Origin of the sequence: Rhodococcus sp. IEGM 1306 (assembly GCF_036541985.1) — a bacterium.
Lineage (GTDB): Bacteria > Actinomycetota > Actinomycetes > Mycobacteriales > Mycobacteriaceae > Rhodococcus_F > Rhodococcus_F qingshengii.
On sequence record NZ_JAZHFF010000001.1, the window covers coordinates 503,218 to 557,935 of the forward strand.

A 54,718-nucleotide genomic window follows, 5' to 3' on the forward strand; every position below is an offset into this window, starting at 1 on the left:
CTGCACGGCGACGAGCGCATCGTGGAGTCGATCCTCGTCGCCGTCGACGCGATCAGATCCGACGCTGCCATGAGCCACGGCCTTGCGGCAGCGCGGGCCAACGGAATCGACGAGTATCTCGTGTCCTCGCCGTTGCTCCCGCGTACTGCACTGGAACTTGCAGGATTGGATCCTGAAGGTCAAGAGTCGCAGTGGGTGGTTCGGATCGTGTTGATGCTGTTGGCGTGGCCTCTTGCAGACAGGGCCGCCGAACGAGGGATGGTCGAGTCGTTCATCTACTCCTGAGCGGGATTCCGTGTTCGTTAACGGTGCATCGGATCGTCGCTGCTGTAGACGGTTCGGTTCATTGCTTCATTCCTCGGCTCGGTACTCTGAGCTTGTCCGCTGCCGCGAAGGAGAGAGTCACGATGGTCGTACGCAGGCCCCGCGACCGTAAGCAGCAGATTCTTGCGGCTGCAGGTGAGCTTTTCCGTGAGCACGGTTATCACAACGTGTCTGTCGCTCAGGTGGCTGCTGCAGTGGGAATCACGGCACCTGCGCTCTATCGGCACTTCAAGAACAAGCCGGATCTCCTCTACGCCGCGGTCAACGCAGGCATCGAATCGCTCTACGATCGGGTCGCAGGTGCCGAGGATCTGAAAACACTGATCACCGAACTTGCGGCATCGGTGTCCAAACGTCGGGGTCTGTCGCTCCTGTGGCAGCGAGAGGCACGCTATCTGCCTGACGAGCAACGTGAGGAAATGCGTTCGACCCTCAAGAGTGCAGCTTCGCGCGATGCAGTGCTGATCCGAATTGAGCGTCCCGACCTCGACGAAGAAGACAGCTATCTGCTCGCCTGGGCTGTCATCGCAGTCTTCAACAGTGTGTCTTCGCATCGAGTGTCCTTGCCGAGGCGTCAGATGGAACTGCTGCTTGTCGAGTTGGCAGACCGCGCTGCCTACACGGAACTGGGTCGTTCAGAAGTGAAAGTCGTGGCGGCAACAGGTCACCTGCCCGTTGTGATACCCAGACGTGAACTCTTGTTGACCGAAGCAATTCGGCTGTTCGACGAGCGTGGATATCAGGCAGTCAATACCGAGGACATCGGTGAGGCTGCAGGAACGACAGGCCCGAATGTGTACAACCACTTCGATGCCAAGATCGACCTGCTGATCTCCGCGGTCTCGAGGGGCGGCGAGCGTCGCCGGCTCGGCGTTGCGCAGGCTCTCGGCACCGCAACCGGCCCGGAGGACGCGCTGTCCGGATTGCTTGCCGCACATATCGATTTCGCGATCAACGAGCGTCATTTGATCGGGTTGTTGATCAGCGAACTCGACCAATTACCGGACAAGTTCCGCCGCACGTGTGAACAGAATCAACGTGAGTACGTCGCGCTATGGGTCAAGATGCTCGAAGAAGTCCGTCCGGGCCTCGAGTCCGCCACCGCCAGGATCACCGTCAATGCCACTTTGACAGTTGTGGAGAACGCCGTCCGAATCGGCCGGCTTCGCCGTCGCGACGACCTGTCGGACAGACTCTTCGAGATCGGCTGCGCCCTGCTGCTGGGCGCATGAAAAATTCGGGTAAGCGCCACGGGCGGCGGATCGACTCACGAAACTGATCGGAGGCGTCATGCGTTTCGACGCAACAGAACTGACGATCGAGGAGCTTGCTCTTCAGGCTGAAGTGCGGGAGTACCTCGACAAGCGACTCACCCCCGGTACCTACTCGCTCGGACTCGGGATGGCCGGGGCGGTGGATCCGGTGTTCTCGCGAGATCTGGGTCGACGTGGGTGGCTCGGCATGTCGCTGCCGAAGGAATACGGCGGGGGCGGACGGTCAGCAGTGGATCGATTGGTCGTCGTCGAAGAACTTCTCGCGCGGGGAGCGCCGGTCGGCTATCACTGGATCGGAGACAGACAATCGGGTCCGAGCATCGCCGCCAACGGCACGGAAGAACAGAAGCGGTACTTCCTTCCCGGTATCGCGAGCGGTGAGTTCTCGTTCTCGATCGGGATGAGTGAGCCCGACTCGGGTTCGGACCTGGCATCGGTGCGCACTCGCGCCGAACGTGTCGATGGTGGCTGGAAAGTCAACGGCACCAAGATCTGGACCACCGGCGCCTTCCATTCCACACACATACTCGCCCTGCTTCGAACCTCGGCAGACAAGCACAACGGACTCACTCAGCTGATCGTCGATCGCGACAGCGAGGGCCTGACCGTCTCACCCATTCCGTTCATCGACGGTAGTGAGGACTTCTGCGAGGTGTCGTTCCAGGATGTTTTCGTGCCGGATTCGCGTCGCCTCGGAGACGTCGGAGCGGGCTGGGGACAAAACACCGGTGAACTCGCACTCGAGCGAGGTGGCGTCGACCGTTGGATGTCGCTGATGCCGGTCCTCGAGAACTTCGCGGCCAACCAAGCAGCGCAAGGCGGTCCAGCTGCCCTCGCCGATCTGGGCTCGATTACCGCACGCTGCTGGGCTTTTCGCGGGATGTCGCTGTCCATCGCACGGATGGTCGACGCCGGTCGCTCGCCGGTCACGGAGGCCGCGCTGATCAAGGAGATGGCAACACGCTTCGAACAGGACTGTGTTGCGACCGTCGCGCGGCACCTCGGCCGGGCTCCGGACCTTGCATCCGACGATCCGTACGAGTCGCTGCTCGCCCGGGCCGTGCTGGTGGCGCCGTCGTGGTCGATTCGCGGCGGTACCAACGAAATTCTCCGCACCGTGATCATGAAAGGGTTGGACCGATGAATTCGGGGTCGAACACATTCGACGCTGACCTCGAATCGATGGTCGAGCAATTTTTCGCCGAGAAGTCCGGCACCGAGGTGGTAGCGCGGGCGGAGATCGGCGGTCTGCCCGCCGGATTATGGAGCGCGGCAGTCGAACTAGGGTTACCTCTGGTCGGTCTTCCCGAATCGGTTGGTGGTTCCGGTGGCTCGCTCCTCGACGCCGTGACTGTCCAGCGCGCGGCGGCGAGGCACGCTGCGCCGCTGCCGCTCGCCGAGACGTACCTCGCGGGCAGGCTGGCAACGGCGGGCGGGTTACCCGTGCCCTCCGGAATCGCAACGGTCGCCCCGGGTTCGCCGCGCGACGATGTGCGCCGGACCGACGACGGTTTCCTGTCGGGAACCTTTCACGACGTGCCGTGGGGTAGTGCCGCATCAGTGCTGGCAGCAGTTCTCGGTGATCGCGTCGTACTCCTTGACATCTCCGACGCCGAGATCGGTGGCGGGACGGATCTTGCGGGGCAACCGCGTGAGAGCCTGACGTTCTCCGAAGCGCGGACCATTGACGGCGACAACCCGGTCGATGCCCGGATTCTCAGCAAGCTCGGCGCGTTCTTGCGCTCGGTGCAGATGTCGGGAGCGATGGAGTCGGCGTCGACGTTGACCCGGCGCTATGTGTCCGACCGGGTGCAATTCGGTAGGCCCGTCGCGCAGTTTCAAGCAGTCCAGCAGCATATCGTGACGCTTGCTCAGATGGCTTCGATGTCCACGCTGGCCGTCGATCGCACTGCACATGCACTCATCAGAGGCGACGCCGACTTCGAAGTGAGCGCAACCAAATTGGTGGTTTCGCAGAATGCGCTCGTGAGCGTCCGCGCCGCCCACCAGGCACACGGTGCAATCGGAATGACCCGCGAATACCGATTGCAACAACTGACGCGTCGACTGCACGCCTGGCGATCGGAGTTCGGCGACGAAGTCGCGAGTGCGACGCAACTAGGAGAGGCCGTAGCGGCGTCGCCGTCACTGCACCGCTTGATCACCGACCCAGAACCGACATTGAAGCTGTAATCCTGACCGTCGTAAAGGATTACGTTGCGTTGCAACGAAGATCGCGCTTCAGCACCTTGCCTGCTGCCGACAGCGGCAATGCATCGACGAATTGGAAGGTGCGCGGAGATTTGTATCCGGCTATCAGCGTTTTCACGTGAGCGCGCAGTTCGTCGGCGTCGGCGTCGAAACCATGCCGAAGGACGACCACGGCATGGACACGCTCGCCCCACTGGGCATCGGGCAGACCGATCACGGAACAGGCCGCGACGGATTCGTGTTGTGCCAGAGCGTTTTCGACCTCGGTGGAGTAGACGTTCTCGCCACCGGTGACGATCATGTCCTTGATGCGATCGACGATGAACAGGTAACCGCGGGCGTCGAGGTATCCGGCGTCGCCGGTATGCATCCACCCGCTGCGGAGCACTTCTGCGGTCTCCTTCGGTTTGTTCCAGTATCCGAGCATGACGTGGCTGCCGAACGTGACGATTTCGCCCACCTTGCCGGGTGGGAGTTCCGAGCCGGCCGGGTCGACGATTTTCAGTTCGCAATGAGGGAGCGCGCGACCAGCGCTGCGGAGGAGATCACCACCTTCGAGGTGATCGGCTGGACTCAGCATGCTGATGTGCGCGGTTTCAGTCATCCCGTAGCCCTGAGCGAAGGAACTGTTGGGGAACATTTGCATGACCTGCGCGAGAAGCGTCGGAGATATGGGCGAGGCGCCGTATCTCAGGATCCTGACGCTGGACAGATCGTAGGTGGTTGCGTCTTCGCCCGTTTCGTTTTTGTGGGCGACCAACATCTGGAGCATTGTCGGCACCAGACCCACGGTTGTCGGGCGATAGCGGTCCACGGCCTCGAGGAACGTCCGTGGGCTGAAGTTCGGTACGAAGACCTGAGTTCCACCCATCAGCGACTGAGCCAACCATCCGACTATCCCGGCAATGTGAAACAGAGGGTTCACCGCGAGGTTCGTTCCGTTGCTGATTGCCACGCCGCCTGCCGCGAGAGTGCCCAGCGCCGAGGTCATCAGCGCTTGATGGCTGATCATCACGCCCTTCGGCACTCCGGTGGTCCCGCCGGTGTAGAGGAGTAGTGCAAGCGTGTCGCCGCCGACGCGCAGATCGTCGACCGGAATCGCCTCCGCGATCACCTGTTCGTAGTCGAGCATTCCGTCCGGAACTCGGTCGTTGCCGCAGTAGACGACAGTGGTCAGGCCTGGACACGCCTCGCGAAGGGTAGATCCGACGGAAGCAAAATTCTCGTCCACGAGTAATACCGTCGACCCTGAATCTTCCAGGGCGTACCTGATTTCCGCCGTGCTCCAGCGAGAATTGACCGGACTGGCCACTGCTCCGAACCACCAGCAGGCCAGGAGCGCCTCGTGGTAGTAGTCGGAGTTCGATGCCAAGATCGCGACTCTGTCACCGGTGTGCAGGCCTAACGTCTGCAGCCCGCCCGCGAGCCTCTTGATCCGGTCGACCGATTCGCGAGACGTGCGCACTCGGCCATCGGAGATCGTCATCACCGCTTCGGGCGACGCTCGTAGGGATCGGTGAACGAATTGAGTCAGCTGCATGCGATTCCTCCTGCGAGTGTGCGGCGAGTGCTCTGACTCGGATCAGTTCCGGCACTGATGCTATTGGCCTGACAATTGCCCTCACCCACCGCCTGAAATCATGCCCCACTCCGGTGCAATCTAGACGATTGTCCAGTTAACTCTGACGATTCCATCCTGCCGTGGGGTGATTTCTGCGAGAGTGTCGAACATGCGAGCAATCCTGGTAGCCGGTATGAGTGCGTTCGTGGCGGTCGTCTCGGCGCCCTCTGCCGGCGCCGAAACGACTACGAACCAAGTGCGCTCGTTTTCCGAGACCACGTCAGTCGGGGTCCACAATTCCTACGAGAAGGCGACGTTTCCGTACTTCGCCGACGCTTTGGATTCCGGGGCGTCGTTGCTCGAGCTGGACCTGTGGACCAACGGGGGCGGTCCGGACTGGCGTGTGTCGCACATGAATCCGGTGGCGAGCGAGAGCAACTGCGTCGGCGCTCAGGACGCATCCGGGTTGCGAAGCGGTCTACGAGATCAGGGATTCCGTGGATGCCTGGCAGATATGCGGGCGTGGCACGAGGCCAATCCCGAGCACCCGCCGGTGATGATCAAGTTGGAAATCAAGGACGGGTTCACTGCCGGGTACGGACGTGGGCCCGCGGATCTCGACGCCCTGATTCTCGGGACACTCGGAGACGCGGTTTTCACGCCGGCCGATTTGATGGGGGAGTCCTACTCCACCCCGGATGCCGCCGTCACCGAGCGTGGATGGCCGAGCAATTCCGAAATGACCGGGAAATTTCTGTTCGAGTTGATACCGGGAACGATCGAGGAGGGAAACCCTCTCGATACGGAGTGGACGGACCGGCAGTATGCGACGCACCTGCGAGATCTGTCCTCCGCCGGGCTCGTCGAACTCGGCGCCGCCTTTCCCGCTGTTCACCGTGCATCACCGGGAGACCCACGTCTCGACCGCTATACCGACCCGGGGATCCGTCCGTGGTTCGTGATTTTCGACGGCGACGCTCTCGACTACACCGCCGGAGTCGTGGATCCGAGTTGGTACCACGATCGCGGCTACCTGCTCGTCATGACCGACGCGCACAAGGTCGCTCCGCAGATCGACGGAACCCATGCCACCGAAACCGAGGCGAGCGAGCGTCTCGACCTGTTGGCCGGGCAGCACGCAAGTTACATCACCGCGGACTGGTCGAGGTTGCCGAACGTACTGTCCACCGTGGTGCCGCGTCGGTGATTTTCGAATGGCCGGATCGTGAAGAGCGAGATCTGACGGGCGGCAATTCTCAGGAACAGGGTGCAGGATGGGTTCATGCGCACTGTCACGTGGAATCCCGAAGTCTACGGCCGCTATTCGGGTGAGCGGTCACGCCCGTTCGTGGACCTGGTGTCTCGGGTGGCCACCGAAGACCCGACGCGGGTAGCCGACCTCGGCTGCGGATCAGGCACCCTGACCGCGATGCTCGGGGAAAGATGGCCGGACGCCTCGGTATCCGGATTCGACTCGTCTCCCGAAATGGTCGCGCAGGCCCCTACAGACCTACCGGGAAACGTCACCGTCGAGTTGGGGGACATCATGTCCTTCGACGCCACCGGTTACGACGTGGTCGTCAGTAACGCTGCATTGCAGTGGGTTCCGAGCCATCGCGAGCTGATCGACCAGTGGGCGGACACCCTGGAATCCGGATCGTGGCTCGCGTGGCAGGTGCCGGGTAACTTCGATGCTCCGTCCCATGCGCTCATGCGAGATCTCGCGGAATCAGCGGAATGGAGTGAGCGACTGGGTGGCGTCCTACGCGGCCCGGAAGGCGTCGACAGTCCAGTTCAGTACGCGCAGCGTCTCCAGGAACACGGATTCGACGTCGACGCCTGGGAGACGACGTACGTACACGTGCTGGCAGGTGCCGACCCGGTGCTCGGATGGGTACGGGGGACGGGGTTACGGCCCGTGCTCGACGTTCTCGGCGAAGCTGACGCTCCGGAGTTCGAGCGTCAGTATTCCGATCTGCTGAGGGAGGCCTACCCCGCAACAGCCGCCGGAACGCTCTTTCCGTTCCGGCGGGTGTTCTGCGTCGGACGCAAACGGTAACTACTCGGCTGGGTTGCGGTCAGCCGATCACTGCGCCGAGACAAAGCCTTCCGAGACCAGCCAGTCGCGGGCCACGTCCGCCGGCTCCTTGCCGTCGACGTCGACCTGCCGGTTGAGCTCGGTCATCACCTCGTTGGTCAGTCGCTCCGAGATCGGTGCCATGACTTCTGCTACCTGCGGATGTGCTTCCGCGAAGTCCTTTTTCATCACCAGTGCCGGATTGTAGTTCGGGAAGAACTGGAGATCGTCGTCGAGCAGAACGAGATCGAGTGCGATGATGCGACCGTCGGTGGTGAACACCTCGCCGAACTTGCACTGATCGCCATCGGCTGTCGCCTGGTAGATGATGCCGGTCTGCAGGATCTGGCGTTGGGCACGAGAGGCGTCGAAACCGTATTTCGCTGCCAGGCCGGGATATCCGTCCTGGCGGACGTTGAACTCGGTCTCGACGCACGTCACCGCAGCTCCGGGATCGGATTCGACCAACTTCGCGTAGTCGGAAACGGTCTTGACACCGGTCTTCTCAGCGGTCTCCTTGCTCATCGCCAATGCATACGTATTGTTCATCGGCGCCGGATCGGTCCACACCATGTCGTTCGCAGCAAGGTCCGCATCGCGGACGGCCTCGAACTGCGCCTGCGAATCGGGAAGCGGTGTCTCGTTGCCGAGGTAGTTGATCCAGCCGGTTCCGGTGTATTCGTACGCAAGATCGATCTGGCCGTTCAACTGTGCGTCACGGGTGCTGTTCGAGCCCTGGATGTTCGTGAGGTCTCGAACATCCGCGCCCGCAGCGGCCATCGCGAATTCGATGACGTACCCGAGCACGATCTGCTCGGTGAAGTCCTTGGAGCCGACGGTCATCTTCACACCCTCGAGCTCCGGAACCGGCTCGATGCTGCCGGGGCCGACGGCCAGGGGCAGTGCGCCACCGGACTCGAGACCACACGAAGCGACAAGTGTGAGGCCGATCGTGGCAACCGCGAGTTTCCAGCCCCACGTTCTGGTGATCGAAGTCTTGGTCATCGCAATCCCTTGGGCCCGAGATAGGTTTCGGCGAGCGCGCCGAGCCAGTCGATCAGCAAGGCCAACGACACCGCCAGTACGGCACCGACAACGAGGGTGACGTTGTCGCGGAGCTTGTATCCGGTGTCGATCAGAATGCCGAGTCCGCCGGCACTGACCAGGAAGCACAGCGTCGCGGTACCGACGGCCAGAACGAGCGAAGTACGCAGTCCTGCAAGGATGTACGGGACGGCCATCGGGAACTCGAGTTGACGTAGGACCGTGAGCGAAGACATTCCCTGCCCGCGCCCCGCATCGATCAAGGTCTTGTCCACTTGCTGGTAGCCGAGGATGGTGTTGCGCAGCACCGGAAGCAACGAATAGAACGCAATGGGAAACACGCCGATCCAGAAGCCGGTCGTTCTTGTCGCGAGATAGAACAGCACGAGCAGGCCGATGGCAGGCGCTGCGGCTCCGATGTTGGCTATTCCCACGAAGAACGGTGCCAGGCGGGTGAATTTCGGCCTGGTCAGCAGGGTTCCGAGTGGAACCGCGATGGCGACGACGATGATGACCACGGCGGCGGTGATCAGTACGTGCTGCCAGGTCAGAGTGACGATGTTGTCGAGGTTGATGCTCGCCTTCTGCGTCGCGTTGAGATCTCGGCTGAATGCCCAGATCAACACGCCCGCAACCAGGATCAGGACGATGACCGGCTGGACATACAGTCGCATCCGTTCCGCACGGCGCGTGGCGGCGTTCTCGGCCGCACCCAGATCGGGGGCGTCCGGTTCCATCTCAGGCGCGGAGACGCGCTCCTCTGTCGTGGCAGTCATGTTCAACCCTCGACGTTCTCGGTGTCTGGCTCTTCGTCGTGGTCGTGCGCATGCTCCTCGCGCATTTCGGAGAGATGGCTGACCAGTGTGTCGATGGTGATGAGACCGACGTACTCGCCACGCCGTCCGGTGACCACGGTGGACGCATTGCTCTCTGCGAGAAGAGCTTCCAACGCATCCTGCAGGGTGGACTGGATGGACACGGCTTCGCCGATCTCGTTACCGACACCTCGAAGAGTCGACGCATGGGCGAGGTGGCCGGGCGAGACCCAGCGAAGCGGCCGTCCGCGCTGATCGAGAATCAGGGCCCACTTCCACTTACGCGCTGCGAGTGCGGTTCTCAAATCATCGACCGAATCGGTTTCGCGGGCGGTGAGGCACTGCTTGAGTTTGATCTGGCGCACGCGTGTCAGGGTCAGCTGCTTGAGCGAGGCGTCCGCCCCGACAAATCCGGCGACCATGTCGTTTGCGGGATTGGCGAGAATCGCTTCCGGAGTGTCGTACTGCATGATGCTGGACTGATTGCCCAGCACGGCAATACGGTCACCGAGTTTGACTGCCTCGTTGAAATCGTGCGTGACGAAGACAATGGTCTTACCCAACTCCGACTGCAGACGCATCAGTTCGTCCTGGAGCAGGCCGCGGGTGATCGGATCGACGGCACCGAAAGGTTCGTCCATCAACAGCACCGGAGGATCGGCAGCCAGCGCCCGCGCCACGCCCACACGCTGTTGCTGCCCGCCGGACAATTGGCGAGGGTAGCGGTCGCGATAGGTATCGGGATCGAGGCCTACGAGGTCGAGCATCTCGTCGGTGCGCGCTGCGATACGTTTCTTGTCCCAACCGATCAGACCCGGGACAGTCGCGACGTTCTTCGCAATCGTGAAGTGCGGGAACAAGCCTGCCTGCTGGATCGAGTACCCGATGCCACGGCGGAGCTTGTCCGGGTCGATCGACAGCGCGTCCTTGCCGTCGATGGTGATCTTGCCGGAGGTAGGTTCGATCAGGCGGTTGATCATGCGCATCGTCGTCGTCTTGCCGCAACCCGAAGGTCCGACGAAGACCACGATTTCACCGGCCGGAACAGTCAGCGAAACATTGTCCACCGCTGCAGCTTTCTGGCCCGGGTACCGCTTGGTGACGGACTCCAGGACGATCTCGACCCCGGATACCTTCTGATCTGTGGATACGTCAGACGGAATGGTTTCAGTCATTGCAGCCCCTTCGAAGTAGTGAGACGACCGATGACGACGTAGATTCCGTCGAGAATCAGAGCGAGAATGACGATCAGTACGGTGCCGACCAGCGCTTGCGGAACAGCATTCGGGCTACCGACACGCGAGAGTCCGGAGAAGATCAGGTTTCCCAGACCAGGACCTTTGGCGTACGCCGCGATGGCGAGGATGCCCATGAGCATCTGTGTACTGACCCGCATGCCGGTGAGGATCGACGGCCACGCGATCGGTAGCTCGATTCGACTCAGTACGTGCATGCGATTCATTCCGACACCGTGGGCTGCGTCCGTGATCGCCGGGTTGACTGCATCCAGACCGATGATCGTGTTCCGAATGATCGGGAGCAGGGCATACAAGATCAACGCGGTGATCGTGGGAGCGACGCCGAGACCGAGAATCGGAATGAGCAGTCCGAGGAGGGCGAATGAAGGAACCGTCAGGATCGTGCTGGCCAACGCCGTAGCGATGGAGGATCCCGCCGGGCTCCGGTAGACGAGAATACCGATGATCACGGCGGCAATCGTCGCGATGATCACGGACTGGATAACTGCTGAAACATGTAGGTACGAGTCGGTCATCAATTGTTGTCGTCGTGCAACGACAAAATCCCATAGGGCGCCCATATTTCCGAACCCACTTTCTTCGGACTTCTGCTCGCTCGAACGTCTTCCCTCGACACCGACCGGCGCACAAGGGCTTTCCCCGCAGCCTCCGTAGGCCGAGGGGTTTCCCTCGACTGTCGTCCAAAAACTGAGATACTGCAACTAATTCCGATTGCAGCGTGTCGGATGTTGTTCTGGACGTGAGATTTTGCGAGACGCGGGTATGTACCCACTGCGAGCAGAGTTGAAACGCGCTGGAGATGGCAAAGCGGGAGAGTTCCGCAGAACTCTCCCGCATTGCTTGATTTGTCCGAATTGGCCTCAGGCCCAGCTGAGCGCATCCTCATCGGAGAGGCGCGGCAGACGATCGAACCAGGGGTTCTCACCGGGATGGCCGATGTTCACCACGAGGATCGTCTTGAAACGTCCGTCTGTGAAGAATTCGCCGTCGATGCCGTCGGCGTCGAACCCGGCCATCGGGCCGGCGACCAGACCCTGTGCGCGAATCGCGAGGATCACGTAGCCGGCCTGAAGTGCGGCATTGAACCGACTCGTCGAACTGGCGGCGGCCTCGTCGGATTCGAAGTAGTCCTTCATCTCCGGGCGAATGGGGAACAGGTTGGGGATGTGCTTGTAGAACTCGGTGTCCACCGCCAGAACGGCAACTGCAGGAGCAGCCTCGGTCTTGGCTTTGTTGCCGTCTGCCATGTGCTCGACGAGGCGTGCTTTGCCCTCCTCGGTACGGACGAACAGCACACGTAGCGGATTGGTGTTGGCCGCGGTCGGTGCCCACTTCGCGAGCTTCCAGATTGCAGTCAGTTCGTCGTCGGTCACAGGTTCGTTCGAGAAGGAGTTGGCGGTGCGAGCCGCAGTGAAGAGGAGTTCACGGCCGGCTTCGTCGAGTTGCTGGGCGGTGAATGGGGTGGCTGCGTCGAGAGACATCGGGGGTTTCCGTTCCGTGGTAGCTCGACCGAGCATCACCCGGTAAAGCTAGTTGCTAGTAAAAAAATAGTGCCTACGGATACGTTAGCACTGTGGCTAGGATGGTGGGGTGGCAAGCAAGAGCGAAGCGGGACACGAGCCCCGCGCATGTGACGGGGCTCTGGCCCGCGCGTTCGGCTTCCTGGGCAAACGGTGGAACGGCGTCATTCTCGGCACGCTGCTGAACGGGCCGGCGGGATTCTCCGAACTCAAGCGCGCGGTGGGCGGGATCAGTGATTCGGTGCTCTCGGAACGCCTGACGGAGTTGACAGGGGCAGGCCTGGTGACGAGGAGCGTCGATGCAGGTCCGCCCATCGCCGTGGAGTACGAACTCACAGCGTCGGGGCAGGCGCTGCTCCCCGCTCTCAGTGAACTGACAACGTGGGCCGCCGAAAATCTGCCACCCGAGAGTTGCTCGAACTGAGCGCTAGCTCGAACGGCAGTTCAGCGACTGCGCGGGTCCTGTTTCTGCCAGTTGTTATTTCCTTACCGTTTTTCCCGGGCGATACTGGCCGAACATTTGTCGGTTCGGGGCTGCCTGGGGACGCCGGGTATGGCTCTTTTTGTGCTGCTGTTCGCATGGCTGAAGGAGAACGGCCGCCCGGTGTTCTCGACGACTCGACCTATCAATCGCCTGACGGACTTCGAAAATTCGGCCGGACGAAGTCGGAAGTGTGGTTCCGGAACAAGAAGGCATACAACGCCTCTCGGATTGACGACGCCGCGGTCGAGGCCGCAAACGTATAGTTGGTGCGGGTGGCTGGGCAGATGTCGCCGCCACGGGTGGTGACGTGTCTGCGTTCGGAAGCGCAGACAGATTGGCCGGCATCTCAGGGTCTAGCGCCTGTGCCGCGAGATTCGGGCCGAGTCAGTGGAAATCTGCGCCGGCCGCGCAGGTACGACCGCAGGCTGTTGCGGGCCTTCTATCTGTCCGCGCAGCACAGTATCCGGCACAACGCTCAGTCGTAGGCTTTTTGTACCCGCAAACGGGCCGAGGGGCAGTGTCATACGCAGGCGGTTCTTGCGTTGGGAGGCGGAGACTGAACGTGTGGTGGGCGCTCCTCCGCGATAACGCGATCTATCAACTTGGACCGACTACCGTCGCGGCTGCGTGAGCGCCCTAGCGACTAACGCAGTGCGGTAGATGTATGTGCGCCGGGGGAGTGTGGCTCGTAGCGCTGAGAATCCACGGTGTTGAGACATGTCCGAGCCCGCTATGGTTTCCGGTGATAGACCGGCCGTCGATGCTGCCTGCACCCGAGGCCACCGCCGGCTGAAGGAGACAGAACTGTGCTGCATTTGCGTGTCATCTCGCCGAGTGAGCGGACCGGAGATGTGCTGAACATGTTGGCCGCCGAACCTGGGGCTACTCATGTGACACTCGCACTCAGAGCCGCTGTCGATCCGCCGGGAGATGTGATCGAGGCCGATGTAGCCCGCGCATGCGCGAACGACGTGCTTGCCGCGTTGACTGCTCTGGACCTGGTGAGGGCTGGCGGTATTTCGTTCGAGCCGGCGGGAACCATGCTGTCCTTCTCCGCAGAACGGGCGGACACTGCGGCCCCGAGAAGACCCGACGAGACAGTGGTGTGGGAGCAGTTGCTCGGTCAGGTGCGCGAAGGTGCCCGACTGACTCCGGCGTTCCTGGCCTTCCTGGTGATCGCGTTTTTGCTCTCGGCAGTCGGTGTTGCCACGGCGTCGCCGCTGACCCTGGTCGGTGCAATGGTGGTGGGGCCGGAGTTCCGGCCGCTGGCAGCGCTTTCAGTGGGTCTGGTACGTCGAGACAAAGATCTCGTGCGAAATTCGATTCGTACCCTCGCGATCTCGTTTCCGGCCGCGATGGCCCTCACCGGCCTGGCTACCATGCTGTGGATTCGTCTGGGCTGGGTCGGAATCGGCGATGTCGAGAACGCCCGCGCATTCGACTTCATCTACGAGGTGGGGCCGTTCTCACTGGTGGTAGCACTGCTGGCGGGAGCGGCTGGCATGCTGGCAACGGTCACCTCTACCTCTACGGTCCTGGTGGGGGTGTTCATCTCGGTGACGACGGTGCCAGCTGCGGGATTGGCGGTCGTTGCGGTCTTCGCAGGTAAGTGGAATGTCGTGCTGAGTTCGCTGGCTCAGCTCGGTGTCAATCTGATCGGTATCGTGCTCGCTGGAGTAGTTGTGCTGCTGCTGTTCTCGTTGCCCCGATCCGGTCGCCAATGGAAATCAGTCACGCGCCGGGACGCCAGGCCTGGCACATCGCCGTAGGCGCCTGACCCACTGCCGGAACTGGACTTTCGAGGCTTCAGGCTGACAGCTGTCTTGCGGATCGGTGGGAATGTCTGCGCCGACAAACGCCGCGACAAACAGATCCGGCATGCGAACTGTCGGATCTGGGTACCGCTGTCTGTACCGATCATGGCTTCCAGGCTGGTTGCAGCGACTGGAAAAGGGGATCAATCGAGCCGAAACCGATTGGCCGCGTGACTTCACTCAGACCCTTCGGACCTGCAGCGCCGACGGCTCTGCCGGAGGAAACGGCCTGCCGCAGTGCTTGACAAGACTTGTCGAGCTTCTCCTTGGTAGCGACGAAACATCTACGCAACGTAGATGCAACGTAACCAAAACTAGTGTTCTGGATCACACAGTGTTCGTGTGGTCGAGAGGCCTTTGGTCACGAATCTGTGGGCAGAACGGGTCCTGGTTCGCTACCGGTGGTGGATGAGGACAAGGTTCCGCGGGTTGAGCACACAGCTCGCGGAACCGCCCCACCACACGCCCCGACGAGGGCACCGGCCGACAGGAGTTCAGGTGTCCGTAGTTGCGGAAGTCCCGGCGATCGATTTCGCGGAGACCGAATTCGATTGGGCGCAGCGATCGACGCTGATTCGTGAAGTCGACCCACTCGTTCCGGGGCCACCATCCTTGGCGATGTGTCTGAGCGAGCCGACGCGCGGACTGGTCGACATCGCTTCACTGCTTCTCGCGGCTCCGTGGTTGCTTCGATCGCCGCGTGGGGACGGGCATCCGGTCCTCGTTCTCCCCGGATTGCTGACTTCGGACGTTTCGACTCTCGCCTTGAGGACATACTTGAGCTTTCTCGGCTACCGGGTTCACGGTTGGAATCTGGGTCTGAACACCGGTCCGACGGCGACGGTGGTCGACGGACTGCCTGCCGCATTGGCCGAGGTAGCAGATCGATACGAGCAGAAGGTGTCGGTGATCGGCTGGAGTCTGGGCGGTATCTACGCTCGAAAGCTGGCGAGGGACCTGCCGGATTCGGTGCGTCAAGTAGTGACACTCGGAAGTCCTTTCGGTCTCACCAGTCTGGAGCAGACGAGAGTCGGATCTCTCTACGCTCGTTTGTCCGGCAATCACGCGATACTGCCTCCGGTAGACGGCATCGAATCCGAACAGGGATCGCCTATTTCTGTTCCCGCCACGTCGGTCTACTCCAGGCACGACGGTATCGTTCCATGGCAAGCGTGCTGTGAAACCTCGGCAGGCCTGTCGGAAAGCATTGCGGTGCAAGGCAGTCACATGGGGTTGACCCACAACCCGTCGGCGTTGTGGACCGTTGCCGATCGTCTGGCGCAGGACGTCGACAACTGGCAACCTTTTGCGGCTCCGAAACGGCTTCGACGCATGTTTCCCTGCTGAGGTGCGAGGCTGAGGTCCGAGGCCGGGGTGTGGGGGAGAACCCTGAGTCCGACGCGGGGACGGACTCGTACCTGAGGACACACCGCGTCGGAAAAGATGGGTCCATGGCCTGATGCGCACAGGTGGATCGGCAGCGGATAGTGGAGGTCGACGCGGATGAACCGCGAGTTCCGTTGAAAGGAAACAACACATGACCTCCCCGATGAATACCCGCAAGCTCACCCGCGCCCGCTCGGGAGCAATGTTCGGTGGGGTGTGCGCCGGAATCGCTCGGTACTTCGGTTGGAAGTCGTCGACTGTCCGCTTGCTGTTCGTACTCTCGTGCCTGCTGCCCGGCCCGCAATTTCTGATCTACATCGTGATGTGGATTTTCATTCCTCGTGAGCGGATCTGACCGAACCGCTCAACGGCGGCGGTCTTTCAGGCATTGCTTGGCCTCGTGCAATTCCTCCGAACTCAGTGGAGGAAGGGGCAGTGCGTCACGGTGCAAGCCCTCCGTGCGTAGGCCGTCGAGCATTACCGAGAGGTATCGACGCCACACGGTCGGGTTGACGGGCTGAGCAAATTCGGTGACTGCGCCCACCATGAAGATGAGGCCGAACAGGTCCGTCGGTACGGCGTCGGTGCGCAGCATCCCGGCCTCCTGGGCCCGGTAGAAGATCCTCTCGACCGACGGTTCGATGATGGATCGTTGGCATGCGACTTGCTCGCATCCCTCGTCGGTTCCGTTCAGGACGTCTTTGAGTCCGCGGTTGACCGACATACGGCTGCAGGCGAATTCGGCAAAGGTGACAAGTCCGTCCCACGGATCCGGATTGGCAAGTGACGCGTCCGCGGCCGCTGCCATGTCGGCGAAGTTCTGCTGGAAGACTCCGTCGATCAATTCTTCTTTGCTGGCGAACCGCCGATAGACCGTTCCGACGCCGACCCCCGCGCGCCGGGCGACGTCGTCGAGTGTGACGTCGATCCCTTCTTCGGCGAACAATTCACGTGCGGCGTCGATGATCAACTGCCGATTACGTGCAGCATCGGCGCGAAGGGGGCGCTCCATTGCGGTACTCATGTCCCCACTCTACCCGCCAAGTGGAGACAGCCTCTCCGTTTTGGTGTAGCGTTTTTGCTAACCGGAGAAGCCATCTCCGCATAGGTTGGGCGAGGGACTATGTCAGACATTGCTGAACGGACTGAATTCGAGCAGTCCTCAGCGCCTTCAGGGGACAACCACGCAAAGCGGTGGCTGGTTCTCGCGGTTCTGGGAATTGCGCAGCTGATGGTGGTCTTGGATGCCACCATCGTCAACATCGCGCTGCCTGCTGCGCAACGCTCACTGGAGTTCGGTGATTCGGACCGCCAGTGGATCATCACGGCATACGCATTGGCGTTCGGCAGTTTGCTGCTACTCGGCGGTCGATTGAGCGACTTGTTCGGGCGCAGGCGAACTTTCATCGTCGGCCTGATCGGCTTCGCAGTCGCTTCCGCCATCGGTGGCGCAGCCGTCAACTTCGAAATGCTTGTTGCCGCTCGTGCCGGCCAAGGCGTATTCGGTGCGCTCCTTGCCCCGGCAGCCCTGTCGCTGCTGTCAGTGACATTCACGGATCCAGGTGAGCGTGCCAAGGCGTTCGGTATCTTCGGTGCCGTTGCCGGCGGTGGTGGCGCCATCGGACTGCTGCTCGGCGGCGCACTCACCGAGTGGGTCGACTGGCGCTGGTGCCTCTTCGTGAATCTCTTCTTCGCGGCGATCGCTCTGGTCGGAGCAGTCCTGTTGCTCGCGCCGCACACCAGTGACTCGCGACCCAAACTCGACATCCCCGGAACGATCCTGGTGTCGATCAGCTTGTTCAGCATCGTCTTCGGATTCTCGAAGGCCGAGTCGGACGGGTGGAGTGCAACTCCCACTATCTCGTGGCTCGTTGCCGGCGTCGTGTTCATGGCGGCGTTCATCTACTGGCAGACCAAGTCCGAGCACCCACTTCTTCCGCTGCGGGTGGTCCTCGACCGAATCCGGGCTGGCTCGTACCTGGCGATCTTCCTTTCCGGCGCAGGCATGTTCGCAGTCTTCCTGTTCCTGACGTACTACATGCAGCTGATCCTCGGGTACAGCCCGATCATGACCGGCCTCGCATTCATGCCGATGGTGTTCGGAATCGTGACAGCGGCAACGCTTTCGACAGCGGTTTTGCTGCCGCGCGTCGGTCCGCGAGTGCTGATCGTGAGCGGAATGGTCATCGCGGCGATCGGAATGACGCTGCTGGCCCAGATTTCCGTGGACAGCACCTATGCAGTACACATTCTGCCGGGGCTCGTCGTCACCGGACTCGGCATGGGCAGCATTTTCGCCCCGTCGATGCAGGGAGCAACTTCAGGCGTGCATCACGAAGATGCCGGCGTCGCATCTGCCACGGTCAACACGATGCAGCAGGTGGGCGGCTCGATCGGAACTGCACTGCTCAGCACGATTGCCGCCTCGGCTTCTACCAACTACCTGGTGGGCCGCGAGATGAATCCGCTGACTCAGGCGCAGGCCGCCGTCGAGAGTTACACCACGACGTTCTATTGGGCCGCAGGCATATTCGCGGTCGGTGCGGTCTTGACCGGACTGGTTCTTCGGAGTGGACTGCTTCCGGATTCGCCGGAAGGTGAACCGGTAATCGCCCACTGACAGCAAATTTCGGGGTCGACGCCGCAATGGCGTCGACCCCGAAATCGACTCAGCAGTTCTTCCCGGGCGTTGCCTGAAACCGATGAAGGACGTGATCGAGTTGCTCGGAGGACAGCGCCGGCACGGGCAGTTCCCGATGGTCGGTGCGGGACGCGCAGAGTCCGTCGATCATGAACCCGAGTGCGCGGCGGTAAGCCTGAGGGGCCTCGTCGCCACCGAACTTCTGGGCCATCTTGACGACCTGCATGAGAAGCGGAATGTCGTTGACTTCGAAGTCGCTGCGCAGGGTGCCCTGTTCCTTGGCTCGATTGACAAGTACCGCAGTGTGTCGAGCGATCCCGGCGCGCGCGCGAGCGAAGGTGTCGGACGTGAAGCGTCCGTCCATCAGGAGATCGCCGAATCCGCGGTTGTCTGCCATGCGCAGAGAGATCACGTCGAGAAAGTAGACAAGACCTTCCCAGGCGTCGGGCATCTCTCGGGCGGTGGCGGCGATCGTTTCGATCTCGGAACACCGCGTGTCGAACAGTGCCTGGATCAGTTCGTCCTTGCTGGCGAACCGGCGATAGACGGTGCCGACGCCGACGCCGGCGTGCTTCGCGACGTCCGCCAGCGTGGCGTCGAGTCCTTGGGCAGCGAACACCTCGCGAGCGGAGTTGAGGATGCGCTCGAGGTTGGCCTTGGCGTCGGACCGAAGGCGCGGCTGTGAGCAGTCGGCCGAGGTCCCCGCATGAGAAGCGTCGGGGTGTGTTGTCGGCATCCTCACAGTCTACGGCACTAAGCGGAATGATCGATTCCGTTAGTGCTATATTACTAAGCGGAACGTGTGGTTCCGATTGTCCGTATGAGAGAAGCCGATATGAGCACGTCTGACATCTGGGTCGGGAGCAATCCGATCTCGATGGTGGGTACGCGGAGTGCAGGTTTCGCGGCAACGAGGCTTCGCGCCCTTGCCGGCGACGGCGCCTTTGCTCAGCTCGTTCGTTTTGCCCTCGTCGGCGGAGCCAGCAACATCTTGTACTTTGCCGCTTTTCTGGCGCTGCGCGGTGACGGAGCGCTGGTCGCCAACGCAGTTGGTGCGGTCTTGAGCACCATTCTGGCCAATGAGCTGCATCGCCGGCTCACCTTCCACGCCGCGGATCGCGTCAACTGGTTCACCGCGCAGTGGGAAGGCGGTGGACTCGCACTGGTCGGGTTGATCGCCAGTTCTGCCGCCATCAGTGCGCTCGGCTTCCTTCTCCCAGGCGCCGACGGGCTTCTTCAAGCCGGGCTTGTGATCGCCGTGAGCGGAATTGTCGGTGGCCTGCGATTCGTCGCCCTTCGCGGTTGGGTGTTCTGAGCGGTTCTCGAATTCGGATCGGACTCGGCTCGTAGGGAACACTGAGACCCATGAGCCTTTCGATAGCCGACTCCGGCATCCGTCTGGCTGTGCTCTGCATCGTCATGGCACTTGTCGCCACGCTCGTCTACCGATTCACCTATCTCGGTAGCGTTCGGGTGGTCCCCGGTGCCCTCGCTCGTGGCGCTCTTCAGCTGGCTGCGATTTCGTTGATCCTTGCCGCCGCCTTGGCCCACATCTGGTCGGCGCTCCTCGTGCTCGTCGGCATGTTCGTTGCAGCGTCTTTCACCGCGGCACGACGCTCGAACGCGGGGACGTCCGGAGTTTGGCTGACCATCGCGTTGGCGTCGGGAATCGGTGTGGTTCTGCCACTGATGCTGCTGTCCGGAGTGGTTCCGCTGCAAGGCGTCGCTCTGGTGCCGATCGGCGGCATTGTTCTGGGTGGCGCGATGACTGCAACATCGATGGCAGCCAAACGCGGACTCGACGCCGTCGACGACCGGTACGGGGAAGTGGAAGCAGCACTGAGCCTTGGATTTTCCCAACGAGATGCGCGGTGGGAGGTAGCCCGCACCGCTGCCTCCGATGCTCTGCTGCCTGGAGTCGACCAGACGCGCACCGTCGGCCTCGTGACATTGCCCGGAGCCTTTGTCGGTGTGTTGCTCGCGACGGGATCGGCCGTTCAGGCCGGTGCTGTGCAAATTCTTGTATTGGCAGGGTTGTTGTTGGCACAAACTTGCTCGGTGACCGTGGCGTTGGAACTCGTCGCCCGCGGTTTCGTCTTTCGAGGTCAAGCTGTCAGGCCTGCGCGAGTTCGTTGATCTTGTCGCTGCGAAGGACGCGGCCGGGAAGATCGGGGGTGTTTGCCGCGAGGGTGATCATTGCCCTGCCGATGTTTTCACTGGTGGTCACGCTGCTGGGCCACACCCTGCGTAAGAGTGGGTGGAGAGGCACGGAGATTTGATACGACCGTTTCGATTCGTGAATCGTCCATGTATTCGACCAGCACTCTGTTGCCGACCATCACAACGGAACGGACTGGAGATCATCCGGCCGGAATGGCCAACTGAACGCTTGACCTGCAATGATGAGTCCATTTTGATCCGACTCGCGACTAAAGTCCCTACAAACCGGCTGGACGGTTGGCTGAAAATAGTTTTATGGACGAAGGAGTTGATGAAATACACGTTCTCGGATCGGAGTCCGCCGGTCGAATGGTAGAGGCGTCGGCGATCATCGTTCTCGGTGCGCTCTGTGCAGTAGTCGCAGGTTCGGGTGTGTTCTTTGTCGTCGGATCGATTGGTGGCTTCGCCCGATTGCTCTACCTGGTTGTTCGTGGTCCGCTCAACTCTTGCTCGGTACCGGTGTCGAATGTCGAGCTGGCGCCTTCGAGAACGTCATGTGGTCGTTGATGCTCCCGAACGTCGAGTGAAGACGATCAAGGATGTAGTTCTGACGCATGTTCCACGGTGACTTCGATCCCTGCTTCGGGAACTGTTCCACAGCACGCATGACGTACCCCGACGCCAGGTCCAGGATCGGCCGCTGGTCCATCTCTTCGCTCGCGTGCGGCACGCACTTCGAATAGCCGCGCTTGTCCATCTCCGTCAGCAGTCGGCAGACGTACATCGACGTGAGATCTGCTCGCAGAGTCCACGAGGCGTTGGTGTAGCCGACGCACATCGCGAAGTTCGGTACGTCGCTGATCATCATGCCCTTGTAGACGTAACGATCACCGAGGGTGACGGGTTCGCCGTCCACTTCGATCGACATCCCGCCGCACGCTTCCATCTTCAATCCTGTTGCAGTGACGATGATGTCAGCTTCGAGTTCGCGACCTGGCGCGAGACGAATTCCGGTCTCGGTGAAAGTGTCGATGCGATCGGTCTCGATCGAGGCCTTGCCGGATCGGAGGGCTTTGAACAAATCGCCGTCCGGTACGACGCACAAGCGTTGATCCCAGGGATCGTAGGTGGGTGTGAAGTGAGGATCGAGTGGGATCTCTTCCGGGAGTTGGCGACTGATCGCGAGGTTCAGCAACCGCTTTGCGCGCGCAGGACTGCGCCGGCACAGTTGGTAGAAACTCAGGTTCACTACGATGCTCTTCCATCGAGCGATGCTGTGCGCGAGTTGATTCGGCAATACTGCGCGGATGGTGTCCGATACCTTGTCGCTGGACGGCAGAGCCAGAATGTATGTCGGTGATCGCTGGAGCATGGTGACATGGCTCGCGTCGCGCGACATCGTGGGGACCAAAGTGACTGCGGTGGCGCCGCTTCCGATCACAACGATCTTCTTGTCGGAGTAATCGAGATCCTCGGGCCAGAACTGCGGGTGCACTACGTCGCCGCTGAATGATTCACGTCCAGGGAAGTCGGGGGTGTATCCGCCTTCGTAGCTGTAGTAACCACTGCACAGATAGAGGAAGTTGCAGGTCAGGGTTTCATCTTCGTCACCGGTCGTGACAGTGACCGTCCACGTCGAGTCAGCTGACGACCATGATGCGGCCGTCACCTTCCGGTTGTACCGAATCTTCTTGTCGATCCCGTTCTCTCGCGCGGTGTCGCGCACGTACCGGAGGATCGAATCACCGTCGGCGATTGCTTTGGTATCTGTCCACGGCCGAAACGGGTAGCCGAGCGTGAACATGTCGGAATCCGACCGGATGCCAGGGTATTTGAAGAGGTCCCAGGTTCCGCCACTGTTCGCGCGGGCCTCGAGGATTGCGTACGACTTGCCGGGAAGCTCGGTCTGGAGTCGATACGCAGCACCGATGCCGGACAAGCCGGCGCCGACGATCAGGACATCGAGGTGTTCGGTGCTCATCAGTTCGGACTCCGTATCGATCGTGTGGGGCCACCGGGCAGGCTAAGTGTTCGATCTCCACACTACTGAACGATGCTCAGTAAGGCGAGGATGACCATGTGATCGTCGGCGGTCGGATAGCCGCACACAGTGGTTTACCTGCGGCGTCGGTGAGGCCGAGGTCTCCGTGGAGCATGCCGGAAGCGTCGGCCTCCTCGGCGATGTGCTCGGGGATCGCGTCGAGCATCAGCTTTGCGCGCCGAAACATCTCGAACGTCTGGTCATCGGATACCGTCACCCAGGACAGGTAGATGAAGCGTCCGCGAGGTGGACCCTGGATGTATGGACCGAGTAAGTCCCAGGCACCGGACTTTCGCTCCAGACTCGCTGTCAGTTCCCATCGCACTGTCTCGGTATCTCCCGGTACGAGGTCGAGGATTTCGTGTGGCTTGCCTCGGCGCTGAACGCCGACGTGGATGTTGCTGCGCTCTTCGAAGGTTGCGGTTTCGGAACACTCACGTCCGGGCAGGCTGTGACCGGTGATGATGATCTGCATATCGACATCATGCTCTGCATAGGTCGGGAGGGGTTGGCGTGGTGAGTCGTTCGGGTAGAACCTCTGTTGCGGCCGTGGTGGCGAGCATTCTGTTGTCGGGTCTCGGGTGGGGGTCAGGTGTTGCAGTGGCGACGGCGGACGAACCGGAAGTCGCGGGCGCGCTGGAGTCCTATGGCGAACTCTCGGCCGCAGTGTTTCCGGTCGGCGCCGGTGAGACGCAGCGGGTCGTCTATCGAACTCTGCGTACCGCTGACAGATGGGGAGAGTCGTCAGGGTCCGTGTTTCTGCCGGAAGGCGCCCCACCGGCGGGCGGTTGGCCCGTCATCTCCTATGCCCACGGAACTTTGGGCAGTGCGGATCAGTGTGCACCCTCGTCGACCGGATTCGGTCCGGGCGAGATCGAACCGATCGAACGCTGGTTGGAAGAGGGATACGCGGTGGTCGCTACCGACTACTCGGGACTTGGTACCGACGGGGTGCTGGCCTATCTCGACGGACATGCCGCTGGCGCGAATGCGGTCGACATCGTGCGGGCTGCGCACGAGTTGTACGGCAATGTGCTGAGTCCGCGGTGGATGGTTGCGGGTTTGTCCGAAGGTGGTCATGCGGCGTACTTCGCGGGACACGAGGCCACCACTCGTGCACCGGAATTGGATTTCCGCGGCTCGGTCGTTGTTGCCGGCCCCACACACATGGAAGGGCTGTTTCCGTTGGGCGGACCGCTGTTTCCCGACATCGGCATCACCGGGCTGGTGGGATACGCGCTGTACGTTCTGGCCGGGATCGACGATCAACGACCCGAAGAGAACATTCGCGAGGTTCTCTCGCCGCAGGGGATCGAGTGGATGGAAAAGGCTCGGACACTGTGCGCCGGAGATCTCGGCCGACACATTCGAGCCGAACGAATCCAGTTGAGCTCGTTGTTTTCTCGGTCGGTATGGACGCCGCGCATGTACGACCTGTTCCGCGAGATGATGCAGGTGCCGGTCGACGGCTACGACCGTCCACTGCGCGTGGTGCAGAGCGTGTCGGACACAACGGTTCCTGTCGCCCTTACCTGGGCGCAACTGCTCGACATGCGTTCGCGAGGAACGCAGTTCGAGTATCAAGAACTCGCCGGAATCAGCCACGGTCAACGACGGTCGCTTCGATGGACCAGACCATGGAGTTCATCGATCGATTGATGAGGTGATGTCCTGGTGGTGTGGTTGTCCAGGGTGGTTGTTCAGCGCATACGCCGCGGACCGTAATCGTGGCCACCGTTGGCGAACCACACGATTGCCGCAATCGCGTACAGGATGCAGACCAGGAGTAGTAGCCCGCCTGCGATCCACAGCGAGATCTGACCGAGCCGTTTCACTCGATCGGACGCATACCGCGACCCGGCCACATCGCCGTCAGCCCACAGCGGATACACGTTGAAGGCGTGCGTGAAAGCGGAGAAGGAAAGCGGCCAGAAGAACAGCAGCGAGACCACTGCCCAGCCCGCATTGACGGGTGGTCGAATCGGGTGCTGAGGAACGGATTGCTGGACAGTGGGTTGATCCGGGGTGGTCATGGGGCTCCTGACATGAGGTGGCCCTTTCGACGCTACTGCGATGGAGCTGAAGAATCACTGAAAAACGGTGTTCGGTGATGCGATGTGGATCAGCGGCGTAAGTGTGCTGGATCAGCCGCATTGCCAGTCGTGACCGCTGGTGGTGGTTCCGGGTCATTGTTGTGCAGACGAGGGGCGTTCACGTCAGCGCAACTCGATGCCGCTCCGCGAGCATCCTCGCTACCGGCAGGACGTCCTTTGCTGCCATCTCGATACGTTCGAATACCTCGGGATTGAGGATGGTCGTTCCGTCGAAATCACCTGAGCTGAGATAGATTCCGACCGGAGCGGTCAGCGCTTGGAAGAAAGCGAACAGTGGCCGCAGGGCATGATCCAACACGAGAGCATGGCGGTCGCTACCACCTGTAGCGGCAAGAATCACCGGAGTGTTGGCAAGCGCGTACTGGTCGACGAGATCGAAAAAATGCTTGAACATTCCCGTGTACGAGCCGCGGAACACCGGTGACGCCGCGATGACGATATCGGCGGACTCGACTGCTGCCAGCGCTTCGACGGTCACTGAGTCGACGTGATCGCGATCCAGAGCAGATGCAAGACCTGGAAGCAGATCCACGATCTCGAAAACTCGTGTGTCGATCTGCTCGAAGTCTCCCAAGGTTTCGACGATCAGGTCGACGAGGGCACGAGTCTTGGAGGGTTTTTGGAGGTTGCCGACAACGGCAACAATTTTGAGCGGTGTGCTCATCGAAACTCCTATTCTTGGGACGACTTCAGCGATTCGATTTCCTTACGCACAACGGGGGCTACTTCGGTGCCGAGGATCTCGATCGCACGCAGCATGTCCTTCTGTGGCACGTTGCCGAACCCCATCTGGATCATGATGCGGTCATGATGGAACAGTTCGTACTGCGCCATCGTCTTGTCGATGATTTCCTGCGGGCCGCCGAGGAAGAACGCACCCGCGGTGGTTGCCTGCGCTTCATATGCCCTGCGCGGCATGGGAACTCCGTTTCCGCGCTGATGATGATTCTGCATCCACCCGGCCTGGAAGTACGGGTACGACGTGTCGAGTGCTGTTTGCTTCGAGGTATCGACAAATCCTGGCGAAGCAATCGAGACAGCCAGTTTCTTCGGATCGTGTCCGAACTCCGCTGCAGCCCTGCGGTACAGATCGACGAACGGTTCGAACTGTTGGTAACTTCCACCGATGATGGCCAGTGAGAGGGGCAGGCCCAGTTTCGCGGCACGGACGACAGAGGCCGGAGTACCTCCGACTGCGATCCACACCGGAATCTGACGGTCCGGGCGGGGCGTCACGTCACCGTCGATCAGTGGTGGGCGAAGTTGTCCTTCCCAGTTGATCGGGTTCTCGTCGCGCAGTTTCAGTAGTAGATCAAGCTTTTCGGCGAAGAGTTCGTTGTACTGGGACAAGTCGTACCCGAAGAGCGGAAATGACTCCGTGTACGAACCTCGGCCGGCAATGATCTCGGCACGGCCTTCGGAAAGCAGGTCGACTGTCGCGAACTGTTGGAACACACGTACGGGATCATCGGAACTGAGTACGGTTACGGCGCTGGACAGCTTGATGTTGTCGGTAGCCTGAGTCATTGCCGCGAGCACAACTGCAGGGGCTGAGACTGCGAAGTCGGTGCGATGGTGCTCGCCGACGCCGAAGACATCGAGTCCAACCTGATCGGCAACGGTTGCCTGCTCCACCAAATGACGAAGGTGGACACCGGGATTCATCATCGCGCCGGTAGTGGGATCTGGGGTGAGTTCACCGAAATGGTAGACGCCCAATTCGAAAGCCATGTTGTTTCTCGCTATCTGTTCGTGGGGGTGATGGAGAGTTGTTCTACGTGCGCATCGCATGCGCCGCCTTGATTCGTGTGATGTGTGGCAAGTCGGGAGAAGAAGCGTTCGAGTACCGGAAGCTCCTCGGTTTCAATGAGATCGGAGAAGTATTCGGCGATCCCTCGCGTGTGTATGGCGGACGCTTTTCGAAGCGTCTTCTTGCCCGCAGGCGTCATCGATACCGTCACGACGCGTCGATCGTTGTCCGGTCTAACACGCTCCACTAATCCGGCCTCGACCAATCGATCGACGACGCGCGTCACGCCACTGGTGGTGACCAGGACCAGTTCGGCCAGATCGCCCATTCGGATCGTGTTTCCCGGAGCTTCGTGCAGTCGGAGCAGAACGTCGTACTGGCCAAGGGTGAGTCCGGTGGTGGTTCGAAGGTCCGCCTCCATCTTGCCGAGGATGACGCTGTGGGAGACGACGAGGTCGCGCCACACACGACCACGTACGTGTTCATCAGTTGTCATCGGTGACGCCCTCCATTTATTTGCGACCGCAAGTATTGCTTACTCAAATAATACGCGTGCGACCGTCGAACTATTCCCTGCTCTCATTTGTGCTGGTAGCAAGGTATTGACTCGAACACGTGTTCGAGTATTGTTGGGGGTGGGGATCGGGGGATTCAATGAGTGTTCTGTTGTCGGATGTGGTGTCTGGTTCTGCGGTGGGGTTGCGCGGACGCCTGTGGCAGTTGACGGCTTCTGAGTTGCGTGCTGCTGCTGTCGAGGCGAGTGCGGAGATTCTTCGTCTCGAGGCTGTGCGGGTGGCGGTGGTGGACGAGTTGTCGTTGCGCCCGGATGATCAGGTGATTGCCAGTCGCGGTGTGGGTGCGTGGTTGGCGGCGAACACGATGCTGCAGGTTCGGGACGGGAAGAAGATCGCCGCGTTGGGTGCGGCGTTGCGGCCGTTTCCTGCGGTGGCTGCTCGGTTCGATGGCGGGGATTGCTCGTTCGATCATGCCGTGTTGATCGTGGCGTTCTGTGAATCACCACCGAAGGGGATGCCAGACGCCGCGCTCCCTCGCTGTATCGACCTACTGTTGGCGGCTGCTTCCGGAGTTGAGGCGACGACGACGAAAGTACGGAACGTGATCGCGACGTTGGAGAGGTTGTTCGAATCGGATGAGATCCCGCCCGCCGAGGATGTCGATCTCAACGAGTTGCGGATCGCGTCGACCTTGAACGGTCGAGTGGTGGTGCGCGGTGATTTCGATGCCCTGACCGGTGAAATGTTGTTGTCGGCGTTGTCGAATCTGACGATGCCGACCCCGGCACCGGATGGGACGCCGGATGCTCGGTCGGCGGCGAAGCGGACGGCGGACGGGTTCACCGAACTGATCCGCCGGTACCTCGATTGCGCCAAGACCGGAACCGACGGTGGTCAGCGTCCACACGTGAACGTGCACATCAATGCTCGTGATCTCGCTGAGCATCGGGATTGCGCCGCGTCGCCTTCTGATGTGGACGACGAAGGCTCACCCGATCTGGACTTGTCGGATCTTGATGTCGGGCACATGCCCTGGCTCGGGCCACTGTCCGTGTCACAGACCCGACTTCTCGGCTGCGACTGCTTCCTCTCCACCGTTCTGCTCGACGATCACGGCGCACCGCTCGATGCGAAACCAGGAAAGAGGTTGGTCAACGCCGAACAACGCGTCGCGTTGATCGCCCGAGACAAGGGCTGCGCCTTCCCGGGCTGCACGTGCGTGCCGGCGTGGACTGATGCGCACCATATCCGGCACTGGGCCAACGGCGGCCCGACGGTGATGAACAACCTGGTCCTGCTGTGCCGTTCACACCACCGGCTGATGCACCGAAAATCAGGGTTCGTCGGGAAATGGGAAATCCGAATCGGAGTCGACAACAAACCCTGGTTCATCCCGCCGCCCTCGATCGACCCCGGACAGCAACCCAGGCCGGCGAACACCACCTTCAAAACCTGAGAGGTCAAACCTCTTTGGCGACAACAGAACACGGACCGAGCACCGCATCGAAGGGATCCTCCGATGCGGTGCCAACCGGCCGTGGAGGAGTCGAATCAGTGCTTCGAGCGCTTGTGGCGGTACATCTCCGCATCGGCCGTATCCCAAGTCTCGGAAAGGCTTTGGGTCATGGAAAAGTCGGCTCGACCGATCGAACAACAGACGTCGGCATTCCGGAACGCCTTCTCCAAACACTCGAGCAGGTAGTCGACGGCGCGCGGCTGTGTATCGGGCAGAGCGATTCCGAACTCGTCTCCGCCCAACCGTGAAACCACCGCACCAGGGTGCGCGCACGCTGCCAAGATCTTGCCGGCCCTTTGAACGTATTCGTCGCCCGCGGCGTGGCCGAGTTCGTCGTTGATGGTCTTCATGCCGTCCAGATCGACGATGATGATAGCTCCCGGATCGGCGAATTGGCGGTACCGAGTTTGCTCGGCCTCGAGGATGCGATTCCACCCGCGCCGATTGAGAAGACCTGTCAACGGGTCGGTCTCGGCATCGAGTTGCGCAGTTTCGGCCAGTCGGACTGACTGCGCGCGCTGATAGTCGACATCGAGAATGGTTCCGAGAAGTCGGCACAGGAGATTGAGGAGGGCTAGGTTGTCCTCGAGTGCGGAGTCGCCCGCACTCGGGTCGGCGCCACACAGAGTGCCGAAGAGACTGCCGTCGTTGTGGAGGATTGGGATGCTGACGTATGCGCCAATGCCTTCCCACCTGCCATCGCGGGACAGTGCGCGCACGAGCGCGCGATTCGATGAGACTGGCGGCGCATTTCCGAGTACCACCTCGCTGCACATGGTGTTTGGCCAAGCCCGGGTCTCGCCGACTTCGATGTGAAGTGGGTTGGGTGAGACGGTGAGAAAGATTTGATTGGACCCGTCGAACCGCGTGATCGACCACAGTGCCAGCGGAAGATATTCGTCGAGGTAGGACACGACCGAGCGACTTGCGTCGTCGAAATTCGTCAGAGGTGGCAAGAGTGGCAACATCGGGATGGTGCGCGCCTGGCCGTGCGGCATTTTTGACCTCCTGATCGACCCTAGGATTCTGTCGATGTTCAGGCTCTTGGTCCCGCGTGCGACAAATCGTCCACGAACAGTCTGCCTCGAGAATCCTCGCGATTGCTGAAAGTGTGCTGTGATTCTTCCGACCGCGGGGCCGTGGATTCTTTGGTGGCCAGCTAATCTTCCGGTATGGAGCTGGCGCGTGGAGCGAACACAGTCGTTGAGGGAACTTCGCTGAAGGTGGCGGTGAACGGTAGCGCCCCGGGCACGGTAGACCTGATGGTGTTCCAGCTCGACGAACGGAACAAAGTACGGGACGACGCAGATTTTGTCTTCTTCAATCAGCCGGTCTCACCCGAAGGCGCGGTGCGCTTGGAGTCCGGCGGCGTCATCGAAATCGACATTGCGAGGTTGCCCGCTGACATCCATCAGCTGAGTGTTGCCGTGGCACTTGATGCGGCGGCAAACGGAACCCTGTCTGCTGTCGGGGGCCTTGGGGTCGTGGTGGAGCAGGTTGGTTCCACCGCCATCGTGGCTCAGGCTTTGGGGTTGACGAGTGAGAGAGCAGCGGTTCTCGTCGAGATCTATCGCCGCGGCACGGGCTGGAAGCTGCGAAACGTGTCAGCTGGCTGGGACAGCGGATTGGCGGACCTGGTAACAGCATTCGGCGTTTCGGTCGACGAGGAACCGCCGGCTCGACCCGCCGGCTCTGCTGAATCGACAGGCGGTATCCGGACCGTGCCCGACGAAGCCAAACTCTCCATGGTGAAGCGGGAGAAGCTGGACCTCCGAAAGCGCGAAGTGGCCAAGGTCCTGCTGACCAAGGGTGGCAACGGAATTCGGGCACGGGTGGTCCTGGTGATCGACAAAACCGGAAGTATGGCCAAGCAGTACCGCACCAGAGTGGTGCATCGTGTTGTCGAACGCATGATTCCCGTTGCGATCCAACTCGATGACGACGGCAAGCTGGAGCCGTACTTGTATGCAGTCAGCTTCGTCAAACTTCCCGAGATCTCTGTCCATGACGCGGAAGAGTGGTCGGATACCTACCTGCACTTGCGCGGCTCGCACGGCGGATTCAACTACGACAAGATCGGCGCCGCAAATCGTGAAGTGCCGATCATGACTGAGATTCTCTCCGGCCTGACACGTGGTTCGGCGCCGACGCTCGTCCTGTTCTTCACCGACGGAGGCTTCAGCGAGCGCAAGGAAATCACGAAATTGATGCGCGAAGCGTCTGGGCTCCCGGCCTTTTGGCAGTTCGTCGGAATCGGCAAGGCCAACTACGGAGTGCTGGAGAAGCTCGACGATCTCGACGGCAGGGTGGTCGACAATGCCGGATTCTTCGCGCTGGACGACATCGACACCGTCGACGACGCCCAGTTGTACACCCGTTTGCTGAGTGAATTCCCGGATTGGCACAAGGCAGCTGTAGCCGCGGGCATCACGACGCCGTGATTTAGCTGGTCGAAACCAACTGCGGTGCATTCTCTTTCAAGAATTCGTCGATGTGCGCCCAGGTGGAGTCTCTCGCGGTGGGGCCGGCAACGAGCCCGAGGTGACTTCCCGGCGCCTTCTCGAACCGGACCGACGGCGCGCCGGTGAGGACCGACGTGATCGCTTCCACCGAAGCGATGGGTGCAATCACGTCAGTGGTGCCGCCGACCGCGAGAACGGGAACGCTCAGAGCTGACAGTTTGATCTCGCGTCCGGCAAGCGTGACGGTGTCGTTGAAGAGATTGTTGCCCAGCATGAGTTGTTCGCAGATCTGCTGAAAAGCCTTGCCAGGGTATCCAGGCATGGCTGCCATGAACTTGTCTATCGATTCCATGCGAGCCAGTGTCTCGGTGTTGTGGAGGTTGCGCATGATGAACCATGGCTTGAGAACTTCGCGCTGCAACGCCGTCACCTTGTAACTCGCCTGAACGAGTGGAGCAGGTAGTCCGCCGACAAGATTGGTCGCGGACGTGAGTGGGGTGTCGCCCGTGTATTTGCCGATCAGCCTCAAGGGGCTGATAGCGGGAATCTTCGTGTAATCGATTGGCGTTCCGATTGCCGTGATCGATGCGATCGGCAGGTCGGAGTGAGCGGAGCCCGTGAGCAGAGACATGGTCCCGCCGAGGCTCCACCCGATCAGCGAAACCGGTGCGCCGTCATGTAGGTCCGAGATCGTACGGATCGCTTCCGGGATGATGTCGTCGACCCAGGCCTCGAAACCCATCCCGCGGTCGGAGTACCGCATGGTCCCGTAGTCGAGGAGGTAGGGCGTGTTCGCCCCATCCAGTAGGTGCGCGGCGAGGCTTTGGCCCGCACGAAGGTCGTAACAGTCGGCTGAAACCGCGAGGGGCGGTACGAGGAGAACCGGATTACCTCTTGGCCTCCACAATGCGCCGAAGCGATACAGATCGCGGTGTGGACCTTCGCTTATCAGCACGGACGGGGTGCGTTCGGTCTTCTCGACACCGTCGCCGAACGAGAGTCCCCATGCATTGCGTGCTGCGGTGTCCAGCGTCGGACGCCACGTCGCGATCAAACCACTGATATCGAGCACTGGTTCCCCTCGGAGTCGAATCGGCGGACGGCCGAGTCAGCCGCGCTCGGTGTATGTTACCTGCCTTCACATACATCGATCTCGGGGGTGTAAAAACCCAGCTCGGCAACGGAGCCACCGTGCCGAGCTGGGCTGATCGGGGTGATATGGCAGTGATCGGGTGGGGACGATCAGGCGGGGACGATCAAGCCCGTCGCCGCTGTGGCCGTCGCGTATCGCTGTGCAACGTCTTCCCAGTTGATGACGTTCCAGTAGGCCTTCACGTAGTCGGCCTTGACGTTCTTGTACTGCAGGTAGAAAGCGTGCTCCCACATGTCGAGCATGAGCAACGGAACGATACCGATGCTGATGTTGCCTTGCTGGTCGGTGAGCTGCTCGATGACCAGGCGCTGCCCGACCGTGTCGTAGGCCAGTACCGCCCAGCCGGACCCCTGCAAAGTGGTTGCTACAGCGGAGAAGTGGTTGACGAATGCGTCGAAGGTGCCGAAGTGCTCGTCGATTGCGGCTGCCAACTCGCCCTCTGGCCGCTCACCGCCGTTGGGGGAGAGGTTCTTCCAGAAGATGGAGTGATTGGTGTGGCCGCCGAGGTGGAAGGCGAGGTTCTTGCTGAGCAGCGGCGCCTTCGCGGTGATCGTGCCGTCTTCGCGCGCAGCAGCCAACTGCTCGATTGCGCTGTTGGCGCCCGCCACGTACGTGGCGTGGTGCTTGCTGTGGTGCAGTTCCATGATCTCGCCGGAGATGTGCGGTTCGAGAGCGGCGTAGTCGTAATCCAGTTCGGGGAGAACGTATTCAGTCATGTGACATGCCTTCCTTTGAGGAAATGTTGTGAGTCGAGAGATTCCGATAGGTTCGATTGTGATAGACGAGCGGCGCTGACATGTGCTGCGGATCGATGACGTCGACGACGCGTGCAGTGACGATCACTGCGGCGCCACATGTAGTGGCATTCAAGGGAACCGCACGCAGGGCGTGGCCTGTCCCATGTAGGAACGGTTCACCCGTCGAGAGAAACGACCAGGGCATATCGTCTCCGAAGCGCACAGCGCCGCGGGTTGCGAACGTGGAAGCCAGTCGTTCGTTCGCCGAATTTGCCAGGTGAACAACAAAACTGCGGGCGGAAGCGATGACGCTCGCAGAGCCTCGCAACGACTGCAGTGAAAACGCCAGAACTGCAGGATCGGCGCTGATCGAGATCACCGACGACGACGTGATGCCGGCCGGGCCGTCATCGCCCGTTGCGGTGATGATCGAGACGCCGGCGGGATGGTTCCGGAACGCCTCGACGAAGGAGTTTCGGATGGACGGCTCCGCATCAACAGAGTCGTCCGAAACAGATTGGGTGCCAACCAGTTTTGTGGTCACTCCTCGCCCCTCTTCTGTCTCGGGTTTTGCTGCCGTTGCACTGTCTTGTGCAATACCGACGTTAAAACCTCGAGTGCAGTTGAGGTCAAGATGCTGTGGCGGACCTCACCGTCCGAGCTTGGCTGCCAGACGTTCCATGTATCCGACAACCTCGTCGGGGCTCTTGTCCGGAGTGCCGAACATTGCTTCGGTGACACCGATGTCTTCCCAGTGGGCGAGCTTCTCCGGATCGGGTTTGCCTGCCAGGACGGTTATTTCAGGCTCGCCGACTCTACCTGCTTCGGCCCAGATCTTTCGGAGCAGTTCCACGTTTCCGTCGATCTCCTGCTCGATGGGTGTGGTGATCCACCCGTCGGCAGACTTTGCGATCCACTTGAAAGTCTTCTCGTTGCCGCCGCCGCCCAAGAGGATGGGAGGACGGGGCTTCTGAACGGGCTTGGGCCAGGCCCAACTAGGCCCGTACTTCACGAATTGGCCGTCGTACGAAGCTTCTTCCTTCGACCACAGTTCACCCATGGCTTCGAGATACTCCCGGAGTGCGGTCCGGCGTTTGTTGGGCGGTACGCCGTGGTCGGCGAGTTCCTCTGCATTCCAGCCGAATCCGACTCCGAAAACCACGCGTCCGTCGGAAAGATGGTCCAGCGATGCGATGGTTTTCGCGAGAGTGATCGGATCGTGCTCGAGGGGGAGTGCCACCGAGGTGCCCAATCGGATGGTGCTCGTGACCGACGCGGCGGTGCCGAGGGCAACCCAGGGGTCGAGTGTGCGCATGTAACGGTCGTCGGGCAATTCTGCCGACTGGGTTCCGGGGTGATCGGAATCCCTAGATACGGGGATGTGAGTGTGCTCCGGAACGTAAAAGGCGTCGAATCCATTCGCCTCCGCCGCCTTTGCTGCATCGGCAGGGCGGATGCCGCGATCACTGGTGAACAGGCTGAGTCCGTAGCGCACTGGTTCTCCTTCGATGGTCCGTCGAAAAACTGTAACCTGTTGCATCTTCGTTCGGATAGGTTTCCAGCCCAGTAAATCGATTGCCGACGTGACCGGGGACGTGGTGAACTCGGGCGGACTTGTTGTGGGTCGAGAAGTGGATGCAGTAGAGGTGGATGCAGTAGTGATGGATGCAGCGGAGATGAATCGGTTGTCGTGGAATGCGGCGACCGTCGCTCACAACAGTCACAAAGGAGACCAGGCACAGTTCTTTCGCAACGGCGGGTCGACCTTGTATCCGGAAGAACTGGCGCTGCTCGGCGAGATCGACGGCTCCTCGATTCTTCATCTGCAGTGCAATTCCGGTCAGGATTCGTTGAGTTTGGCCGCTCTCGGTGCCGCGGTGACCGGCGTCGACATCGCGGATTCCGCGATCGACTTCGCCCGAACCTTGTCCGCGGAATCCGATATTGCCGCCGATTTCGAGCGTGCCGATGTATCTGCGTGGCTCCGCGCTGCTGCCGCTGGCCAGAGAAAGTTCGACCGAGTCTTTTCTTCGTACGGAACGGTGATCTGGTTACCCGATCTCGACGAGTGCGCCGAGGGGATTGCCGGTGTTCTGGCGCCGAACGGTCGATTCGTTCTGGTGGAGTTTCATCCGTTTGCCATGTGTTTCGACGAGAAGTGGTCGCTGACATACCCGTACGGAGGCGGGACTCCCGTGACCGAACCCCGTGGCGTGGGCGACTACGTGGCAGATTCGGCCGATCTCGTCTTGCCAGGCGCTGAGGGAAACGGAGTCGAGAACTTCGAAAATCCTTTCCCCTCATGTGAATTCAACTGGTCCATTTCCGAGGTTCTAGGAGCTTTGCGGCGCGCCGGATTGACGCTCGAGTCCTTCGACGAGTACCCGTACGCCAACGGTTGGCAAGGATTCGAGGAGATGGCTGAACTCGGCGGCAAGCGTTGGGGAGTCCCGGCCGGACGACCCGAGATCCCGCTCATGTATTCGCTGTCGGTTCGCTTGGCCGATTGACGCCTATTTCCCCCGCATTTGCGGGTAATTGCAGACACAGGTAGTAATTACCCCCATGCCCTCGACGCCACTGACACGACGCATCGCCGTCGACCTGTGCCGTCTTGGTGCCAACTGCTGTTGCTGTTGATTCCTTCCGACTCTCCTGAGTGAGAATGGCGCCGCTCTGTGCGCCTTCGCCCCTGCATATGCGCCCGTTGCTGCATGTGTGCCGGAATTTTCCGTACGTCGAGGAAGAACAGCGATGTCGACTCCTGTCGAAGCAATAGAACCAACATCAGTCACGGAACCGAACCGTGAGCCGCGTCGGCCGTGGACTTCGAGTGCGACCACTGTCGGACTGCCGGTGCTTTCCGTGATCGCATTCTTGGCCCTGTGGCAGGTCGCTGCCGCGAGCGGCACCTGGAGTGAGACCTTCGTGCCGTTCCCGAGCACGGTCTGGCATGCCTTCGTCAACACGATGACCACGCACGACGGAGTGCGCGGCTACCAGGGCTACCTGCTCTGGGAGCACCTCTACATGACGCTGCGACGGGTGCTGGTCGGTGTGATCATCGGCGTCGGATTGGGCGTGATCCTCGGTTTGGCCATGGGATCGGTGACATGGCTGCGGAGCCTGCTCGAACCGTGGTTGACGTTCCTGCGCGCACTGCCGCCCCTGGCGTATTTCTTCCTGCTGGTGATCTGGCTGGGAATCGACGAGGCGCCGAAGATTACATTGCTGGCGCTCGCTGCTCTTCCGCCGGCGGCGGTGGCCACCACAGCTGCTGTGGTCGCGGCGCCGGTCGGACTGGTCGAAGCGGCGAGGGCACTGGGAGCCTCACGGGCGCAAGTGATCCGGGACGTCGTCGTCCCGTCGGCCTTACCGGAAACTTTCACGGGCATTCGGCTGTCGGTAGGTATGGCGTACTCGTCGGTGGTCGCGGCCGAACTGTTCAACGGCATACCCGGAATCGGCGGAATGGTCAAGGATGCAAGCAATTACAACAACACGCCGGTCGTGCTGGTGGGGATCTTTGCCATCGGATTCTCCGGCCTGATCATCGACGGACTGCTGCGGGCTGCAGAGCGCCGCGCCGTTCCCTGGAGGGGAAAAGTATGACTGACAATCAGAAACACGCCAGCAGCAATCTGAAGCGCAGCAGTAATTCGACGCGCAATGAAGGAAGGGCTTCCCGGACGGCGTTCACGGTGCTGATCGGCGTCCTTGCCCTTGTTCTCGGTGCGTGCTCGGTGGATCATTCGGGCCAGGATTCGTCCAAGGAAACGATCCGTATCGCTTACCAGTCGTTCCCGAGCGGCGACTTGATAGTCAAGAACAATCGCTGGCTCGAAGACGCACTGCCCGAGTACAACGTGAAGTGGACGAAGTTCGATTCGGGAGCCGACATCAACACCGCCTTCATCGCCGGTGAAATCGATTTCGGCGCAATCGGTTCGAGTCCGGTTGCTCGTGGCCTCTCGGCACCGCTCAACATTCCGTATCAGGTCGCGTTTGTTCTGGACGTGGCCGGCGACAACGAAGCCCTGGTGGCGCGCAACGCAACCGGAATCAAGACCGTCGCAGATCTGCGTGGCAAGAAAGTGGCCACGGCATTCGCCTCGACCGCGCACTACAGTCTGCTGGCAGCACTGAACCAGGCCGGACTCAGTGCCGACGACGTCCAATTGGTGGATCTCCAGCCGCAAGCATCCCTCGCAGCCTGGCAGCGCGGTGACATCGATGCCGTCTACACCTGGCTGCCCACGCTCGACGAACTCCGTAAGGACGGAACACAGTTGATCGCCAGCCGTGAGCTCGCGACAGCAGGAAAGCCGACACTCGATCTTGGTGTGGTGTCGACTGCGTTTGCCAAGGATCACCCCGAGATCGTCGACACCTGGCGCCAGGTTCAGGCCCGCGCGCTCACGACGATCGCCACTGATCCGAACGCGGCAGCGGAAGCTGTTGCCGCACAATTAGGCGCCTCGAAGGACGACGCGGCAGCGCAGTTGAAACAGGGTGTGTTCCTCACTCCGGAGCAGATCTCCTCGCCGGAATGGTTGGGCACCGAGGGCGCTCCCGGGAATCTGGCAGTGAACCTGCAGAGTGCAGCGCAATTCCTGGCCGAGCAGAAGCAGATCGACAGTGTGCCTGATCTGGCGGTCTTTCAGAATGCTCTCTATGTGAAGGGGCTTCCCGATGTCCTTGACCAGTAGCGTGACCGCACAGCAGGCCTCGGGAGGATTCGCTGCCGACCGCCCGGGCGCGATCCGAATCGACACCGTCTCGCACAGGTACGGCCACGGTCGAGAGTCCGTCACGGCACTCGGGCCCGTATCGATCGACGTCACACCTGGTGAGTTTCTGGTTCTCGTCGGAGCGTCGGGTTGCGGCAAGAGCACATTGCTGCGGCTGATCGCGGGTTTCGAAAATCCTTCCAGTGGAACGGTTCAGGTCTCCGGATCCGACCCGATTCCCGGGTCGAGTGCGGGAGTGGTGTTTCAGCAGCCACGGCTCTTTCCGTGGAAATCGGTGGGCGGCAACATCGATCTGGCACTCAAATACGCCGGCGTTGCGAAGAGCGAACGCGGGCAAAGGCGTGACGAGCTTCTCGACCGCGTCGGTCTGGTCGGCACTGCGGACCGGCGTATCTGGGAAATCTCCGGCGGGCAGCAGCAGCGGGTGGCAATTGCTCGTGCCTTGGCGGCCGAAACGTCGTTGCTCCTGTTGGACGAACCCTTTGCCGCGCTGGACGCCCTCACTCGCGAGCGTCTGCAGGAGGACCTGCGCAGTGTCAGTGCCGAATCGGGGCGAACAAGTGTCTTCGTCACTCACAGTGCCGACGAGGCGGCCTTTCTCGGCTCCCGCGTCGTAGTTCTGACAAGCCGACCGGGCAAGGTCGCGCTCGACCTGAAAATCGATCTGCCACGAACCGGCGTCGATCCCGACGATCTCCGAGGCTCACCCGAATACGCGGCATTCCGAGCCGAAGTCGGCCATGCGGTCAAGGTTGCAGCTGCAGCGTAGGTACCCTGCGCGTCGACTACCAGGTGGCTGCGTCGATAATGGGAAGGAGAACGTGCAGGACACGACGAACAAGGAGTGGTCATGGCAACTGAGGTGGAGTCCGGTGACCTCGTGCAGGCAGCCGGCCATGCGGGTCCGTGGACGGTAGTCGAAGTTCGCCAGGGGATGGCGCTGCTCGAACACAGTGACGGGCACAGGTTGTCGCGTCGAACGACGACGTTGACCGTCGTCCGCAAGGGCTCGGGCAAGAAGGCAACGGCCGTCGAAGACGGGAACGACGAAAACGGATCGCCAACTCTGTTCGACTGAAACCGCAGCTCGACTGAAACCGCAGCTCGACTGATCTTCCGTCAGTTCGAGACGGCGTCAGCTGGAGAAAATGTCGTCTACGCGTTTGTCGAAGTATTCGGCGATTCGGAACGCCAGTGACAGGCGTGGGTCGAAGTGGCCTTTCTCGATAGAGATCACGGTCTGGCGTGTGATGCCGAGCGCGTCGGCGCACGCTTGCTGTGACAATCCGGCTGCCGTACGAAGTTCTTGAAGGTTGTTGCGCATCAGATCTCGTCAGATCTCGAATGTGGGGTGCGGCCCCTCGACACTGCCCAGTACCGGATTCCGAAGTCGGCCAGCCCGAGGGCTGTAAACATTACGAGCGGCAGTTCGGGAGCGCCGAAGACATTGTGCGCGATCAGCGCGATCCCCATGGCAGTGATCAAGTCGGTGAACGCGCCGAAGCCGGCCTTGCGACTCCATTCTGTTTCGACGGTGTCCTCGGGGTAGGCGGGGGCCTTGTCGTTCTCCGATGGAAAAAGGGCCCACGCCGACCCGATACAAGCCGGTGCCATGACGATTGCGAAGACGATGAAGGCCAACGTCTTCCGATCATCGGCGGTCAATGCTGCAAAAAAGCTGAAGGCTAGCGTTGCAGCGACGCCGATACCGATGATCAGGCTCCACCGTGCCGTGGTGCTCATGAAGCCTCCCAGGCGTAAGAGTTCTTTGACATGCCTGAGCGTAGGTCTACGTGCGCTGGATGTCAAAGAACTCTTACATCGCGCTGAGGGTCAAGCGACCCCGAAAGGCGCTGCGTATGAAAACTTCCCCGTCTGATCGGGGCGGTGCGTGGTGAGGGTCCTGATCTGAAAGTGCTCGCCCCACTCGGCTTCCGGAGACTCGATCCCGGCGTCCGTGCTGGTGACGAACCCGAACTGCGGGTAGTACTCGGTGCTGCCCAGGAGTGCGAGCAGTGGCACGTCCAGAGCGTCGGACGCACCGATCACCGCGTGCATCAACGCCGAACCGACGCCGCTGCGTTGGTTGTCCGGTGTGACTGCCAACGGGCCGAGGCCAACCGCCTCAACGGGACCGACCCATCCGCGTGTTCCGATCACGAAACCAACGATCTCATCACCGGCGACGGCGACAAGGGACAACTTCGGTAAGTAGTCGTTCGAGGCGAAGAGTTGACGTGTCAGTTCGATCTCGTAGGGAGACTCGCCGGGCGGCGCTTGGTCGGCAAACGCCGCCCCGAGCAGTGAATAGATTGCGTCACGGTCGGAAGAAGTTTCGCGGCGGATGTACATGGCCACGAAACTACCCGCTTCATCTCCGATCGTGCTCCTCGTTTTCGGCCTGACGTGCCACTCGCTTTTCGTAAGCCGCACGCCCGTTCGGATCTACCGATGTCAGCGCGCGGCGATCGTCGATCACCCGGCGTCCGATGTTGATCATCCATTCGGGTATTACAGCGTCGATGAGGTCCCAGCCCGCAAGGTAACGCGGAACAGTAGTTTCGGCTCGCCGGTGCGCGACCGTGTCGACGACAGCTTTGGCCACGACCTCGGGTTCAACCGTCGGCATGCCCTTTCCGAGTGGCACACCGGAGGAGAGCCCGGTGCGCACCGCGCTGGGCAGGATGGCGCTGACGCTGACGCCGGAATCTGCGAATTCGACACGAGCAGAGGCGGAAAGGCCCACCGCACCGAACTTGCTTGCGTTGTACACGGCCATTCCTGGCACCGGTAGCTTGCCTGCCATGGATGCGATGTTGACGACGTGGCCGCGTCGCCGATCCACCATGCCGGGCAGCACGGTGCGCATCCCGTGAATCGGGCCCCAGACATTGACGTCGAGGGTTACTCGACTGGTGGCGTCGGACTCGTCGAGGAAGCTGCCGAGCGGCATCACGCCCGCATTGTTGACCAGAATGTCGATGTGACCGAATTCGCCGATCACTGTGGAGACGAACACATCCCAGGATTCGCGTGAGGTGACGTCCAGAGCGTACCCGCGGGCCCGTGCGCCGATGGATGCGGCGGTGTCGACGGCCGTCTCCTCGTCGAGGTCGCCGACGCAGACGAGTGCGCCGCGAGCTGCGAACAACTCCGCTGTGGCCCGGCCGATTCCGCGGCCACCTCCGGAGATGACGACGACTGCTCCGTCGAGATCGATCGGCGGGTAGGTGGTGCCGAAAAGGCTCATGTGGTGTACTCCGGTTCGGGGGTGGTGGTGGGCTCAGCGGCGGTGTCGTCTGACGCAGGGTTGTCGGACAGCGTGTGGTTGTAGGCGTATGGATCGAAGGCCCGTAGCCGTCGACGCATGGCTCCTGACGACCACGGCCAGTTGAAGCTGTTGCGGCCGTTGACGTCGAAGAAATAGCTTTCGCAACCACCGGCGTTGTAGACCGTGGTACCCAATGCCTCCTGAACTTGAGAGTTGAAGGCTGCCTGTACTTCCGGGCGCACGTCGATGGTTTTCCAGCCGTGCCGACGAGCGTGGCCGATCGCCTGTGCCACATAGTTCAGTTGGGCTTCCAGAATCATGAAGGCCGACGTGTGTCCGGTGCCGAGGCTCGGGCCCAGCAGAATGAACGCGTTGGGGAATCCGCTGACGGCGGAACCGAAGTACGCCCGCGGGCTTCCCTGCCAATGATCGTCGAGTGATCGACCTTCTCCGTCGAATACCTTTGATGCAATGGGCATGTCGAGGATGTGGAAGCCCGTTCCGAAGATGATCGCGTCCACTTCCGATTCCACTCCGTCGGCTCCGATCACGGTGTTGCCGTGGATCTCTTCGACTGCGTTGGCATGGACGGTCACGTTGGGTCTGCCGAGGGCCGGGTAGTACGAGTTCGACATGAGTAGTCGCTTGCAACCGAGGGTGTAGTCGGGAGTCAGCGCCTTGCGTAGCTTCGGATCGCGCACCTGCAAGCGCAATTGGGCCGACCCGAGTTTCTGCACGATACGCAGGATCCACGGATTGCGGAACCCCAATCCAAGCGCTTCCATGATTCCGTATTCGATGCTGCGTAGAGCCTTGTGCGCTCCCGGTACGAATCGCATGACGGACCTTTCGATCCGCGGTACGTAGTGATCGGGTTTGGGAAGGACCCATTGAGCGGTGCGTTGGTAAAGGTGAAGGGCGGACACGTCGGAGACGATGCGCGGCACGAATTGGACTGCGGAAGCGCCGGTACCTACGACGGCGACGCGCTTTCCGATCAAGTCGTAGTCGTGATTCCACTGCGAGGAATGAAACACCTCGCCCTCGAACGTTTCCAGCCCGGGGATCGCCGGCGTCAAGGGTTCGTTCCACGGGCCGGCGGCGGCTATCACGAAACGAGCAGTGAGTTCACCGCTGGAAGTTGTGATCTTCCAGAGTGATTGCGATGCGTCCCACTGTGCGGAGAGCATTTCGACCCCGAAGCGAACGTGCTTGTCGACCCCGTGGCGGACGGCCGTGTCCTCGATGTACTCGCGGATCTCCGGCTGCTCCGCGAACAGTCGGGTCCAATCCGGATTGGCGGCAAAGGAATACGAGTACAGGCCGGACGGGACGTCGCAGGCGCAACCGGGATAGGTGTTGGCGCGCCAGGTGCCGCCGAGGGAGTCCGCTTTCTCGAGCAGGACAAAATTGTCGATCCCGAGGCGCTGCAGGTGAATTGCTGCACCGATCCCGGAGATCCCGCCACCGATGATCACGACCTCGAAGTGGTCAGTTCTGTTGTTCACTGAGTCTGCGCTTTCACTGGTGGGACGGGGTGGAGTGGAACGGGCGCGCATCGAGTTCGCGTTTCACGCTCGCACGTGTTGTACGTAGGGATGATTCGAAGGTGGCGAGCCGCCGTCGGCCGTCCATGAAGTTGGCGCCCATGACGGCGAGATCGTCGTCGGTGGCGTCTATGCGCAAGACCCTGGTTCCCGCAGCGCGCACCAGTTCGATTTCCCGGTCGAGGCCCTTGGACATGGAGTTCCGCAGGGCGCCGCGTTCGATACGGGCGGCGCCGCGCGCCGGCTTCAGTGTTCGAGATGCCATGGGCGCCAGTACAACCAGCTCGTCGAGTTCGAGGGGGAGCAGGAGGTCTACCGATGCCGTGGACGCCGCGCCGCCGTCGATGTACCTGACGCCGTCGATGGTGACAGGTGGGAACCAGCCGGGAATCGCCCAAGACGCTCGAAGCGCTTCACCGACTGTCGCTTTCGGAGCCCCCTGTGCCCCGAACGCGACCCGTCGCCCGGTTCTGTAGTCCATGGATACCATGTACGCGCACGGATGTGGGAGCCACGAATCGCCAGGGGCAAGAGATTCGGCGAGCGTGGTGAGCCAGGACGGGTCGCCGCCACCACGCGGTGCGATACCGCTCATCCGGCTCAGAACGGGAAGATCTCGACGCGTCACCAGTCGTGGATTGCCGATCCCCAAACTCGGAAGTGGCGGGATTCTTCCGGGCGCCGATGCTGTGTGGGCGAGGAGTTCGGGACGTGCGGCGGGCTCTCCGAGTTGCATGGCTACCAACTCGTCGACGCCGACTCCGCTGCCGAGCATTGTCACGAACTCGGCTCCGGCGGACGTGCCGATGATGGCGGTGGCTTCGCGGGGATCCCAGTCGAGGGCGTCCCGAACCGAGGCGAGGGCAGCAACGGTCCAGGCGAAGCCGAGGGTGCCGCCGCATCCGATTGCCAATCCCCGTCTAGGCGCGCTGTGTCGTCCGGACCCGGGCGCGGTGGTGCCGGTCACTTCTGAAGTCATATTTCGGAGACTATCAGTATCTGAATAACGTGGGTACCCCAAATTTGGGTTTCGGGAGTGCGCCTGCGGTGCGCTTCCGGTATTCGGCTACCGTTGGAATCTCGATACTCAGAACCGCGAGGAGGTTCCGATGGCGCGATTGACCAGGCAGGAAGCGCAGGCGATGACCCGCGAGACCTTGTTGGCGACGGCCGTCGAACATTTCCTCGATCGCGGGTACGCCGCCGCGTCGCTCGATCAGATCGCTGAGGATGCCGGTTATTCCAAAGGTGCGGTGTACTCGAACTTCAAGAACAAGGACGAGTTGTGCGCCGAGGTGCTCGGCCGAATCAGGTTGACCAAGGTCGGCGAGATCACCTCACAGCTCGGAGCCAATTCGACGCTCGACGACGCGGTGGCCGAGTTCGCGCGATGGGCCGAGCGAACCATCGGGGACAAGAGATGGACGTTGCTCGAAGTCGAGTTCTCGGTGCGATCGCGGCACAGCGAAGAGATCCGCGAAAAGATCGCGACGGGTGCCGATCAGGTGCGCGGATTGATTGCCGGAGTGGTGCAACATCTTGCCGAGTCCAACGGCGTGACGCCGGCACTGGACCCGAACGCCGCGGCACTGCGCATACTCAGCGTCGGAATCGGTTTGGGGCTACAGCGTGCGATCAGCCCTGAGCTGCCGGTTGATCCGCTGGTGGATACGTTGCGGGAGATTTTGCTGGGTGGGTGAGTAGAACGCGGAGCATTCCGCCGATCTCGGCGACGGCGGTGCGCGAACCCACGCTCGGTCCCAGAACGTTGACGAAGCCGTGGATGAACCCGCGATAGCGTCGATCGGTCACGTGAACACCGTTGTCGCGCAATCGAGCTGCGTAGGCTTCGCCTTCGTCCCGGAGTGGATCGAATCCCGCCGTGATCACGATGGCCGGCGGCAGTCCGGTCGCGTCGGGGGCGCGTAGCGGCGACACCATCGGATCGAGTCGATCGGCATTGCTGCCGAGGAAGCTGGACTCGTAGAAGTTCATGTTGGCCTCGGTCAGGAAGAAACCTTCACCGAACGTCGTTCGCGAGGGGGCCTTCTCGTGAAAGTCGGTCGCGGGGTAGATCAACAGCTGCGCCGCCGGTGGGGTCTTGCCGTCGTCGCGGGCACGCAGCGCGACCGTTGCGGAAAGATGCCCGCCCGCGCTGTCGCCCCCGACAGCGATGCGCGTCGGGTCTGCGCAGAACTCGTCGGCGCGGTCGACGATATCGAGGTAGGCGGCGTAGGCATCGTGTACCGGTGTGGGGAAAGCGAATTCGGGTGAGAGCCGGTAGTCGACCGAGATGACCCGTGCGCCGGAGGTTTCGGCCAACAGGCGGCACGGGGCATCGTGGGATTCGATGCTGCCCTGTACCCACCCGCCGCCGTGGAAGTAGACGAGCAGAGCGCCGGTGTCGGCTGTCGGGACGTAGAGCCGGGCGCGAAGCGGGCCGTCGGCACCCGAAACGGAGATCTCCTCGGTGTGGACGGGCGTGGGCCTGCCGCCCATCATGATCGCGGTTCGGGTGAGATTGGCGCGAGCAGCGGCGAGTGACTGGGGATCGGTTGAATGCGAGGGGAGTGGCCGCGTCTTCGCGAGCGTGAGCAGAAGGTGTGCGTCGGCGTCGAGCGTGTTGCCCTCGATGACGACGGGTGGTCCGGTGATTCGACGTTTCACCGCGCTGGGCAGTGCGAATGCGGCTGCCACCAAGGATGCTTCGGCGCGATCTCGAATGCTGCGGCTGCTGGCCTGCTTCACGGATTCCGACACGTGGCGCAGACTACCAAGCATGACTACTGCGGCACTGTCGATCACGCAGATCGAGAACACACATCTGGTTCGGTGCGGTCACGCCAATTGGGTCCTGGTCGAAGAGGGGTCCGATCTGACCTTGATCGACGGCGGATATCCGGCCAACGGCACCGACGTCGAACGCTCGATCGAACAGATCGGTCGCCAGCTCGGGGATGTTCGGGCAATTCTCGTCACTCACGCGCACATCGATCACATCGGTGGGATCGCGGACATCGTGACTCGGCTCGAGGTTCCGGTCCTGATGGATCCGTTGGAAGTGCCGCATGCGAAGAGGGAGTATCTGCAACAGTTGTCGCCGGCCGGAGTTCCGTTGCTGTTGTGGCGGCGAGGTGCTCCGAAATGGCTTCGCGACGTGATCGGAGTCGGCGCGTTGAAAGGTGCGGAACTGCCTCGGGCACAGTCCTTTGCGTCCGGTGGTGCGCTGGACGTTCCCGGTCGGATCGTGCCGATTCCCACTCATGGGCATACCGACGGCCACAGCGCTTACCTTGTTCCCGACGCAGGAGTGATCGCGTCGGGTGACGCTCTGGTGACCGGACATGGGACGTCGACCGTCGCCGGACCACAATTTCTGGTGTGCCCCTTCAATCATGACCGTGAAGCGACGGACCAGGCGTTGGACAATATCGCCGCTGTACCTGCCGGCGTGCTGTTTCCCGGACACGGTCCGGTTTACGAGGGCAGCATGACTGCCGCGGTCGAACAGGCCCGAGCGGGCCGGACAAGGATGCGTCCATGACTACTGTCGAAACGGTCGACGAAGGTGCGGTGCACGGTTTCCTTCATCGACCTGCATCTGTGTCCTTCGCGTCGCCCGTCGCCACGCTTGCACTGACTCACGGCGCGGGAAGTAACTGCGACACCGTGCTGTTGCGTGCTGTTGCCGACGGCTTTGCTGCGGCAGGAGTGCAAGTTCTGCGCTTCGATCTCGCGTTTCGGGTGCGTCGAGCTTCGGGCCCTCCGCATCCGTCGCGTGCTGCAGAGGATCGCGCGGGCATTGCCGAGGTGATTGCTGCTCTTCGCAAGGACTACTCGGTGCCCGGACCCGTTCTGCTCGGCGGACATTCGTACGGCGGTCGGCAGGCGTCGATGCTTGCGGTGGAGAACCCGGGACTTGCCGACGGCCTGGTCCTTCTCTCCTATCCACTGCATCCACCGAAGAAGCCCGAGAAGCTCAGAACCGAACACCTGCCCGAACTGAACACACCGACCGTTGTCGTCCACGGTTCGAAGGACGAGTTCGCGACAACGGAGGAGATGCGGGCAGCACTCGCCTTGATTCCCGCCGCGACTCGTCTGGTGGAGTTCGAAGGAGCTCGACACGACTTGTCCGTGGTGAAATTTCCGGTGGTGGAGGAGACAATCGCGGCCGCATCGGCGGTGTTTGCGTTCTGAACGCCGAGCGGGCGGTTGCCCGTGTCGGTGGTTCCTGGTGAGATCGAACCATGAGTGCCCAGCCGTATCAGCCCAGTGCCCTGTCCGACGTCACGGTGAGCGTCGACGGTGACGACACAGTCGTCAGCTTTCCTCGGGTGCTGCCGTATTCCGTCGAGAAGGTGTGGGAGGCGATCACCGACCCGGAGATGTTGGCGCAATGGACGCCGTACACCGCCGATCGGAATCTGAGCCGTACCGGTGATGCGGTGATCACCATGCTCACCGAGGACGGCGCCCCCGAAATGTCGCTGCCGGTCACCGTTCACGTCGTGGAGACCACTCGGCGGCTCGAACACGAGTGGGGCCCGGACGAATTGGTGTGGGACCTGACCCCGATCGAAGGCGGTACCCGCGTCGTGCTGACGCAGAGGTCGCGCGCCGAGGGGATGGCGTCGGCGCTCGCTGCGGGGTGGCATCTGTGCTTCGACGTACTCGATGCCCTTCTGGCAGGCGAGCCCTTCGGACCGATCGTGGGTGAACGGGCGCGCGAGTACGGCTGGGACGCACTCAACTCCGGTTACGCGCGACAGTTGGGCATCGACGAATCTCAGGTCTGGTAGCTGCTCAGAGTTTGTGACTGGCAGGCTTTCTGGTGGAGGCTCGCGCGATCAGTTCGACGGGAAGCTTCACGGATTCGACGTTCTTGCCGGAGATCAGTGCGAGTAGGTGCTCGAGCCCGGTCGCACCGATCTTTCGGGCGGGGGACCTGACCGTCGTCAGGGGCACCGGGAGTTGGGAGACAACCGGAATGTCGTTGTAGCCGACCAACGCAAGATCGTCGGGAATGCTCAACCCGAGATCACGGGCCACACCGAGTACGCCGATCGCGATGGTGTCGCTCACCGTGAAAACGGCGTCAGGGCGCGTGTTCCCGCTGAGCAGTGTGGCCGCCGCATCGACACCCCCTTGAACTTCGAACTCGGACGCCACTATTCGGTTCGGCGGCAGTTCCAGACCGGCTTCGGTCAGGGCATCGCGGAAACCCGCGACGCGTTCCCTCGACGTGCTGGCGTGATCCGGCCCCGCGATCACTCCGAGATCGCGATAGCCGCAGTCCAGTAGATGCTTCCCCGCGAGGTAGCCGCCGAGGCGGTCGTCGCCGCTGACAAAGGGAAGGCTTCGGTTGACGGATGACGTCGCCGAGTCGATGTGCCGGTTCAGCAGCAGGATCGGCAGTGAGCGCAGGGGGAGCGAGTCGACGAAATCGGTACCCGGCAGGTGGATGCTGCTCAGCATGAGACCGTCGACCTGTCGGCTCACCAGGAACTCGACCGCTTTGCGTTGCGCTTCCAGGTCGTCGGGCGGGCTGGAGAGCAAGACGGAGTACCCGGCTGCGGTGGCGGCTTCCTCGATGCCTTGGAACATGGTGGCCACTACAACGTCTGTCAGTCTCGGCATCACGACGCCGATAGTGGTGGTCTTGCGGGTGCGCAGGCTGGCCGCCCACAGGTTCGGTTGGTAACCGAGTTCCTCGGCAACCTGACGAACTCGGAGTGCGGAGTCGGACCAACCGTCGGCGGGCTCGGGCTGACGGAGGACCCGCGACGCCGTCGAGATGTGGACCCCGGCCTGGTCGGCGATTTCGCGCAACGTCGGCGGACGGCCGTTGCTGCGGTTCGACGGATCGGGCGTCATCTGCGTCGTGGCTCCTGGTCTGCGTCGGTTCTGAGTTGGTTCGGTGTCGGTCGGCAGTTCGGGGATTGACGGGTGCGCAACCGGGCTCTACTCTAGGCGATGCAAACGATTGCGCAATCGTTCTCGCAAAGGATTGCGCCCGAGAACACTGGAGGCCCCGTGACCACGCCGCAGTCCCTGTCCGAGCTTTTTGCCATCGACACCCTGCTGGACGCCGAGGAGATCGCGATCCGCGACACGGTCCGCAAGATGGTCGACGATCGCATTCGCCCGCACGTAGGTGAATGGTTCGAAGCGGCAGCACTGCCGGCTCGTGAGCTGGCCAAGGAACTGGGCGCGCTCGGCGTACTGGGCATGCACCTCGAGGGCTACGGCTGTGCCGGGATGAGCGCCACGGCGTACGGGTTGGCCTGCCAGGAACTCGAAGCTGTCGATTCGGGCATTCGCAGCCTCGTCTCGGTCCAGGGCTCGCTCGCCATGTTCGCGATCCACCACAACGGAAGTGAAGAGCAGAAGGAAGAATGGCTCCCGCGAATGGCGGCGGGTGAAGCCATCGGCTGCTTCGGTCTCACGGAACCCGATTTCGGATCCAACCCCGGCGGTATGCGAACCAACGCCAAGCGCGACGGCGACGACTGGATCCTCAACGGCACCAAGATGTGGATCACCAACGGCTCCATCGCGGACGTCGCCGTGGTCTGGGCTCGAACCGACGACGGCGTGCGCGGATTTGTCGTTCCCACCGACACTCCGGGATTCTCCGCCCCCGAGATCAAGAACAAGATGTCGCTCCGGGCGTCGGTCACCTCGGAACTGGTGCTCGAGGACGTGCGTCTGCCTGCCTCGGCGATGCTGCCCAAGGCTCGCGGACTGTCCGGCCCGCTCGGCTGCCTCAACGAGGCACGCTTCGGCATCATCTTCGGGGCAATGGGTGCAGCACGTGACTGCCTCGAGACTGCGATCTCATATGCACGTGATCGCAAGGTCTTCGACAAGTCGCTCGCCGCGTATCAGATCACCCAGGCCAAGATCGCCGACATGGCAGTCGAATTGGGCAAGGGGCAGTTGCTCGCCATCCACCTCGGGCGCCTCAAGGACGCCGGGACGGTTCGCCCCGAGCAGGTCAGCACCGGCAAGCTCAACAATGTCCGCGAGGCCATCAAGATCGCCCGTGAATGCCGAACCATTCTGGGCGCCAACGGCATCACGCTCGAGTACCCCGTGATCCGGCACGCCAACAACCTCGAATCCGTTCTCACCTACGAGGGCACGTCCGAGGTTCACCAGCTCGTGATCGGCCGCGCTCTCACCGGTGAAGAAGCTTTCCGGTGACGGCAGACGCTGTCGGAGCGCTCGACGGGTTGGTGATCGCTGATTTCGGCCGCGTCCTCGCCGGTCCGTACGCCACGATGATTCTCGCCGACCTGGGTGCCGAGGTCGTCAAGATCGAGCGGCCGGGTGTCGGGGACGACACTCGCAGCTGGGGCCCACCGTGGGTGGGGGACGAGTCGAGCTACTTTCTGTCGGTGAACCGCAACAAGAAGTCGGTCACTCTGGACCTGCGCGAGCGCGAGGATCTGGAGAGTGCACGCGAGCTGGTTCGCAATGCGGACGTCGTGGTGCAGAACTTCCTGCCGGGAACGATGGACCGTCTGGGGCTGGGCTACGACGCTGTCCGAGAAATGAATCCGCGTGCGGTCTACTGCTCGATCAGCGGCTTCGGTGGCAACAACTCTCTGCCGGGATACGACCTGTTGATTCAGGCGGTCGGCGGATTGATGAGTATCACCGGACCCGATCCCAAGACTCCCACCAAGGTCGGTGTCGCGGTGGTCGACGTCATCACCGGCCTGCATGCCAGCGTGGGAATCCTTGCAGCGCTGCGCCATCGCGATCGCACAGGCGAAGGGCAGCACGTCGAGGTCAATCTGTTGTCCTCGTTGCTGTCCGCACTGGCCAACCAGTCGTCCGGCTACGTGGCCGCGGGCGTGGTGCCGCAGGCAATGGGCAACCGGCATCCGAGCATCGCACCATACGAGGTATTCGACACCGCGGACCGTCCGCTGGTCCTCGCGGTCGGCAATGATCGGCAATTCAGTTCGTTGACAGAGGTTCTCGGAGTTTCCGAACTTGCCGCTGATGCGCGTTTCGCGTCCAACAGCGCCAGGGTTGCGCATCGAGAAGAACTGTTCGACGCCGTCACTGCTGCATTGGCCAAGGGCTCTGCGGACTCGTGGTTCGAGGCACTGACCGAGCGAGGTGTTCCGTGTGGGCCTCTCAACGACATCGCCGACGCGATAGCGCTGGCGGAACGGCTGAATCTCGATCCGGTGGTGTCCATCGACGATCCGCGTCGCGATGCACCGACTCGGCAGGTAGCCAATCCGATTCGGATGAGCGGCACGCCGGCAACCTATCGGTCGGCCCCGCCGCGGTTGGGGGAGGACAGCGTTCCCACTCCGTCCGGAGTCAGTTGACCCAAGCGAATCGGCCACCGGAATACCGGTGGCCGATCTGCGTGTGTGGCCGACTCAGCTGACCTTCAAGACCAGCTTTCCGGTGTTCGCTCCGGCGAAGAGAAGATTGAGGCTGTCGCCGAACGCGTCGATACCGCCGTCGACGACGTGCTCGCGAGCAGTCAATTCGCCACTCTTGATCCACTTTCCGATCTGCTCTTGTGCTTCTGCGTAGCGATCGAGGTAGTCGAAGACCACGAAGCCGGCCATCGTGGCGCGGTTGACGAGAAGTGACAGGTAGTGAGCAGGGCCTGGCTGAGGTTCGGTGGCGTTGTAGCCCGCGATGGCGCCGCAGATGACCACCCGAGCGCCGAGGCGCAGACGGGAGAGAGCGGCGTCGAGAATTTCTCCGCCGACGTTGTCGAAGTACACGTCGATTCCGTCGGGAGCGTTGGACTTGAGCGCCTTGTATACGGATTCGTTCTTGTAGTCGATGGCGACATCGAAGCCGAGGTCCTCGGTGAGCCACGCGCACTTCTCCGGACCGCCGGCGATGCCGATGACCTTGCATCCGTGAAGCTTTGCGATCTGGCCGACCAGACTGCCGACCGCACCCGCGGCACCGGACACGACGACGGTGTCACCGTCTTTCAGCTTTCCGACGTCGAGTAATCCGAAATACGCAGTGACGCCGGGAAAACCGAGAGCGCCGAGCCAGGTCGGTAGGGGAGCGATCGATTCGTCGACCCGAGTGACGTCTGTACCGTCGGAAACGCCGTACTCGGAAGCGCCGAAGGATCCGGCCACGATGTCCCCGACCTGGTAATCGGGGTGCTGTGATTCGGTGATGCGTCCGACGCCGTGGGCGCGCATGACGGAACCGAGCTTGACCGGCGGAACGTACGACTTGACGTCGTTGAGCCAACCGCGCATCGCGGGGTCGAGGGAGAGGTATTCGACCTTGACGACAAACTCGCCCGGTCCGGCGGACGGGATCTCGGCATCGACGTATTCCCAGGTGGAAGCGTCGGGAAGTCCTGTCGGGCGGGCGGCGAGGCGTACTTGGCGGTTGGTCATCTCTCCCCTTCGGCGAAACGAATTGAACTTGAGGCCGGATTCAATATAGGTGATGGATCACGAACTGGGAAGAGTTGGATGAACCGATTGGCGACTATGTATGTTCGATCGATGAGCAATGTGGTCGAAGACGCGCCTGGTTGGTTCACTCGGGCGTTGGCAGCGCCGGTCGAGACGGGGTCGGTGGAGGTCGAGGGTGCCTCGGTGCACTTTCGGGCTTGGGGGCCGACGGGGCCGGGAATCGTGCTGATTCACGGCGGCGCCGCCCACAGTCGCTGGTGGGATCACATTGCGCCGCAGTTCGCCGAGGGGCGCCGCGTCGTCGCTCTCGACTTGACGGGCCACGGCGACAGTGACACTCGCGACGCCTACGCGATGTCCCAGTGGGCTCGCGAGGTGCTGGCGGCGGCCGAGGCCGGGGGAATCGACGGCAAGCCGATTCTGGTGGGGCACAGTATGGGTGGGATTGTTTCTTTCGTGGCCTCGCATCTGCATGGCGAACTGTTGGACGGGGTTGTCATCATCGATTCTCCGCTCAAGGCGCGTACGCCCGAAGAGGAGGCGGCTCGACGCCAGAATGCGTTCGGCCCCAAGAAGGTTTATCCCACCAGGGAAGACGCGATGGGCCGTTTCCGCTTCGTTCCGCCGCAGGATTCGGGTCTGCCTGCGGTGCGTGACCATGTGGCGGCCACGTCGATGGAGGAAGTCGAGGGCGGTTGGTCGTGGAAGTTCGATCCGAATTTCTTTCTCCGAGTAGGCGCCGAAGATGTCCTCGACAGCGAACCACGTTGCCGCGTAGCCTATTTCCGAGCCGAGAACGGCATCGTGTCCGATCGACTCATGGAGCACATGCGCGGATTGTTCGGAACGGAGGCCATCGTGGCGGAGATTCCCGAAGCCGGACATCACGTCATGATCGATCAGCCGTTGCAACTCGTGACCGGGGTGCGAACTGTGTTGAGTGCGTGGTCCGTCGCAAGTCAAGTGCCGGTAGATCAAGCGGCAGGTAACGTCGAGGGAAGGGTAGAAGCATGAGCACGGAATTGACGCTCGAACCGAAAGTCGAAGCTGCACTGAAGTTGTGGCACACCATGATCGAAACCGGCGATCTGTCGGCGCTACCGACGATCGTCGCGCCCGACGCGCAGTTCCGATCGCCCACGGGATTCAAGCCGTACCAGTCCGCGGATGCCGTTGTGCTCATTCTCAATACGGTGATCCAGGTGTTCGAGAACTTCGAGTACCACCGTCAGTTCGCCGGAGCCAACGGTCGACAGGTCGTGCTCGAATTCAGTGCGAACATCGGCGACAAGAGTCTCAAGGGAATCGACATGGTCGAATTCGACGAGGACGGCAAGATCGTCGATTTCGAGGTCATGGTGCGTCCGGCCAGCGGGCTCGCGGCTTTGGCTGCCGAAATGGGTAAGAGGCTCGGGCAGACGCTACCGACCTACAAAGCCTGAACTGAGTCCGGCCAAGGCTCAGTTCGTACTGAATCCGCCGTTGGAGTGAAGGAGTTGTCCCGTAATCCAGCCTCCGGCGTCGGACATCAGAAACCGAACGAGGTTTGCAGTGTCGCCGGGAGTACCCAGCCGGCCGGCAGGAGTCTGGAGGGTTGTGGCCTGTCTGATCGCGGGTGTCATCCATCCTGTGTCGATAGGTCCTGGGTTGACGACGTTGGCTCGTATGCCGCGTGATCCAAGTTCGACTGCGGCGGCGATGACGATGCGGTCGAGAGCGCCCTTGCTGGCCCCGTACGGAAGATTGTGGGCCGCATGGTCGCTGGTGAGTGCGATGATCCGCCCGGCCACCTGACTGACGTCGCGCTGTTCCGGAAGCCGTTCAGCGAACGCTTTGATCAGCAGCCAGGAGGCGCGAGCGTTGACGGCGAAATGTCGTTCCCAGCTCTCGACGGTGGTATCGAGGATCGAGCTGTCGACGCTTTCGCAATGTGAGAGCACCAGCCCACGGAGGTCGTTCCGCGCTGCGGCAGCGTCAACGAGCTGATCGGCCACGTCGGGCGAGGCCAGATCTCCAGGAACGAGGTCGACACGGCTTCCGAGTGCGCGACACTTCTCGGCAATGTCTTGCGGATCGTGCGCTCCGCGCCCGAACCCGACGCGTTCGTCGTAAGGCTCCCAGTAGCCGATAGCCAGATCCCAACCATCCTCGGCAAGGCCCAATGCGAGGCTCGCTCCGATCGACTTGCTCCGACCGACACCGGTGATCAATACGGTCCCGCGCTTGTCAGACACTGCTCGCCTCCAGAGATGTCCTGCAATTCAAATGGGGTGAGGTCACTTCAGATGGAAGCATCACTGTAGCGGGCGAGCTGTCGCCTGTATCGAGCGAGCTGTCGCTGTGCCTCGACCTGACCAGTGTCTTGACACGGCGCTGGTCACAGCGTTTGACTGAGATGCAAGCTCGAGTTGATTCGCCGGACTGTGTCCCGGGAGGTTGACCTATGCGCGGCAATGGAATTGCAGGCAAGGCTTTCTCAGGCGAGGGCTGTAGACGTGGACAAGAATCTCACCGAGCACGGTCTCATCGCGGGACCGTCTCGGTTCTGGCTTTGGTTGGGGTGTGCGTACTTTCGTTTGCCACCACTCAGATGGCCGGCGCGCAACCGGTTGCAGAGAATGTCGATACCGGGTTCGTGATCCCTTTTGCCGGGGCACCGGTCTACGAGAGCGTCGCGCCCACGCAGATGACTACTCCGGATCAACTCAACCAGCCACTCGGTCAGCAGACTGCGGAAGAGATTGCCGCGCAGATCGGACTCGAGCCAGCCGACACTTTGACCGAGGAGCAGTATCGCGACCTCATGGCCGGTGGTGGGGTCGGTGGCAATCTCGAGGATGCCGAGGTGATCGACGAATGC

The 54,718-nt window shown here is 61.7% G+C and carries 60 protein-coding genes and 1 pseudogene (2 of these 61 running past the window's edge); 32 read left to right on the forward strand and 29 right to left on the reverse strand.

Annotated features, from left to right (window positions below):
• From V3587_RS02520 to V3587_RS02535, 4 genes are all read left to right on the forward strand, one after another.
• Window positions 1-285 carry the 3' portion of a TetR/AcrR family transcriptional regulator gene (locus V3587_RS02520; protein WP_007731448.1) on the forward strand. It extends 270 nt beyond the left edge of the window, so only the last 285 of its 555 coding nucleotides appear in the window; its start codon lies off the left edge, out of view; its stop codon occupies window positions 283-285.
• Window positions 286-407: 122 nt separating this feature from the next.
• Window positions 408-1,556: a TetR/AcrR family transcriptional regulator gene (locus V3587_RS02525; protein WP_174519474.1), complete on the forward strand. Its 1,149-nt coding sequence runs from the start codon at window positions 408-410 to the stop codon at window positions 1,554-1,556.
• A 58-nt stretch (window positions 1,557-1,614) separates the two neighbouring features.
• Window positions 1,615-2,742 carry an acyl-CoA dehydrogenase family protein gene (locus V3587_RS02530; protein WP_283376083.1) on the forward strand — a complete coding sequence of 376 codons (1,128 nt, stop codon included), beginning with the start codon at window positions 1,615-1,617 and terminating at the stop codon, window positions 2,740-2,742.
• The gene (locus V3587_RS02535) at window positions 2,739-3,791 is read left to right on the forward strand and encodes an acyl-CoA dehydrogenase family protein (protein ID WP_283376084.1); all 1,053 of its coding nucleotides are present in this window, start codon (window positions 2,739-2,741) and stop codon (window positions 3,789-3,791) included. Before V3587_RS02530 ends, V3587_RS02535 begins: the two co-directional genes overlap by 4 nt.
• Before the next feature lie 19 nt (window positions 3,792-3,810).
• Here the strand turns inward: V3587_RS02535 and V3587_RS02540 are convergent, their stop codons facing one another.
• Window positions 3,811-5,349 carry an acyl-CoA synthetase gene (locus V3587_RS02540; protein WP_058226208.1) on the reverse strand — a complete coding sequence of 513 codons (1,539 nt, stop codon included), beginning with the start codon at window positions 5,347-5,349 and terminating at the stop codon, window positions 3,811-3,813.
• 190 nt (window positions 5,350-5,539) lie between these two features.
• On the opposite strand from V3587_RS02540, the gene V3587_RS02545 reads away from it, so the two are divergent.
• Both V3587_RS02545 and V3587_RS02550 read left to right on the forward strand, forming a co-directional pair.
• Window positions 5,540-6,577 carry a phosphatidylinositol-specific phospholipase C domain-containing protein gene (locus V3587_RS02545; protein WP_007731453.1) on the forward strand — a complete coding sequence of 346 codons (1,038 nt, stop codon included), beginning with the start codon at window positions 5,540-5,542 and terminating at the stop codon, window positions 6,575-6,577.
• A gap of 75 nt (window positions 6,578-6,652) precedes the next feature.
• Window positions 6,653-7,429, forward strand: a complete 777-nt coding sequence (locus V3587_RS02550; RefSeq protein ID WP_030535206.1) for a trans-aconitate 2-methyltransferase — start codon at window positions 6,653-6,655, stop codon at window positions 7,427-7,429.
• A gap of 27 nt (window positions 7,430-7,456) precedes the next feature.
• Here the strand turns inward: V3587_RS02550 and V3587_RS02555 are convergent, their stop codons facing one another.
• The 5 genes from V3587_RS02555 to V3587_RS02575 all read right to left on the reverse strand — a co-directional run bounded on the left by V3587_RS02555 (window position 7,457) and on the right by V3587_RS02575 (window position 12,046).
• Window positions 7,457-8,452, reverse strand: a complete 996-nt coding sequence (locus tag V3587_RS02555) for a glycine betaine ABC transporter substrate-binding protein (protein WP_283376085.1) — start codon at window positions 8,450-8,452, stop codon at window positions 7,457-7,459.
• The gene (locus V3587_RS02560) at window positions 8,449-9,267 is read right to left on the reverse strand and encodes an ABC transporter permease (protein WP_003939758.1); all 819 of its coding nucleotides are present in this window, start codon (window positions 9,265-9,267) and stop codon (window positions 8,449-8,451) included. Before V3587_RS02560 ends, V3587_RS02555 begins: the two co-directional genes overlap by 4 nt.
• Window positions 9,268-9,269: 2 nt before the next feature.
• Window positions 9,270-10,481, reverse strand: a complete 1,212-nt coding sequence (locus V3587_RS02565) for an ATP-binding cassette domain-containing protein (protein WP_007731456.1) — start codon at window positions 10,479-10,481, stop codon at window positions 9,270-9,272.
• Window positions 10,478-11,125: an ABC transporter permease gene (locus V3587_RS02570; RefSeq protein WP_283376086.1), complete on the reverse strand. Its 648-nt coding sequence runs from the start codon at window positions 11,123-11,125 to the stop codon at window positions 10,478-10,480. Before V3587_RS02570 ends, V3587_RS02565 begins: the two co-directional genes overlap by 4 nt.
• Window positions 11,126-11,425: 300 nt before the next feature.
• On the reverse strand, window positions 11,426-12,046 hold the full coding sequence (locus V3587_RS02575; RefSeq protein ID WP_058226205.1) for a malonic semialdehyde reductase: 621 nt from the start codon (window positions 12,044-12,046) through the stop codon (window positions 11,426-11,428).
• A 109-nt stretch (window positions 12,047-12,155) separates the two neighbouring features.
• Between V3587_RS02575 and V3587_RS02580 the strand changes: the two genes are divergently transcribed.
• From V3587_RS02580 to V3587_RS02605, 6 genes and pseudogenes are all read left to right on the forward strand, one after another.
• Window positions 12,156-12,509 (forward strand): winged helix-turn-helix transcriptional regulator, encoded by a 354-nt coding sequence (locus V3587_RS02580; protein ID WP_030535209.1) that lies wholly within the window; start codon window positions 12,156-12,158, stop codon window positions 12,507-12,509.
• A 155-nt stretch (window positions 12,510-12,664) separates the two neighbouring features.
• Entirely contained in the window at window positions 12,665-12,832 is a 168-nt protein-coding gene (locus V3587_RS02585; RefSeq protein WP_161120079.1) for a hypothetical protein, read from the forward strand.
• Between the two features lie 23 nt (window positions 12,833-12,855).
• Window positions 12,856-13,200 (forward strand): annotated as a pseudogene (locus V3587_RS02590) (transposase); the annotation flags it as partial.
• 175 nt (window positions 13,201-13,375) lie between these two features.
• Window positions 13,376-14,338: a DUF389 domain-containing protein gene (locus V3587_RS02595; RefSeq protein ID WP_007731461.1), complete on the forward strand. Its 963-nt coding sequence runs from the start codon at window positions 13,376-13,378 to the stop codon at window positions 14,336-14,338.
• Window positions 14,339-14,881: 543 nt separating this feature from the next.
• Complete coding sequence (locus V3587_RS02600) at window positions 14,882-15,730, forward strand: alpha/beta fold hydrolase (protein ID WP_063315824.1); 849 nt, start codon at window positions 14,882-14,884, stop codon at window positions 15,728-15,730.
• Between the two features lie 190 nt (window positions 15,731-15,920).
• Window positions 15,921-16,124 carry a PspC domain-containing protein gene (locus tag V3587_RS02605; protein ID WP_283376087.1) on the forward strand — a complete coding sequence of 68 codons (204 nt, stop codon included), beginning with the start codon at window positions 15,921-15,923 and terminating at the stop codon, window positions 16,122-16,124.
• A 9-nt stretch (window positions 16,125-16,133) separates the two neighbouring features.
• Here the strand turns inward: V3587_RS02605 and V3587_RS02610 are convergent, their stop codons facing one another.
• Window positions 16,134-16,793 carry a TetR/AcrR family transcriptional regulator gene (locus tag V3587_RS02610; RefSeq protein WP_080712681.1) on the reverse strand — a complete coding sequence of 220 codons (660 nt, stop codon included), beginning with the start codon at window positions 16,791-16,793 and terminating at the stop codon, window positions 16,134-16,136.
• 99 nt (window positions 16,794-16,892) lie between these two features.
• Here V3587_RS02610 and V3587_RS02615 point away from each other — a divergent pair, with 99 nt between their 5' ends.
• The gene (locus V3587_RS02615) at window positions 16,893-18,389 is read left to right on the forward strand and encodes an MFS transporter (protein WP_003940566.1); all 1,497 of its coding nucleotides are present in this window, start codon (window positions 16,893-16,895) and stop codon (window positions 18,387-18,389) included.
• Between the two features lie 49 nt (window positions 18,390-18,438).
• Here V3587_RS02615 and V3587_RS02620 read toward each other — a convergent pair whose 3' ends face one another.
• Window positions 18,439-19,146, reverse strand: coding sequence for a TetR/AcrR family transcriptional regulator (locus V3587_RS02620; RefSeq protein WP_007731468.1), 708 nt, complete (start codon window positions 19,144-19,146; stop codon window positions 18,439-18,441).
• Between the two features lie 141 nt (window positions 19,147-19,287).
• Between V3587_RS02620 and V3587_RS02625 the strand changes: the two genes are divergently transcribed.
• The gene (locus V3587_RS02625) at window positions 19,288-19,725 is read left to right on the forward strand and encodes a GtrA family protein (RefSeq protein WP_020908979.1); all 438 of its coding nucleotides are present in this window, start codon (window positions 19,288-19,290) and stop codon (window positions 19,723-19,725) included.
• Between the two features lie 50 nt (window positions 19,726-19,775).
• On the forward strand, window positions 19,776-20,546 hold the full coding sequence (locus tag V3587_RS02630; RefSeq protein WP_283376088.1) for an ABC transporter permease: 771 nt from the start codon (window positions 19,776-19,778) through the stop codon (window positions 20,544-20,546).
• Window positions 20,547-21,069: 523 nt separating this feature from the next.
• Here the strand turns inward: V3587_RS02630 and V3587_RS02635 are convergent.
• Window positions 21,070-22,551 carry a flavin-containing monooxygenase gene (locus V3587_RS02635; RefSeq protein ID WP_283376089.1) on the reverse strand — a complete coding sequence of 494 codons (1,482 nt, stop codon included), beginning with the start codon at window positions 22,549-22,551 and terminating at the stop codon, window positions 21,070-21,072.
• A 76-nt stretch (window positions 22,552-22,627) separates the two neighbouring features.
• Window positions 22,628-23,086, reverse strand: coding sequence for a DUF5990 family protein (locus tag V3587_RS02640; protein WP_042452701.1), 459 nt, complete (start codon window positions 23,084-23,086; stop codon window positions 22,628-22,630).
• A gap of 38 nt (window positions 23,087-23,124) precedes the next feature.
• Here V3587_RS02640 and V3587_RS02645 point away from each other — a divergent pair, with 38 nt between their 5' ends.
• Window positions 23,125-24,270 carry an alpha/beta hydrolase gene (locus V3587_RS02645; RefSeq protein ID WP_283376090.1) on the forward strand — a complete coding sequence of 382 codons (1,146 nt, stop codon included), beginning with the start codon at window positions 23,125-23,127 and terminating at the stop codon, window positions 24,268-24,270.
• Window positions 24,271-24,311: 41 nt separating this feature from the next.
• On the opposite strand, the gene V3587_RS02650 is transcribed toward V3587_RS02645, so the two are convergent.
• The 4 genes from V3587_RS02650 to V3587_RS02665 form a co-directional block, all read right to left on the reverse strand.
• Complete coding sequence (locus V3587_RS02650) at window positions 24,312-24,644, reverse strand: CD225/dispanin family protein (protein ID WP_007731480.1); 333 nt, start codon at window positions 24,642-24,644, stop codon at window positions 24,312-24,314.
• Between the two features lie 178 nt (window positions 24,645-24,822).
• Window positions 24,823-25,389 (reverse strand): FMN reductase, encoded by a 567-nt coding sequence (gene msuE / locus V3587_RS02655; RefSeq protein ID WP_283376091.1) that lies wholly within the window; start codon window positions 25,387-25,389, stop codon window positions 24,823-24,825.
• A gap of 8 nt (window positions 25,390-25,397) precedes the next feature.
• Complete coding sequence (locus V3587_RS02660; RefSeq protein ID WP_058226200.1) at window positions 25,398-26,456, reverse strand: LLM class flavin-dependent oxidoreductase; 1,059 nt, start codon at window positions 26,454-26,456, stop codon at window positions 25,398-25,400.
• An 11-nt stretch (window positions 26,457-26,467) separates the two neighbouring features.
• Window positions 26,468-26,971, reverse strand: coding sequence for a MarR family winged helix-turn-helix transcriptional regulator (locus V3587_RS02665; protein ID WP_007731489.1), 504 nt, complete (start codon window positions 26,969-26,971; stop codon window positions 26,468-26,470).
• 158 nt (window positions 26,972-27,129) lie between these two features.
• On the opposite strand from V3587_RS02665, the gene V3587_RS02670 reads away from it, so the two are divergent.
• Window positions 27,130-28,446 (forward strand): HNH endonuclease signature motif containing protein, encoded by a 1,317-nt coding sequence (locus V3587_RS02670; RefSeq protein ID WP_283376092.1) that lies wholly within the window; start codon window positions 27,130-27,132, stop codon window positions 28,444-28,446.
• A 95-nt stretch (window positions 28,447-28,541) separates the two neighbouring features.
• Here V3587_RS02670 and V3587_RS02675 read toward each other — a convergent pair whose 3' ends face one another.
• Window positions 28,542-29,504 (reverse strand): sensor domain-containing diguanylate cyclase, encoded by a 963-nt coding sequence (locus V3587_RS02675; RefSeq protein ID WP_030535217.1) that lies wholly within the window; start codon window positions 29,502-29,504, stop codon window positions 28,542-28,544.
• A gap of 174 nt (window positions 29,505-29,678) precedes the next feature.
• On the opposite strand from V3587_RS02675, the gene V3587_RS02680 reads away from it, so the two are divergent.
• Window positions 29,679-30,947, forward strand: a complete 1,269-nt coding sequence (locus tag V3587_RS02680; protein WP_065351361.1) for a vWA domain-containing protein — start codon at window positions 29,679-29,681, stop codon at window positions 30,945-30,947.
• A gap of 1 nt (window position 30,948) precedes the next feature.
• On the opposite strand, the gene V3587_RS02685 is transcribed toward V3587_RS02680, so the two are convergent.
• The 4 genes from V3587_RS02685 to V3587_RS02700 form a co-directional block, all read right to left on the reverse strand.
• Window positions 30,949-32,040: an alpha/beta fold hydrolase gene (locus V3587_RS02685; protein WP_058226197.1), complete on the reverse strand. Its 1,092-nt coding sequence runs from the start codon at window positions 32,038-32,040 to the stop codon at window positions 30,949-30,951.
• A 170-nt stretch (window positions 32,041-32,210) separates the two neighbouring features.
• Entirely contained in the window at window positions 32,211-32,837 is a 627-nt protein-coding gene (locus V3587_RS02690; protein WP_030535220.1) for a superoxide dismutase, read from the reverse strand.
• Complete coding sequence (locus V3587_RS02695) at window positions 32,830-33,402, reverse strand: flavin reductase family protein (RefSeq protein WP_042451450.1); 573 nt, start codon at window positions 33,400-33,402, stop codon at window positions 32,830-32,832. The genes V3587_RS02690 and V3587_RS02695 overlap by 8 nt, the downstream gene beginning before the upstream one ends.
• A 105-nt stretch (window positions 33,403-33,507) precedes the next feature.
• Complete coding sequence (locus V3587_RS02700) at window positions 33,508-34,353, reverse strand: LLM class F420-dependent oxidoreductase (protein WP_161120087.1); 846 nt, start codon at window positions 34,351-34,353, stop codon at window positions 33,508-33,510.
• Window positions 34,354-34,441: 88 nt separating this feature from the next.
• On the opposite strand from V3587_RS02700, the gene V3587_RS02705 reads away from it, so the two are divergent.
• The 5 genes from V3587_RS02705 (at window position 34,442) to V3587_RS02725 (ending at window position 38,687) form a co-directional block, all read left to right on the forward strand.
• Window positions 34,442-35,368 carry a class I SAM-dependent methyltransferase gene (locus V3587_RS02705; RefSeq protein ID WP_283376093.1) on the forward strand — a complete coding sequence of 309 codons (927 nt, stop codon included), beginning with the start codon at window positions 34,442-34,444 and terminating at the stop codon, window positions 35,366-35,368.
• 244 nt (window positions 35,369-35,612) lie between these two features.
• The gene (locus tag V3587_RS02710) at window positions 35,613-36,470 is read left to right on the forward strand and encodes an ABC transporter permease (RefSeq protein WP_003939782.1); all 858 of its coding nucleotides are present in this window, start codon (window positions 35,613-35,615) and stop codon (window positions 36,468-36,470) included.
• Window positions 36,467-37,567 (forward strand): taurine ABC transporter substrate-binding protein, encoded by a 1,101-nt coding sequence (locus V3587_RS02715; protein WP_058226194.1) that lies wholly within the window; start codon window positions 36,467-36,469, stop codon window positions 37,565-37,567. Before V3587_RS02710 ends, V3587_RS02715 begins: the two co-directional genes overlap by 4 nt.
• Window positions 37,551-38,378 (forward strand): ABC transporter ATP-binding protein, encoded by an 828-nt coding sequence (locus V3587_RS02720; protein ID WP_003940591.1) that lies wholly within the window; start codon window positions 37,551-37,553, stop codon window positions 38,376-38,378. Before V3587_RS02715 ends, V3587_RS02720 begins: the two co-directional genes overlap by 17 nt.
• Window positions 38,379-38,459: 81 nt before the next feature.
• Window positions 38,460-38,687: a hypothetical protein gene (locus V3587_RS02725; protein ID WP_007733785.1), complete on the forward strand. Its 228-nt coding sequence runs from the start codon at window positions 38,460-38,462 to the stop codon at window positions 38,685-38,687.
• A gap of 57 nt (window positions 38,688-38,744) precedes the next feature.
• On the opposite strand, the gene V3587_RS02730 is transcribed toward V3587_RS02725, so the two are convergent.
• The 6 genes from V3587_RS02730 to V3587_RS02755 form a co-directional block, all read right to left on the reverse strand.
• Window positions 38,745-38,933, reverse strand: a complete 189-nt coding sequence (locus V3587_RS02730) for a helix-turn-helix transcriptional regulator (RefSeq protein WP_003940277.1) — start codon at window positions 38,931-38,933, stop codon at window positions 38,745-38,747.
• Window positions 38,933-39,352, reverse strand: coding sequence for a hypothetical protein (locus V3587_RS02735; RefSeq protein ID WP_058226193.1), 420 nt, complete (start codon window positions 39,350-39,352; stop codon window positions 38,933-38,935). Before V3587_RS02735 ends, V3587_RS02730 begins: the two co-directional genes overlap by 1 nt.
• 90 nt (window positions 39,353-39,442) lie before the next feature.
• Window positions 39,443-39,961 (reverse strand): GNAT family N-acetyltransferase, encoded by a 519-nt coding sequence (locus V3587_RS02740; RefSeq protein WP_003940356.1) that lies wholly within the window; start codon window positions 39,959-39,961, stop codon window positions 39,443-39,445.
• A 19-nt stretch (window positions 39,962-39,980) separates the two neighbouring features.
• Window positions 39,981-40,859 carry an SDR family oxidoreductase gene (locus tag V3587_RS02745; protein ID WP_058226192.1) on the reverse strand — a complete coding sequence of 293 codons (879 nt, stop codon included), beginning with the start codon at window positions 40,857-40,859 and terminating at the stop codon, window positions 39,981-39,983.
• Window positions 40,856-42,388, reverse strand: a complete 1,533-nt coding sequence (locus V3587_RS02750; protein ID WP_058226191.1) for a flavin-containing monooxygenase — start codon at window positions 42,386-42,388, stop codon at window positions 40,856-40,858. Before V3587_RS02750 ends, V3587_RS02745 begins: the two co-directional genes overlap by 4 nt.
• Window positions 42,389-42,401: 13 nt before the next feature.
• Window positions 42,402-43,406, reverse strand: a complete 1,005-nt coding sequence (locus V3587_RS02755) for a patatin-like phospholipase family protein (protein ID WP_042451435.1) — start codon at window positions 43,404-43,406, stop codon at window positions 42,402-42,404.
• A gap of 130 nt (window positions 43,407-43,536) precedes the next feature.
• On the opposite strand from V3587_RS02755, the gene V3587_RS02760 reads away from it, so the two are divergent.
• Entirely contained in the window at window positions 43,537-44,127 is a 591-nt protein-coding gene (locus tag V3587_RS02760; protein ID WP_030535226.1) for a TetR/AcrR family transcriptional regulator, read from the forward strand.
• On the opposite strand, the gene V3587_RS02765 is transcribed toward V3587_RS02760, so the two are convergent.
• Window positions 44,063-45,187 carry an alpha/beta hydrolase gene (locus tag V3587_RS02765; RefSeq protein ID WP_228232235.1) on the reverse strand — a complete coding sequence of 375 codons (1,125 nt, stop codon included), beginning with the start codon at window positions 45,185-45,187 and terminating at the stop codon, window positions 44,063-44,065. The two genes, V3587_RS02760 and V3587_RS02765, sit on opposite strands and share 65 nt — an antisense overlap.
• 19 nt (window positions 45,188-45,206) lie before the next feature.
• Between V3587_RS02765 and V3587_RS02770 the strand changes: the two genes are divergently transcribed.
• Genes V3587_RS02770 through V3587_RS02780 form a run of 3 tightly spaced genes read left to right on the forward strand, consistent with a single transcriptional unit; the run spans window position 45,207 to window position 47,229 of the window.
• Entirely contained in the window at window positions 45,207-45,971 is a 765-nt protein-coding gene (locus V3587_RS02770) for an MBL fold metallo-hydrolase (protein ID WP_283376094.1), read from the forward strand.
• A complete protein-coding gene (locus V3587_RS02775; RefSeq protein ID WP_283376095.1) occupies window positions 45,968-46,627 on the forward strand; it encodes an alpha/beta hydrolase family protein in 660 nt (219 codons plus the stop codon). Before V3587_RS02770 ends, V3587_RS02775 begins: the two co-directional genes overlap by 4 nt.
• A 50-nt stretch (window positions 46,628-46,677) precedes the next feature.
• Window positions 46,678-47,229: an SRPBCC family protein gene (locus V3587_RS02780; RefSeq protein WP_003940599.1), complete on the forward strand. Its 552-nt coding sequence runs from the start codon at window positions 46,678-46,680 to the stop codon at window positions 47,227-47,229.
• Window positions 47,230-47,233: 4 nt separating this feature from the next.
• Here V3587_RS02780 and V3587_RS02785 read toward each other — a convergent pair whose 3' ends face one another.
• Window positions 47,234-48,304: a LacI family DNA-binding transcriptional regulator gene (locus tag V3587_RS02785; protein WP_165639032.1), complete on the reverse strand. Its 1,071-nt coding sequence runs from the start codon at window positions 48,302-48,304 to the stop codon at window positions 47,234-47,236.
• Between the two features lie 159 nt (window positions 48,305-48,463).
• Between V3587_RS02785 and V3587_RS02790 the strand changes: the two genes are divergently transcribed.
• Both V3587_RS02790 and V3587_RS02795 read left to right on the forward strand, forming a co-directional pair.
• On the forward strand, window positions 48,464-49,636 hold the full coding sequence (locus V3587_RS02790; protein ID WP_003939770.1) for an acyl-CoA dehydrogenase family protein: 1,173 nt from the start codon (window positions 48,464-48,466) through the stop codon (window positions 49,634-49,636).
• Window positions 49,633-50,781 (forward strand): CaiB/BaiF CoA transferase family protein, encoded by a 1,149-nt coding sequence (locus tag V3587_RS02795; protein ID WP_283376096.1) that lies wholly within the window; start codon window positions 49,633-49,635, stop codon window positions 50,779-50,781. Before V3587_RS02790 ends, V3587_RS02795 begins: the two co-directional genes overlap by 4 nt.
• Before the next feature lie 54 nt (window positions 50,782-50,835).
• Here the strand turns inward: V3587_RS02795 and V3587_RS02800 are convergent, their stop codons facing one another.
• A complete protein-coding gene (locus V3587_RS02800; protein ID WP_003939765.1) occupies window positions 50,836-51,837 on the reverse strand; it encodes an NADP-dependent oxidoreductase in 1,002 nt (333 codons plus the stop codon).
• Between the two features lie 111 nt (window positions 51,838-51,948).
• On the opposite strand from V3587_RS02800, the gene V3587_RS02805 reads away from it, so the two are divergent.
• Both V3587_RS02805 and V3587_RS02810 read left to right on the forward strand, forming a co-directional pair.
• Window positions 51,949-52,872 carry an alpha/beta fold hydrolase gene (locus tag V3587_RS02805; RefSeq protein WP_042922296.1) on the forward strand — a complete coding sequence of 308 codons (924 nt, stop codon included), beginning with the start codon at window positions 51,949-51,951 and terminating at the stop codon, window positions 52,870-52,872.
• Window positions 52,869-53,300, forward strand: coding sequence for a nuclear transport factor 2 family protein (locus V3587_RS02810; RefSeq protein ID WP_003940510.1), 432 nt, complete (start codon window positions 52,869-52,871; stop codon window positions 53,298-53,300). The genes V3587_RS02805 and V3587_RS02810 overlap by 4 nt, the downstream gene beginning before the upstream one ends.
• 18 nt (window positions 53,301-53,318) lie before the next feature.
• Here the strand turns inward: V3587_RS02810 and V3587_RS02815 are convergent, their stop codons facing one another.
• Window positions 53,319-54,092 (reverse strand): SDR family oxidoreductase, encoded by a 774-nt coding sequence (locus V3587_RS02815; protein WP_007733807.1) that lies wholly within the window; start codon window positions 54,090-54,092, stop codon window positions 53,319-53,321.
• 209 nt (window positions 54,093-54,301) lie between these two features.
• On the opposite strand from V3587_RS02815, the gene V3587_RS02820 reads away from it, so the two are divergent.
• A protein-coding gene (locus V3587_RS02820) for a hypothetical protein (RefSeq protein ID WP_283376097.1) crosses the window boundary here: on the forward strand, window positions 54,302-54,718 show its beginning. 510 nt of this gene lie beyond the right edge of the window; the window shows 417 of its 927 coding nt (coding positions 1-417); the start codon lies at window positions 54,302-54,304; its stop codon lies beyond the right edge, outside the window.

What these genes read in the sequence shown, in the direction of transcription:
- V3587_RS02755 (WP_042451435.1), bottom strand. Translation starts at nt 43,406, where the DNA reads ATGACTTCAGAAGTGACCGGCACCACCGCGCCCGGGTCCGGACGACAC.
- V3587_RS02720 (WP_003940591.1), top strand. Translation starts at nt 37,551, where the DNA reads ATGTCCTTGACCAGTAGCGTGACCGCACAGCAGGCCTCGGGAGGATTC.
- V3587_RS02745 (WP_058226192.1), bottom strand. Translation starts at nt 40,859, where the DNA reads ATGAGCCTTTTCGGCACCACCTACCCGCCGATCGATCTCGACGGAGCA.
- V3587_RS02770 (WP_283376094.1), top strand. Translation starts at nt 45,207, where the DNA reads ATGACTACTGCGGCACTGTCGATCACGCAGATCGAGAACACACATCTG.
- V3587_RS02545 (WP_007731453.1), top strand. Translation starts at nt 5,540, where the DNA reads ATGCGAGCAATCCTGGTAGCCGGTATGAGTGCGTTCGTGGCGGTCGTC.
- msuE (WP_283376091.1), bottom strand. Translation starts at nt 25,389, where the DNA reads ATGAGCACACCGCTCAAAATTGTTGCCGTTGTCGGCAACCTCCAAAAA.
- V3587_RS02585 (WP_161120079.1), top strand. Translation starts at nt 12,665, where the DNA reads ATGGCTGAAGGAGAACGGCCGCCCGGTGTTCTCGACGACTCGACCTAT.
- V3587_RS02525 (WP_174519474.1), top strand. Translation starts at nt 408, where the DNA reads ATGGTCGTACGCAGGCCCCGCGACCGTAAGCAGCAGATTCTTGCGGCT.
- V3587_RS02640 (WP_042452701.1), bottom strand. Translation starts at nt 23,086, where the DNA reads ATGCAGATCATCATCACCGGTCACAGCCTGCCCGGACGTGAGTGTTCC.
- V3587_RS02530 (WP_283376083.1), top strand. Translation starts at nt 1,615, where the DNA reads ATGCGTTTCGACGCAACAGAACTGACGATCGAGGAGCTTGCTCTTCAG.
- V3587_RS02570 (WP_283376086.1), bottom strand. Translation starts at nt 11,125, where the DNA reads ATGGGCGCCCTATGGGATTTTGTCGTTGCACGACGACAACAATTGATG.
- V3587_RS02660 (WP_058226200.1), bottom strand. Translation starts at nt 26,456, where the DNA reads ATGGCTTTCGAATTGGGCGTCTACCATTTCGGTGAACTCACCCCAGAT.
- V3587_RS02710 (WP_003939782.1), top strand. Translation starts at nt 35,613, where the DNA reads ATGTCGACTCCTGTCGAAGCAATAGAACCAACATCAGTCACGGAACCG.
- V3587_RS02560 (WP_003939758.1), bottom strand. Translation starts at nt 9,267, where the DNA reads ATGACTGCCACGACAGAGGAGCGCGTCTCCGCGCCTGAGATGGAACCG.
- V3587_RS02785 (WP_165639032.1), bottom strand. Translation starts at nt 48,304, where the DNA reads ATGACGCCCGATCCGTCGAACCGCAGCAACGGCCGTCCGCCGACGTTG.
- V3587_RS02740 (WP_003940356.1), bottom strand. Translation starts at nt 39,961, where the DNA reads ATGTACATCCGCCGCGAAACTTCTTCCGACCGTGACGCAATCTATTCA.
- V3587_RS02615 (WP_003940566.1), top strand. Translation starts at nt 16,893, where the DNA reads ATGTCAGACATTGCTGAACGGACTGAATTCGAGCAGTCCTCAGCGCCT.
- V3587_RS02620 (WP_007731468.1), bottom strand. Translation starts at nt 19,146, where the DNA reads ATGCCGACAACACACCCCGACGCTTCTCATGCGGGGACCTCGGCCGAC.
- V3587_RS02550 (WP_030535206.1), top strand. Translation starts at nt 6,653, where the DNA reads ATGCGCACTGTCACGTGGAATCCCGAAGTCTACGGCCGCTATTCGGGT.
- V3587_RS02730 (WP_003940277.1), bottom strand. Translation starts at nt 38,933, where the DNA reads ATGCGCAACAACCTTCAAGAACTTCGTACGGCAGCCGGATTGTCACAG.
- V3587_RS02540 (WP_058226208.1), bottom strand. Translation starts at nt 5,349, where the DNA reads ATGCAGCTGACTCAATTCGTTCACCGATCCCTACGAGCGTCGCCCGAA.
- V3587_RS02630 (WP_283376088.1), top strand. Translation starts at nt 19,776, where the DNA reads ATGAGCCTTTCGATAGCCGACTCCGGCATCCGTCTGGCTGTGCTCTGC.
- V3587_RS02690 (WP_030535220.1), bottom strand. Translation starts at nt 32,837, where the DNA reads ATGACTGAATACGTTCTCCCCGAACTGGATTACGACTACGCCGCTCTC.
- V3587_RS02605 (WP_283376087.1), top strand. Translation starts at nt 15,921, where the DNA reads ATGACCTCCCCGATGAATACCCGCAAGCTCACCCGCGCCCGCTCGGGA.
- V3587_RS02725 (WP_007733785.1), top strand. Translation starts at nt 38,460, where the DNA reads ATGGCAACTGAGGTGGAGTCCGGTGACCTCGTGCAGGCAGCCGGCCAT.
- V3587_RS02565 (WP_007731456.1), bottom strand. Translation starts at nt 10,481, where the DNA reads ATGACTGAAACCATTCCGTCTGACGTATCCACAGATCAGAAGGTATCC.
- V3587_RS02715 (WP_058226194.1), top strand. Translation starts at nt 36,467, where the DNA reads ATGACTGACAATCAGAAACACGCCAGCAGCAATCTGAAGCGCAGCAGT.
- V3587_RS02555 (WP_283376085.1), bottom strand. Translation starts at nt 8,452, where the DNA reads ATGACCAAGACTTCGATCACCAGAACGTGGGGCTGGAAACTCGCGGTT.
- V3587_RS02650 (WP_007731480.1), bottom strand. Translation starts at nt 24,644, where the DNA reads ATGACCACCCCGGATCAACCCACTGTCCAGCAATCCGTTCCTCAGCAC.
- V3587_RS02780 (WP_003940599.1), top strand. Translation starts at nt 46,678, where the DNA reads ATGAGTGCCCAGCCGTATCAGCCCAGTGCCCTGTCCGACGTCACGGTG.
- V3587_RS02760 (WP_030535226.1), top strand. Translation starts at nt 43,537, where the DNA reads ATGGCGCGATTGACCAGGCAGGAAGCGCAGGCGATGACCCGCGAGACC.
- V3587_RS02670 (WP_283376092.1), top strand. Translation starts at nt 27,130, where the DNA reads ATGAGTGTTCTGTTGTCGGATGTGGTGTCTGGTTCTGCGGTGGGGTTG.
- V3587_RS02800 (WP_003939765.1), bottom strand. Translation starts at nt 51,837, where the DNA reads ATGACCAACCGCCAAGTACGCCTCGCCGCCCGCCCGACAGGACTTCCC.
- V3587_RS02805 (WP_042922296.1), top strand. Translation starts at nt 51,949, where the DNA reads ATGAGCAATGTGGTCGAAGACGCGCCTGGTTGGTTCACTCGGGCGTTG.
- V3587_RS02610 (WP_080712681.1), bottom strand. Translation starts at nt 16,793, where the DNA reads ATGAGTACCGCAATGGAGCGCCCCCTTCGCGCCGATGCTGCACGTAAT.
- V3587_RS02535 (WP_283376084.1), top strand. Translation starts at nt 2,739, where the DNA reads ATGAATTCGGGGTCGAACACATTCGACGCTGACCTCGAATCGATGGTC.
- V3587_RS02735 (WP_058226193.1), bottom strand. Translation starts at nt 39,352, where the DNA reads ATGAGCACCACGGCACGGTGGAGCCTGATCATCGGTATCGGCGTCGCT.
- V3587_RS02680 (WP_065351361.1), top strand. Translation starts at nt 29,679, where the DNA reads ATGGAGCTGGCGCGTGGAGCGAACACAGTCGTTGAGGGAACTTCGCTG.
- V3587_RS02810 (WP_003940510.1), top strand. Translation starts at nt 52,869, where the DNA reads ATGAGCACGGAATTGACGCTCGAACCGAAAGTCGAAGCTGCACTGAAG.
- V3587_RS02775 (WP_283376095.1), top strand. Translation starts at nt 45,968, where the DNA reads ATGACTACTGTCGAAACGGTCGACGAAGGTGCGGTGCACGGTTTCCTT.
- V3587_RS02625 (WP_020908979.1), top strand. Translation starts at nt 19,288, where the DNA reads ATGGTGGGTACGCGGAGTGCAGGTTTCGCGGCAACGAGGCTTCGCGCC.
- V3587_RS02635 (WP_283376089.1), bottom strand. Translation starts at nt 22,551, where the DNA reads ATGAGCACCGAACACCTCGATGTCCTGATCGTCGGCGCCGGCTTGTCC.
- V3587_RS02675 (WP_030535217.1), bottom strand. Translation starts at nt 29,504, where the DNA reads ATGCCGCACGGCCAGGCGCGCACCATCCCGATGTTGCCACTCTTGCCA.
- V3587_RS02665 (WP_007731489.1), bottom strand. Translation starts at nt 26,971, where the DNA reads ATGACAACTGATGAACACGTACGTGGTCGTGTGTGGCGCGACCTCGTC.
- V3587_RS02575 (WP_058226205.1), bottom strand. Translation starts at nt 12,046, where the DNA reads ATGTCTCTCGACGCAGCCACCCCATTCACCGCCCAGCAACTCGACGAA.